Source organism: Rhodococcus sp. IEGM 1381 (assembly GCF_030056795.1).
Lineage (GTDB): Bacteria > Actinomycetota > Actinomycetes > Mycobacteriales > Mycobacteriaceae > Rhodococcoides.
Genome location: NZ_JASHKQ010000017.1, coordinates 1 through 56461, shown reverse-complemented (window position 1 = coordinate 56461; position 56461 = coordinate 1). Strand labels below are relative to the sequence as shown.

Annotated in this window: 57 protein-coding genes and 2 tRNA genes (1 of these 59 cut by a window edge); 41 read left to right on the top strand and 18 right to left on the bottom strand. The window is 64.0% G+C overall.

Annotated elements, in window-relative coordinates:
• The 3 genes in view from QM797_RS23075 to QM797_RS23065 are tightly spaced (each overlapping or abutting the next) and all read left to right on the top strand, a layout consistent with a single transcriptional unit that may run on beyond the window.
• Positions 1–756, top strand: the 3' portion of a protein-coding gene (locus QM797_RS23075) for a Re/Si-specific NAD(P)(+) transhydrogenase subunit alpha (protein WP_283277983.1). Its footprint begins 363 nt before the window's first position; 756 of the gene's 1119 nt are visible here — the last part of the coding sequence; the start codon falls outside the window, past its left edge; the stop codon is at positions 754–756.
• Positions 756–1079: an NAD(P) transhydrogenase subunit alpha part 2 gene (locus QM797_RS23070; RefSeq protein ID WP_269608473.1), complete on the top strand. Its 324-nt coding sequence runs from the start codon at positions 756–758 to the stop codon at positions 1077–1079. The genes QM797_RS23075 and QM797_RS23070 overlap by 1 nt, the downstream gene beginning before the upstream one ends.
• The gene (locus QM797_RS23065; protein ID WP_283277982.1) at positions 1079–2500 is read left to right on the top strand and encodes an NAD(P)(+) transhydrogenase (Re/Si-specific) subunit beta; all 1422 of its coding nucleotides are present in this window, start codon (positions 1079–1081) and stop codon (positions 2498–2500) included. Before QM797_RS23070 ends, QM797_RS23065 begins: the two co-directional genes overlap by 1 nt.
• Positions 2501–2552: 52 nt before the next feature.
• On the opposite strand, the gene QM797_RS23060 is transcribed toward QM797_RS23065, so the two are convergent.
• Positions 2553–3266 carry a hypothetical protein gene (locus QM797_RS23060; RefSeq protein ID WP_283277981.1) on the bottom strand — a complete coding sequence of 238 codons (714 nt, stop codon included), beginning with the start codon at positions 3264–3266 and terminating at the stop codon, positions 2553–2555.
• 581 nt (positions 3267–3847) lie between these two features.
• On the opposite strand from QM797_RS23060, the gene QM797_RS23055 reads away from it, so the two are divergent.
• Together QM797_RS23055 and QM797_RS23050 are read left to right on the top strand one after the other, a co-directional pair.
• Complete coding sequence (locus QM797_RS23055) at positions 3848–4174, top strand: hypothetical protein (protein ID WP_283277980.1); 327 nt, start codon at positions 3848–3850, stop codon at positions 4172–4174.
• A 104-nt stretch (positions 4175–4278) separates the two neighbouring features.
• On the top strand, positions 4279–5304 hold the full coding sequence (locus tag QM797_RS23050) for a phosphotransferase family protein (RefSeq protein ID WP_283277979.1): 1026 nt from the start codon (positions 4279–4281) through the stop codon (positions 5302–5304).
• 5 nt (positions 5305–5309) lie between these two features.
• Here the strand turns inward: QM797_RS23050 and QM797_RS23045 are convergent, their stop codons facing one another.
• Together QM797_RS23045 and QM797_RS23040 are read right to left on the bottom strand one after the other, a co-directional pair.
• Complete coding sequence (locus QM797_RS23045; protein WP_283277978.1) at positions 5310–5783, bottom strand: acyl-CoA thioesterase; 474 nt, start codon at positions 5781–5783, stop codon at positions 5310–5312.
• 10 nt (positions 5784–5793) lie between these two features.
• Positions 5794–7011, bottom strand: coding sequence for a benzoate/H(+) symporter BenE family transporter (locus tag QM797_RS23040; protein WP_283277977.1), 1218 nt, complete (start codon positions 7009–7011; stop codon positions 5794–5796).
• 179 nt (positions 7012–7190) lie between these two features.
• Here QM797_RS23040 and QM797_RS23035 point away from each other — a divergent pair, with 179 nt between their 5' ends.
• Positions 7191–7937, top strand: coding sequence for a GntR family transcriptional regulator (locus tag QM797_RS23035; RefSeq protein ID WP_269608520.1), 747 nt, complete (start codon positions 7191–7193; stop codon positions 7935–7937).
• 2 nt (positions 7938–7939) lie between these two features.
• Here QM797_RS23035 and QM797_RS23030 read toward each other — a convergent pair whose 3' ends face one another.
• Both QM797_RS23030 and QM797_RS23025 read right to left on the bottom strand, forming a co-directional pair.
• Positions 7940–8404, bottom strand: a complete 465-nt coding sequence (locus QM797_RS23030) for a PTS sugar transporter subunit IIA (RefSeq protein WP_283277976.1) — start codon at positions 8402–8404, stop codon at positions 7940–7942.
• A complete protein-coding gene (locus tag QM797_RS23025; RefSeq protein WP_283277974.1) occupies positions 8401–8631 on the bottom strand; it encodes a PTS sugar transporter subunit IIB in 231 nt (76 codons plus the stop codon). Before QM797_RS23025 ends, QM797_RS23030 begins: the two co-directional genes overlap by 4 nt.
• A gap of 179 nt (positions 8632–8810) precedes the next feature.
• On the opposite strand from QM797_RS23025, the gene QM797_RS23020 reads away from it, so the two are divergent.
• From QM797_RS23020 to nagB, 3 genes are read left to right on the top strand one after another with little or no spacing between them, the layout of a single operon-like run.
• Positions 8811–10058 carry a PTS transporter subunit EIIC gene (locus tag QM797_RS23020; RefSeq protein WP_052065898.1) on the top strand — a complete coding sequence of 416 codons (1248 nt, stop codon included), beginning with the start codon at positions 8811–8813 and terminating at the stop codon, positions 10056–10058.
• Entirely contained in the window at positions 10055–11239 is a 1185-nt protein-coding gene (locus tag QM797_RS23015) for an N-acetylglucosamine-6-phosphate deacetylase (protein ID WP_283277973.1), read from the top strand. Before QM797_RS23020 ends, QM797_RS23015 begins: the two co-directional genes overlap by 4 nt.
• On the top strand, positions 11240–12028 hold the full coding sequence (gene nagB / locus QM797_RS23010) for a glucosamine-6-phosphate deaminase (protein ID WP_283277972.1): 789 nt from the start codon (positions 11240–11242) through the stop codon (positions 12026–12028). It abuts the gene before it with no gap.
• 1 nt (position 12029) lies between these two features.
• Here nagB and QM797_RS23005 read toward each other — a convergent pair whose 3' ends face one another.
• From QM797_RS23005 to QM797_RS22995, 3 genes are all read right to left on the bottom strand, one after another.
• Complete coding sequence (locus tag QM797_RS23005; protein WP_283277971.1) at positions 12030–12857, bottom strand: shikimate 5-dehydrogenase; 828 nt, start codon at positions 12855–12857, stop codon at positions 12030–12032.
• A gap of 10 nt (positions 12858–12867) precedes the next feature.
• On the bottom strand, positions 12868–13590 hold the full coding sequence (locus tag QM797_RS23000; protein ID WP_502942385.1) for an HNH endonuclease family protein: 723 nt from the start codon (positions 13588–13590) through the stop codon (positions 12868–12870).
• Positions 13591–13685: 95 nt separating this feature from the next.
• Positions 13686–14591: an NADP-dependent oxidoreductase gene (locus QM797_RS22995; protein ID WP_283277970.1), complete on the bottom strand. Its 906-nt coding sequence runs from the start codon at positions 14589–14591 to the stop codon at positions 13686–13688.
• A 103-nt stretch (positions 14592–14694) separates the two neighbouring features.
• Between QM797_RS22995 and QM797_RS22990 the strand changes: the two genes are divergently transcribed.
• The 7 genes from QM797_RS22990 (at position 14695) to QM797_RS22960 (ending at position 23741) form a co-directional block, all read left to right on the top strand.
• Complete coding sequence (locus tag QM797_RS22990; RefSeq protein ID WP_283277969.1) at positions 14695–17523, top strand: DEAD/DEAH box helicase; 2829 nt, start codon at positions 14695–14697, stop codon at positions 17521–17523.
• Entirely contained in the window at positions 17523–18275 is a 753-nt protein-coding gene (locus QM797_RS22985) for an SWIM zinc finger family protein (protein ID WP_283277967.1), read from the top strand. Before QM797_RS22990 ends, QM797_RS22985 begins: the two co-directional genes overlap by 1 nt.
• A gap of 78 nt (positions 18276–18353) precedes the next feature.
• Entirely contained in the window at positions 18354–19862 is a 1509-nt protein-coding gene (locus QM797_RS22980; RefSeq protein WP_283277966.1) for a CoA-acylating methylmalonate-semialdehyde dehydrogenase, read from the top strand.
• A 6-nt stretch (positions 19863–19868) separates the two neighbouring features.
• Positions 19869–21008, top strand: coding sequence for an isobutyryl-CoA dehydrogenase (locus QM797_RS22975; RefSeq protein ID WP_283277965.1), 1140 nt, complete (start codon positions 19869–19871; stop codon positions 21006–21008).
• On the top strand, positions 21005–22063 hold the full coding sequence (locus tag QM797_RS22970; protein ID WP_283277964.1) for an enoyl-CoA hydratase/isomerase family protein: 1059 nt from the start codon (positions 21005–21007) through the stop codon (positions 22061–22063). Before QM797_RS22975 ends, QM797_RS22970 begins: the two co-directional genes overlap by 4 nt.
• Positions 22060–22968, top strand: coding sequence for a 3-hydroxyisobutyrate dehydrogenase (mmsB, locus tag QM797_RS22965; protein WP_283277963.1), 909 nt, complete (start codon positions 22060–22062; stop codon positions 22966–22968). The genes QM797_RS22970 and mmsB overlap by 4 nt, the downstream gene beginning before the upstream one ends.
• Positions 22965–23741, top strand: coding sequence for an enoyl-CoA hydratase (locus tag QM797_RS22960; protein ID WP_283277962.1), 777 nt, complete (start codon positions 22965–22967; stop codon positions 23739–23741). Before mmsB ends, QM797_RS22960 begins: the two co-directional genes overlap by 4 nt.
• A gap of 10 nt (positions 23742–23751) precedes the next feature.
• Here the strand turns inward: QM797_RS22960 and QM797_RS22955 are convergent, their stop codons facing one another.
• The 3 genes from QM797_RS22955 to QM797_RS22945 form a co-directional block, all read right to left on the bottom strand.
• Positions 23752–24576, bottom strand: a complete 825-nt coding sequence (locus tag QM797_RS22955; protein WP_283277961.1) for a DUF7159 family protein — start codon at positions 24574–24576, stop codon at positions 23752–23754.
• Positions 24577–24676: 100 nt separating this feature from the next.
• Positions 24677–25210, bottom strand: coding sequence for a MarR family winged helix-turn-helix transcriptional regulator (locus QM797_RS22950; RefSeq protein WP_283277960.1), 534 nt, complete (start codon positions 25208–25210; stop codon positions 24677–24679).
• A gap of 43 nt (positions 25211–25253) precedes the next feature.
• Positions 25254–25508: a hypothetical protein gene (locus QM797_RS22945; protein WP_283277959.1), complete on the bottom strand. Its 255-nt coding sequence runs from the start codon at positions 25506–25508 to the stop codon at positions 25254–25256.
• A 117-nt stretch (positions 25509–25625) separates the two neighbouring features.
• Here QM797_RS22945 and QM797_RS22940 point away from each other — a divergent pair.
• Positions 25626–25696: transfer RNA gene (locus QM797_RS22940), tRNA-Cys, on the top strand.
• A gap of 47 nt (positions 25697–25743) precedes the next feature.
• On the opposite strand, the gene QM797_RS22935 is transcribed toward QM797_RS22940, so the two are convergent.
• The 5 genes from QM797_RS22935 to QM797_RS22915 all read right to left on the bottom strand — a co-directional run bounded on the left by QM797_RS22935 (position 25744) and on the right by QM797_RS22915 (position 29063).
• Positions 25744–26331 (bottom strand): class I SAM-dependent methyltransferase, encoded by a 588-nt coding sequence (locus QM797_RS22935; RefSeq protein WP_283277958.1) that lies wholly within the window; start codon positions 26329–26331, stop codon positions 25744–25746.
• 18 nt (positions 26332–26349) lie between these two features.
• The gene (locus QM797_RS22930; protein WP_283277957.1) at positions 26350–27240 is read right to left on the bottom strand and encodes a hypothetical protein; all 891 of its coding nucleotides are present in this window, start codon (positions 27238–27240) and stop codon (positions 26350–26352) included.
• Positions 27241–27299: 59 nt separating this feature from the next.
• Positions 27300–27372: transfer RNA gene (locus QM797_RS22925), tRNA-Arg, on the bottom strand.
• A gap of 69 nt (positions 27373–27441) precedes the next feature.
• Positions 27442–28158 (bottom strand): DUF305 domain-containing protein, encoded by a 717-nt coding sequence (locus QM797_RS22920; protein WP_283277956.1) that lies wholly within the window; start codon positions 28156–28158, stop codon positions 27442–27444.
• Positions 28158–29063, bottom strand: a complete 906-nt coding sequence (locus QM797_RS22915; RefSeq protein ID WP_283277955.1) for a thioredoxin-like domain-containing protein — start codon at positions 29061–29063, stop codon at positions 28158–28160. The genes QM797_RS22920 and QM797_RS22915 overlap by 1 nt, the downstream gene beginning before the upstream one ends.
• Positions 29064–29282: 219 nt before the next feature.
• On the opposite strand from QM797_RS22915, the gene argS reads away from it, so the two are divergent.
• The 22 genes from argS (at position 29283) to QM797_RS22805 (ending at position 51985) form a co-directional block, all read left to right on the top strand.
• Positions 29283–30935 carry an arginine--tRNA ligase gene (gene argS, locus QM797_RS22910; RefSeq protein ID WP_283277954.1) on the top strand — a complete coding sequence of 551 codons (1653 nt, stop codon included), beginning with the start codon at positions 29283–29285 and terminating at the stop codon, positions 30933–30935.
• Positions 30932–32353, top strand: a complete 1422-nt coding sequence (lysA, locus tag QM797_RS22905) for a diaminopimelate decarboxylase (protein ID WP_283277953.1) — start codon at positions 30932–30934, stop codon at positions 32351–32353. The genes argS and lysA overlap by 4 nt, the downstream gene beginning before the upstream one ends.
• Positions 32350–33651 carry a homoserine dehydrogenase gene (locus QM797_RS22900; RefSeq protein ID WP_283277952.1) on the top strand — a complete coding sequence of 434 codons (1302 nt, stop codon included), beginning with the start codon at positions 32350–32352 and terminating at the stop codon, positions 33649–33651. The genes lysA and QM797_RS22900 overlap by 4 nt, the downstream gene beginning before the upstream one ends.
• Positions 33648–34715: a threonine synthase gene (thrC, locus tag QM797_RS22895; protein ID WP_283277951.1), complete on the top strand. Its 1068-nt coding sequence runs from the start codon at positions 33648–33650 to the stop codon at positions 34713–34715. Before QM797_RS22900 ends, thrC begins: the two co-directional genes overlap by 4 nt.
• A gap of 19 nt (positions 34716–34734) precedes the next feature.
• Positions 34735–35667, top strand: a complete 933-nt coding sequence (gene thrB, locus QM797_RS22890; RefSeq protein WP_283277950.1) for a homoserine kinase — start codon at positions 34735–34737, stop codon at positions 35665–35667.
• Between the two features lie 188 nt (positions 35668–35855).
• Positions 35856–38132, top strand: coding sequence for a transcription termination factor Rho (gene rho / locus QM797_RS22885; RefSeq protein WP_502942383.1), 2277 nt, complete (start codon positions 35856–35858; stop codon positions 38130–38132).
• Between the two features lie 199 nt (positions 38133–38331).
• Complete coding sequence (gene rpmE / locus QM797_RS22880) at positions 38332–38565, top strand: 50S ribosomal protein L31 (protein WP_008715081.1); 234 nt, start codon at positions 38332–38334, stop codon at positions 38563–38565.
• Positions 38566–38662: 97 nt separating this feature from the next.
• Complete coding sequence (gene prfA / locus QM797_RS22875; protein ID WP_032378891.1) at positions 38663–39739, top strand: peptide chain release factor 1; 1077 nt, start codon at positions 38663–38665, stop codon at positions 39737–39739.
• A gap of 106 nt (positions 39740–39845) precedes the next feature.
• Positions 39846–40661 carry an SHOCT domain-containing protein gene (locus QM797_RS22870; RefSeq protein WP_283277948.1) on the top strand — a complete coding sequence of 272 codons (816 nt, stop codon included), beginning with the start codon at positions 39846–39848 and terminating at the stop codon, positions 40659–40661.
• Between the two features lie 34 nt (positions 40662–40695).
• Positions 40696–41580: a peptide chain release factor N(5)-glutamine methyltransferase gene (gene prmC, locus QM797_RS22865; RefSeq protein WP_283277947.1), complete on the top strand. Its 885-nt coding sequence runs from the start codon at positions 40696–40698 to the stop codon at positions 41578–41580.
• A gap of 55 nt (positions 41581–41635) precedes the next feature.
• Positions 41636–42298 (top strand): L-threonylcarbamoyladenylate synthase, encoded by a 663-nt coding sequence (locus QM797_RS22860; RefSeq protein ID WP_283277946.1) that lies wholly within the window; start codon positions 41636–41638, stop codon positions 42296–42298.
• 18 nt (positions 42299–42316) lie between these two features.
• A complete protein-coding gene (locus tag QM797_RS22855; protein WP_283277945.1) occupies positions 42317–43528 on the top strand; it encodes a glycosyltransferase family 4 protein in 1212 nt (403 codons plus the stop codon).
• Between the two features lie 44 nt (positions 43529–43572).
• The gene (locus QM797_RS22850) at positions 43573–44025 is read left to right on the top strand and encodes a Cg1360 family ATP-synthase-associated protein (RefSeq protein WP_283277944.1); all 453 of its coding nucleotides are present in this window, start codon (positions 43573–43575) and stop codon (positions 44023–44025) included.
• 390 nt (positions 44026–44415) lie between these two features.
• The gene (gene atpB / locus QM797_RS22845) at positions 44416–45192 is read left to right on the top strand and encodes a F0F1 ATP synthase subunit A (RefSeq protein ID WP_283278011.1); all 777 of its coding nucleotides are present in this window, start codon (positions 44416–44418) and stop codon (positions 45190–45192) included.
• Between the two features lie 78 nt (positions 45193–45270).
• Complete coding sequence (locus QM797_RS22840; RefSeq protein WP_283277943.1) at positions 45271–45510, top strand: ATP synthase F0 subunit C; 240 nt, start codon at positions 45271–45273, stop codon at positions 45508–45510.
• Positions 45511–45517: 7 nt separating this feature from the next.
• Positions 45518–46084 (top strand): F0F1 ATP synthase subunit B, encoded by a 567-nt coding sequence (locus tag QM797_RS22835; RefSeq protein WP_283277942.1) that lies wholly within the window; start codon positions 45518–45520, stop codon positions 46082–46084.
• Positions 46085–46092: 8 nt separating this feature from the next.
• Entirely contained in the window at positions 46093–46920 is an 828-nt protein-coding gene (locus QM797_RS22830; RefSeq protein WP_032378885.1) for a F0F1 ATP synthase subunit delta, read from the top strand.
• An 88-nt stretch (positions 46921–47008) separates the two neighbouring features.
• Positions 47009–48652: a F0F1 ATP synthase subunit alpha gene (gene atpA, locus QM797_RS22825; protein ID WP_032378884.1), complete on the top strand. Its 1644-nt coding sequence runs from the start codon at positions 47009–47011 to the stop codon at positions 48650–48652.
• 52 nt (positions 48653–48704) lie between these two features.
• Positions 48705–49676, top strand: a complete 972-nt coding sequence (locus QM797_RS22820) for a F0F1 ATP synthase subunit gamma (RefSeq protein WP_283277941.1) — start codon at positions 48705–48707, stop codon at positions 49674–49676.
• A gap of 3 nt (positions 49677–49679) precedes the next feature.
• Positions 49680–51128: a F0F1 ATP synthase subunit beta gene (atpD, locus tag QM797_RS22815; RefSeq protein WP_027497899.1), complete on the top strand. Its 1449-nt coding sequence runs from the start codon at positions 49680–49682 to the stop codon at positions 51126–51128.
• 30 nt (positions 51129–51158) lie between these two features.
• On the top strand, positions 51159–51518 hold the full coding sequence (locus QM797_RS22810; protein WP_283278010.1) for a F0F1 ATP synthase subunit epsilon: 360 nt from the start codon (positions 51159–51161) through the stop codon (positions 51516–51518).
• 29 nt (positions 51519–51547) lie between these two features.
• A complete protein-coding gene (locus QM797_RS22805) occupies positions 51548–51985 on the top strand; it encodes a DUF2550 domain-containing protein (RefSeq protein WP_283277940.1) in 438 nt (145 codons plus the stop codon).
• Here QM797_RS22805 and QM797_RS22800 read toward each other — a convergent pair whose 3' ends face one another.
• Positions 51986–52588 carry a cob(I)yrinic acid a,c-diamide adenosyltransferase gene (locus QM797_RS22800; protein ID WP_283277939.1) on the bottom strand — a complete coding sequence of 201 codons (603 nt, stop codon included), beginning with the start codon at positions 52586–52588 and terminating at the stop codon, positions 51986–51988.
• A gap of 53 nt (positions 52589–52641) precedes the next feature.
• Here QM797_RS22800 and murA point away from each other — a divergent pair, with 53 nt between their 5' ends.
• Entirely contained in the window at positions 52642–53895 is a 1254-nt protein-coding gene (gene murA / locus QM797_RS22795; RefSeq protein WP_269608516.1) for a UDP-N-acetylglucosamine 1-carboxyvinyltransferase, read from the top strand.
• Here the strand turns inward: murA and pdxR are convergent.
• Positions 53888–55291: a MocR-like pyridoxine biosynthesis transcription factor PdxR gene (pdxR, locus tag QM797_RS22790; protein ID WP_283277938.1), complete on the bottom strand. Its 1404-nt coding sequence runs from the start codon at positions 55289–55291 to the stop codon at positions 53888–53890. The genes murA and pdxR overlap by 8 nt on opposite strands.
• Positions 55292–55383: 92 nt before the next feature.
• Between pdxR and QM797_RS22785 the strand changes: the two genes are divergently transcribed.
• Positions 55384–56067: a pyridoxamine 5'-phosphate oxidase family protein gene (locus QM797_RS22785; RefSeq protein WP_283277937.1), complete on the top strand. Its 684-nt coding sequence runs from the start codon at positions 55384–55386 to the stop codon at positions 56065–56067.
• Positions 56068–56461: the final 394 nt, after the last annotated feature.

Below are 56461 nucleotides of genomic sequence, written 5' to 3'. Positions count from 1 at the left end.
CAGGCCTTCGCCGTGGAAGCGATTCCCCGTATCTCGCGCGCCCAGGTGATGGACGCGCTGTCCTCGCAGGCCAACGTTGCCGGCTACAAGTCCGTGCTGTTGGCTGCCTCGGAATCGACCAGATTCTTCCCGATGTTGACCACTGCCGCAGGCACCGTCAAGCCCGCGACCGTGCTGGTACTCGGAGTCGGGGTGGCGGGTCTGCAAGCGTTGGCTACCGCCAAACGTCTCGGCGGCCGACCCACCGGGTACGACGTGCGGCCGGAGGTGGCAGATCAGGTTCGATCCGTCGGCGCACAGTGGCTCGATCTGGGAATCGATGCAGCCGGTGAGGGTGGATACGCACGTGAGCTGACCGAAGACGAACGTGTCCAACAGCAGAAGGCGCTCGAAGAAGCCATCAAAGGCTTCGACGTGGTCATCACCACCGCACTGGTGCCCGGCCGCCCTGCGCCGAGGCTGGTCACGGCCGCGGCCGTCGAGGGAATGAAGCCCGGCAGCGTCGTCGTCGACCTGGCAGGCGAGACGGGCGGAAACTGTGAACTCACGGAGCCCGGCCAGACGGTCGTCAAGCACGACGTCACCATCTGCTCCCCGTTGAACCTCCCGGCCTCGATGCCCGAGCACGCCAGCGAGCTGTACTCGAAGAACATCTCGGCATTGCTCGAACTCATGTTGGTCGACGGCAAACTCGCCCCCGATTTCTCGGACGAGGTCCTTGCCGGTGCCTGCGTGACACGTGAGAAGGAGAACTGATGTACACCCCGCTGCTCGCGAACATCGCGATCCTGGTGCTCTCCGGGTTCGTCGGCTTCGCAGTGATCTCCAAGGTGCCCAACACCTTGCACACCCCACTGATGTCGGGAACCAACGCCATCCACGGCATCGTCGTGCTCGGCGCCCTCGTCGTGCTCGGCAAGGTCGAGGACCCCTCGATCGGCTTGCAGGTCATCTTGTTCGTCGCGTTGGTCTTCGGAACCGTCAACGTCATCGGTGGGTTCGTCGTCACCGATCGCATGTTGTCGATGTTCAAGTCCAAGCCCGTCCCCGCCAAGATCGAGAAGGGGGCTGACTCCTGATGGACAATCTCGTCAACATTCTCTACATCGTCGCCTTCGGCATGTTCATCTACGGGCTGATGGGGCTGACCGGTCCTAAGACCGCTGTGCGCGGCAACCAGATCGCTGCGGTCGGCATGTTCATCGCCGTCGTGGCAACGTTGATCTCGATCCGCGACACCGAGAACTGGATCCTGATCATCGTCGGACTCGTCGTCGGCGTCGCGCTCGGAATCCCGCCTGCACGCCGGGTGAAGATGACCGCGATGCCGCAGCTCGTGGCGCTGTTCAACGGAGTCGGCGGTGGCACGGTCGCATTGATCGCGTGGGCCGAGTTCCTCGACACGTCAGGGTTCTCGAGCTTCAACCACGGTGAATCGCCGACGGTGCACATCGTCATCGGCTCGCTGTTCGCGGCGATCATCGGTTCGATCTCGTTCTGGGGATCGCTCATCGCCTTCCTCAAGCTGCAGGAAACTCTGCCGGGCTCGCCCATCACCATCGGCAAGTTGCAGCAGCCGCTCAATGCCCTGCTGCTCATCGGCGCCGTCGCCGCTGCGGTGGTCATCGGCATCAACGCCACTCCGGGTGGCGGAGTATCCCAGTGGTGGATCGTCGCGGTTCTGGTACTCGCGGGCATTCTCGGGCTCACAGTGGTGCTGCCGATCGGCGGCGCGGACATGCCGGTGGTCATCTCGCTGCTCAACGCTCTGACGGGCTTGTCGGCAGCGGCCGCCGGTCTGGCGCTGAACAACACGGCAATGATCGTCGCGGGCATGATCGTCGGTGCGTCCGGCACGATTCTGACCAACCTCATGGCCAAGGCGATGAACCGTTCCATCCCGGCGATCGTCGCCGGTGGATTCGGCGGCGGCGATGCTGCTGCCGGTCCGGCCGGTGCAAGCGGCGGAACGGTCAAAGCAACGTCCGCAGCCGACGCGGCGATCCAGATGGCCTACGCCAACCAGGTCATCGTCGTGCCCGGATACGGGCTGGCGGTTGCGCAGGCGCAGCACGCGGTCAAAGACATGGCCAAGCTGCTCGAGTCGAAGGGCGTCGAGGTCAAGTACGCCATTCACCCCGTCGCCGGTCGTATGCCGGGGCATATGAACGTGTTGCTCGCCGAGGCCGACGTCGCGTACGACGCGATGAAGGAAATGGACGACATCAACGACGAGTTCTCCCGTACCGACGTCACGTTGGTCATCGGCGCGAACGACGTGACCAACCCCGCGGCGCGCAACGACCCGTCGAGCCCGATTCACGGGATGCCGATTCTGAACGTCGATCAGTCGAAGTCGGTCATCGTTCTCAAGCGATCGATGTCGTCGGGATTCGCGGGCATCGAGAACCCTCTGTTCTTCGCCGAGGGCACGTCGATGTTGTTCGGTGACGCGAAGAAGTCGGTCTCCGAGGTGACCGAGGAGCTCAAGGCTCTCTAGCCACGACCTCCGCTCCGACCAGGTGGGACGCTTCCGGCATCAGTTCTCGATGTCAACGGAAGCGTCCCACCTTGCGTTGGACGGCCAGCGCTGCGGTATCCAACGGGTTGCGCGCTTCGCGGGCAGCGGCATCGGGGGAGTAGAGCATGACGATCGAGCAGGCAGGCCACCACACGAAGACGACCAGAAGTGCGCTCGCGATCCCGACGATCGATGCAGCTGCGGTGATCAGGGCCGCCGCTGCCACCGCAAGTGTTGCCGCGGTACCCAGACCGAGGACCACGGATCGCCACGCTGTGGAAGCGACCATGGATGCGGCACCGAGCAGTCCTGCCGTCGCGACGAGCTGGCCGTAGGGAAGCCCGGTGGACGAGATGGACGATCCGGCGAATTCGCGAGCGAGCTCGCCGGTCACCAGAGCTCCGATGGTGCAGGCGATCACCACTCCGATTCCGTACGGCAGCTTCCGTAGTAGTGCGACCGCGGCGAGGACGGCGACGGCAATCAACACCGCGGTCACGTCGATCGCATCGAGCGCGGCGGTGGCCAGTGTGGCGACCGGTGTCGCATCCGCAGACGCAGGCGATGCCAGCTGCGGTGTCGAGATCAGGAGCACCAGTAGTGCGCTTGCGGAGAAGCCCGACACTGCCGCTCGGGTGGCGATTGCTCGTCGGCGCGGACGTGCCGAGATACCGCCGAGTGCTGCGGTGCTTTCGGTTGGACGGGATGATCGGATCGGTCCGCTCTCGAGGCTCGACGGTGACATGACAGCCACAGTGCCCGATCAGCCTGAACGCCGAGTGTGAGGAACTCGAGAACGCCCTGATGGTTACTCGGTAACAATTCGATTACAGCACCACTCCACGGCACGAAGTTGGGCTCATGTCGAGGACAGCCTCGCTCGAACCCGATGTAGGTACGTAGAACGGCCTCGATACGGGTGGAAAGAATGTTTTCGCCACCTGTAACAGTATTCAGGCCTGAAATCGGCTCGAGCCTCGCCGTAAGCGGGCGTCCGTTTCTCGGCAGTCGACGTTGGCGCTCGGTGCCACATCGGGCCGTTTACCTGGGCATAGTTCCGTCCATTGTCCCCGGTCACAGTAATTCGTAATGCGAACTATGACTTCGTTGCAAGACGTTGATTGGATGGGTCTACCTGTGTGACGATAGTCACATAGTCCGGCTCACTCGGGGCGAGACCGACCAAAAGGGCGTAGTTTCAGCCGCATCGGAAAACCGTATTCCGCCGTTACGGGAAAGTTGATAACGATCTGAACACGGTCCTCGGTACCCGTTGTAGGCGGGTATCGCTACGTATCGGACGCCGAAAACTCGAAGGAGAAGAACATGACCGCAATGTCTCAGGGACAGCTCGATATGGTCCGCGCGTTCTTTTGCAACGAGTTCCAAGCGAACTCTCTCGATCGGTCCGTCATGCCCCAGCCTACCGCTGACGCCGTGACCGAGTGGGTCCATGCGTTGGCCACCAGCGGGCTCTTCGCCCCGGCCGAGGTGCACAACATTTCCTCGGTCTGGAACGCGGAGCCGGACGCACTGGTTGCTTTGCTCGTCGGTGAAGTGGACGAGATTGCCGTCAGGCGTCACGGTGCGTCGGTGCCTGCGGCAGCGATCGCTACTCCGGCGCTGATCTCGGCCTTCGAACGCGCCAGCTGACTCTCGGTGTCTCGGCCCTCGAAAGGGCTGCGCTTCGCTACGATCATCCGATTGGATGACGGCAGTCGACGATCTTTCGTCGCGCAGCGAAATGAGGGCACTGGATGGGCGCAGTGGGTTTGGACGAAGATGCGGTGTCGACCTGGATCGCAGGATTGGGAATCGGCGCGACGTCCCCGCTGACCTATCGTCGAATCGGAAACGGGCAGTCCAATCTCACGTACGAGGTGCGTGACGCGGGAGGGTCCGCCTGGGTTCTTCGCCGGCCACCGCTCGGACACCTGCTGGCCTCGGCGCACGATGTGGTGCGCGAACATCGAATTCTCTCGGGGTTGCAGAACACTGCAGTGCCGGTTCCGAAAATGATTGCGCTCACCGAGGATTCGTCGATCTCCGACGTTCCTCTGGTGCTGATGAGTTTCGTGGACGGTGTCGTGGTCGATTCGGTCGGGGTGGCCGAGCAACTCGACATCGACCACCGTCGCCGAGTCGGGCTCGGTCTGACCGGAGCGCTCGCCGACATTCACCGCGTCGATCTCGAGTCGTCCGGTCTGGCTGACCTGGCAAGCCACAAGCCCTACGCCGCTCGTCAACTCGCCCGATGGACCAAGCAATGGGAGTCCTCCCGCACCAGGGACGTACCTGGCATCGATTCTCTCGCAGCCCGACTCGCAGCGGGCATTCCGCAGCAGCACGAAGTGGCGTTGGTGCACGGAGATTTCCACCTCAGCAACGTCATCACCGCCCGCGACGACGGTCGGGTCGCCGCGGTCGTCGACTGGGAGCTGTGCACACTCGGGGATCCGCTGGCAGACCTCGGCGGACTGCTGGCCTACTGGCCACAAGCCGACGACGGGGTCGCGGGCCCGTTCATGGCGTCGACGTTGCCCGGATTCCCCACCAGGACCGAGCTCGTCGAGTCGTACGCTCAGCACACGGGGCGCGATGTCTCCGACGTCGGATTCTGGCAGGTGTTGGCGCTGTGGAAGCTCGCGATCATCGCCGAAGGCGTCATGCGCCGAATGGAGGCGGACTCACGAAACAGAGCGATCGCGGGCGGGCCCACCACGACTCTCATCGACGACATCGTCAGCCGTGCGGTGAACACCGCCGAGGACATCGGCCTGTAGAACCGTCAGCTCGCCGAGGTTCCGATCACCAGAGTGCGTGCTGCGCTTTCGATCTCGGGTGGGATCGCGACAGGTCTACGCGTGACGCCGTCGACGTAGACGTGCACGAAACGACCCCGGGCTGCCAGTTCCAGCTCATCGTCTTCGGCTTCGCGGAACAGCGCGAGCGAGTACACGATGCTGCGGGTACCCAACTTCTCGACGGCCAGGCCGACCTGGAGGCGATCCGGAAAACTCAACTCGGACAGGTAACGACACGACGTTTCCGCCACCACGCCGATCGCCGGGAGTTCTCGGATGTCCACACCCGTCGTCTGCATCAACCAACCGTTGACGGCGGTATCGAAATACGCGTAGTAGGTGACGTTGTTGACGTGGCCGTAATGGTCGTTGTCGTCCCACCGCGTCGGCACCGGCCACAATGCCGGAAAATCCGACGCACGAGACAACTCCGCGTTTTCGTTCACCTGATCCGCCATGAACGAGACACTAGCCAGTCTCCTCGGGCGCGGTAGCGAGCGGGGACCGCCGCCGCAGGATCGCCCGCACGACGAGTCCGACGACCAATGCCCAGAACGCCGATCCGATTCCGCCGAACGTCAGGCCCGATGCGGCGACGAGGAACGTCAGAACGGTCGCTTCCCTGTCCGACGCGTGTTCGAGTGCTCCGAACAACGACGCGGCGAGGGTACCCAGCAGGGCAAGTCCGGCAACGGTTTCCACCACACCGGCAGGTGCTGCGGCCACCAGCGTCGCCAGAGCCGTGGCCAACAGCGCGAGCACCAGATACGAGCAACCGGCGGAGAACGCCGCGATCCATCGCCGCTTCGGATCCGGATGTGCGCCGGGATTGGCCGACAGCGCCGCACTGATCGCGGCGAGATTGATCGTGTGACCGCCGGCGAATGCACCCAGGACGGTGCCGGTTCCGGTGACCGTCATCGACGCGCGCCACGGGATTCGGAATCCGAACGACGCCATGACAGTGGTACCGGGAATGTTCTGCGACGCCATCGTGACGATGTACAGCGGCACCGCGATCCCTATCGTGGCCTGCCAGCTCCAGTGCGGCACCGTCCAGTCGATTCCGGGAACGAGATCGGACGTTGCGATCGAGGTGCCGCTGCCGATCAAGTCCGCAGCGATGACAGCAGCCGCGGCAACGAACGCTGCGGGCACTGCCCAGCGGGTGCTGAAACGGAGAACGACGAGCCAGACGACCGCCACCGGCGCTATCAGCGCGGGGGAGTCGGCGAATGCAGCCACCGGTGCCGAGCACAGGGGTAGAAGAACCCCGGCCAACATTGCCTGCGCAAGAGGCACCGGAATTCTCGAGACCAGCGCGCCCAGTCTGGGCCACAGGCCCGTCAGGACGATCAGAACGCCGACCGTGACGAACGCGCCCACGGCGGCGGGCCACCCTCCCGCCACCACGCCGGTTCCGGCCAGCAGCGCCGCGCCCGGCGTCGACCACGCCAAGGTGATGGGCTGTCGGTATCGGCGGGCCAGCCACATCATGCCCAATGCCTGCGTCACGCACAACGCCGACAATCCTGATGCCGCCTCTGCCGGGCTGGCACCGACCGCGCGCAGCCCGGTCAGCACGACGGCGAACGAACTCGTGAAACCCACCAACGCGGCCACGATTCCAGCGCTGATGGGAGTCGAGAGTGGAATCGGTCCATAGGCGGAATCGGCAGCGGTCACGAGTGTCGATCATGCACGGTGGGTCGCGGTCTGTCGCATCTTTTCCCAGTGGACGACGGCCGCGATGTTCCTCGGGTAGCGGAATGCTGTCGAGGTGGTGCCGACGTCGCGTAGTCTTCGGTTGGACCGGACCAGTCCGTACCGCTGGTTGGGCGATTGACCGAAAGGCCGGCGCAGTGGTGATGCCTGTACATCTGAGGGACAGTCAGGTCCCGAAACACGAACAATTGCGCGCGATTCTGTTGCACCGCTGCACCAAGGAGCTCCAGCCGGGCGATTTGATGCCGAGCGAGCGCAAGCTGATGGAGGACTACGGCGTCAGCCGCATCACCGTCAGGGAAGCGATCGGGCAACTCGTCAACGACGGGCATCTGGTGCGCGTGCGCGGCAAAGGCACGTTCGTGGCCAGCCGGACCGTGCAATCTCGTCTGCATCTGGCGTCGTTCTCGGAGGAGATGCGCGCGCAGGGCCTGACACCTACGACCGTGGTGCTCTTTGCACGGCTCGAAAACCCTTCGGCGGCAACCGTTCGTGCCCTCGGCCTGGCCGACGGGGAGCAGACCTACCACGTCAAGCGTCTACGATTGGCCGACGCGGAGCCGGTGAGCGTCGACGACGGGTGGTTTCGTGCGGCGCTGCTTCCCGGTCTGATCGAACACGATCTGAGCAGGTCCGTGTACGAGGCCGTGCACACCCACTACGGCTTGACCATCGACCGGGCCGAACAGACCGTCAAAGCGACCGCGGCCGACAGTGATACGGCGACCCTGCTGGGCACCAAGCGTGGTGCGCCGGTGCTGTACTTCGACCGAGTCTCCTTCAGCGGTGACGAGCCCCTCGAACACACGGAGAGCTGGTACCGATGCGATCGATACCAGCTGTCGATGGAGGTGGAAGGGCGGCGACGCACCACGCCGCGTCGGTGAGATCAGGGCAGCTCGAACAGGGGATCACCCGTTGCCACCTCGGTGCCGATGTATGCGCTCGTGATCGAATCCGGTTTCGAATCCATCAGGACGACGGGCACGACATCGGAGTAACCCGCTGCTGCGATCGCGGCAGGGTCGTAGGTGACGACGAGATCGCCTGCCTGCACTCGATCTCCCTCGGCCGCAACGAGATCGAAGCCTTCACCTCTCATCTTCACTGTGTCGATACCGATGTGCACCAGGACGCCCGCCTTGTCGTCGGTGAAGACGACGAACGCGTGCGGATGAAGCTTGAGGATCTTGCCCGCGACCGGAGAACGAACCTCGACGGGACCGTCGCTCGCGGCCGGCCGCAGTGCGACACCGGAACCCACCATCTGCGCGGAGAACACCGGATCGGGCGCCTCGGCAAGCGAGATCACCCGACCGGCAACGGGGCTGAGGATCAGGTTGCCGTTGTTCACAGAATGTCGTCGATATCGTCTGCGAGCGTATCCGCTTCGGGGCCGACGATGACCTGAACGGCAGTGCCCTTGTGGAACACCCCGTGGGCACCGGCCGCCTTGAGTGCAGCCTCGTCGACCAACGAGCCGTCCTTCACTTCGGTACGAAGCCGAGTGATGCAGGCTTCGATCTCGACGATGTTGTCGGCACCGCCGAGGCCTTTCACGATCGCGTCCGCCTTGGACATGTTCTGTTCCTACTCTCTTCTCGACTGCAATCCTGTCGGTTGGATCACAAGTCTGGGTTGACACGAGCTTGCCACCTGGTCAAACTACAACTGGTAATGACCGGACAGTACCCCTGATGGCATCCGGTCACAACAGCAAAATCCACCCTTGACGGACCAGCCTCGAAGAGAAGGTCGCCATGACCCCGAAGAACACGGACTCGGTCGATACCGAGCCGAAGAAGGACTCCCGTTCATTGGCCGGGCTACAACGGTTCGGCCGCAGTCTCATGCTTCCCATCGCCGTTCTGCCCGCTGCAGGAATCTTGCTGCGGCTCGGCCAAGACGACTTGCTGGGCAGATTCAGCGCGCTGGAGACCGCCGCCGCCGTCATCTCGGCCGCCGGTCAGGCTGTATTCACCTGGCTTCCCCTCATCTTCGCTGTCGGTATTGCCATCGGCTGGGCCAAAAAGTCGGACGGCTCGACAGCGCTCGCTGCGGTCGTCGGATACATGGTGATGAACGGTGTCTTCACGGCAATGTCGCCGGTGGTGCTCGACGGCAAGGTCGATGCCAACGGTGACCCGGCGGTGATCGACTACGGCGTTCTCGCGGGCATCGTCATCGGTCTGCTCTCGGCAATCCTCTGGCAGCGGTTCTATCGTCAGAAGTTGCCCGATTATCTCGGCTTCTTCAGCGGCCGCCGGCTTGTGCCGATCCTGACAGCGATCACCGGTCTTGTTGTTGCCGTTGTCATGTCGTTCGTCTACCCGCTTTTCTACAGTGCGCTCAACTGGGTCGGCAACACCGTTGCCGACCACAGCGTGGTGGGCAGCGGCATCTACGGTTTCGCAAACCGCATGCTGATTCCGACCGGACTGCACCACATTTTGAATTCCGTGGTCTGGTTCCTCGTCGGCGACTACCAGGATGCGAGCGGCCAGCTGGTGCGCGGCGACCTCAACCGATTCTTTGCAGGCGACCCCTCCGCTGGAGTGTTCATGACCGGATTCTTCCCGATCATGATGTTCGCACTGCCCGCTGCGGCATTCGCGATCTACCGCAATGCCAAGCCGTCGCAGAAGAAGATCGTCGGTGGAATCATGTTGTCCACCGGCCTGACTGCCTTCGTCACCGGGATCACCGAGCCGCTCGAGTACTCGTTCATGTTCGTCGCCTGGCCGCTCTACATCATTCACGCAGTCCTGACCGGAACCTCGATGGCGCTGACCAATGCCCTCGGAATACACGACGGATTCTTCTTCTCCGCCGGTGGGATCGACTACCTGCTGAACTACGGAATCGCCACCAAGGCATGGCTGCTGATCCCCATCGGTCTCGTGTATGCGGTGATCTACTACTTCCTGTTCAGCTTCGTCATCAAGAAGTGGAACCTGCGTACCCCCGGCCGTGAGGACGATGTGGTTGCCGAACCGACCCAGGCATGACCGATTCCACCGAGACGACGCTGCGAGGTCGGGTCGTCACGAGTGAGGAGGTCATCGAGGACGGCGTGGTTGCACTGACGGGAGAACGCATCTCGTGGGTCGGACCGACTCGACTCTGGACCGGTGACGCTGTACCGCAATCCGATTCGACAATTCTCCCAGGACTGGTCGATGTGCATTGCCACGGCGGTGCGGGGGCGTCGTTCCCCGATTCCGCCGCCGCCGATCTCATGACGGCGGTGCGGCATCACCGATCCCGCGGCACTACGACGATGCTTGCCTCTCTGGTGTCGGCGCCGCCCGAACGACTGATCGGCCAGACGTCGCTGCTGGCCGCTCTGTACGAGTCCGGTGACATCGCCGGGGTGCACATCGAGGGTCCGTTTCTGTCGGTCGCCCGTTGCGGCGCACAGGATCCCGGCTCGCTCCGCGGCGGTGATCCGGGTCTGCTGGCGGACATCATCGGCGCGGGCAGGGGAGCGGTCCGATCGATGACTCTCGCACCCGAGGTCGACGGGTTCGCGGCGGTTGCGGAGATGCTGAGAGAGAACGGCATCGTGCCGAGCATCGGGCACACGGACGCCGACGCTCTCACCACCCGCAGGGGTATCGACACGCTGGGGAACGGGCCGATCACGGCCACGCACCTGTTCAACGGAATGCCGACCTGGCACCACCGAGCACCGGGGCCGGTGAGCGAATGCTTGGCATCCGCTGCGCGCGGAGGCATGGTGCTCGAATTGATCGGGGACGGAGTGCATCTCGCTGACGAGACGGTACGCGCGGTGTTCGATCTCGTCGGTGGTGCGCAGATCGCGTTGGTGTCCGACGCGATGGCCGCCGCCGGTATGTCCGATGGCCGGTATCGACTCGGGCCACTGGACGTGACCGTCCATCACTCGGTCGCGCGATTGTCTCGTGACACCGATCCCGAGACAGCACCGATCGCGGGTGGCACCGCGACGGTGTTGGACTTGGTGCGCCGGGCCGTGCAGGACGCCGGTGTGCCGTTGGTCGAGGCAGTGCGGGCGGGGTCGTCGACACCGGCGACGACGATCGGTCTGGGTTCGGATATCGGCCGTCTACAGCAGGGAATGCGAGCCGACGTGCTGGTGGTCGACGCGACATTCGAGCCGGTGCAGGTCATCAGGGGCGGAATCGCGATACAGGAGGACAGCTAGATGGAGATCGTGATCCTCGACGGGGTCGACGCGGTGGATCGAACGGCCGCGGACATCGTCGAGCGCACAGTTCGGACAACACAAAAATCCACCCCCGTACTTGGTTTGGCGACCGGATCCACGCCGGTGGGCACCTATCGCGAATTGGCGAGACGTCATCGCGACGAGGGGCTGTCTTTCTCGCACTGTCGAGCTTTTCTGCTCGACGAGTACATCGGTCTCGCGAGAAGTGCGGAGCAGTCGTACTTTTCGTTCATTCGCGAGAACTTCGTGGATCACGTCGATCTCGAGGACGCCGCGGTGTTCTCGCCCGACGGCGAAGCGCACGACATCGCAGCGGAGGCGCAGCGGTACGACGCGGCGATTGCGGAAGCGGGCGGCATCGATGTTCAGATCCTGGGAATCGGGACGGACGGCCACATCGGCTTCAACGAGCCCGGGTCCTCGTTGCGGTCCAGGACCCGGGTGAAGACTCTGACCGAACAGACCCGTACCGACAATGCCCGCTTCTTCGACTCGCCCGATGCTGTGCCACATCACGTACTGACGCAGGGCCTCGGCACCATCGACGAAGCGCGTCACCTCGTCTTGATCGCGACGGGCGAGTCGAAGGCAGAAGCGGTGGCTGCGGCTGTCGAGGGACCGTTGTCGGCACACTGCCCGGCGTCGGTGATTCAATGGCACCCGCACGTGAGCGTGCTGCTGGACGACGCTGCGGCGTCGTCCCTGGCTCTCGCGGAGTACTACCGATACGCCTACGCGAACAAGCCTCGGTGGCAACACTTGTGAATCAACTGCGGGCGAACTCCGATGCGCGGGCGATCTGCTCGTCCGACGGCCGAACCCCGGTGTAGAGAACGAACTGCTCCGCCGCTTGCAGGGCGATGACCTCGGCCCCGGTGATCACGGGCTTGTTCGCCGCTCGAGCTGCCACGATCAGCGGTGTCTCCGACGGCATGGCGACGACGTCGACGACGGACTGCGCCGCACCGATCTGTTCGTCCGTGAACGGAGTGGACTCGGCATCGGGTCCCCCGGCCATCCCGACCGGGGTGACGTTCACCAGCAGGTCCGCCGCCACTGTCTCGGCAGACCATTCGTAGCCGTAGTTCTCGGCAAGGGCCGGGCCGGTGCTCGCGTTACGGGCGACGACGGTACCGCGGCTGAAGCCCGAATCCCGCAGTGCTGCAACGACAGCCTTCGCCATGCCGCCGCTGCCGGTGACGGCCACCGAGAAATCGGGCGACACGGAATGGGTCGCCAGCAGGTTTGCTACGGCCTGATAGTCCGTGTTGTAGGCGTGCAGAACGCCGCCCTCGTTGACGATGGTGTTGACGGATTCGATGGCGCTCGCCGACTCGTGCATCACGTCGACCAGGTCGATGACGTCTTCCTTGAACGGCATGGAGACGGCGCAGCCTCGAATACCCAGCGCACGAACGCCTCCCACGGCGGCGGCAAGATCGGTGGTGGTGAATGCCTTGTAGACGAAGTTCAGGCCCAACTCGTCGTACAGATAGTTGTGGAAACGAGTTCCGAAGTTGCTCGGTCGGCCGGACAGAGACATGCAGAGCTGGGTCTCACGGTTGAGAAAGCTCCGCGACGGTGCAGTTGACATTGGTATCACCCTACGCCGCGCACGTTGTTGCAACCGATTGGAGAACGTCACGATCGGCCTCGGTGATCGGTAGTTCGTACTGGGCGGCAACGGAAAGATACTTGCCCGCGTAGAAGCAGTGGTAGGCCGCATTCGGCGGCATCCAATCCGACGGTGTCTTATCGCTTTTCGACTGATTGTCGGGCCCGTTGACAGCCAGCAACTCGAACGAGACATCATTCGCAAAAAGAACGCGCTTGTCCGGCGGCCACCCGTGCGCGCCCATGTCCCATGCTGCGGAGAGGGGGTAAACGTGATCGATCTGGACCGCGCTTCCGTCGGACTTGGTGAACTGCAACCGCTCACCGGAGTACGGGTCTGCGAGCCAACCCGACAAGACCACGCAGTCACGGGTGCCCGCGCGGAACTCTATCTCCGTCATCGACAGCGCCAATACGTTGTCGCGAGTTCCGCAACCGTCGTGGCCGCCCGGCCCGTCGTAATCGTCAGTCCAGGCGGGTCCGAACACGCAGCCTTCGCCGCTTTTGCATCCGCGCTCGTACCCCAGGGCGTCGGGCCGGGCGGCGACCACTCGAACCTGGTCCAGCAATTGCTCGAGCTGCACCCGGGTGGGGCTGCCAGGTGCAGGCGCGGCAGGGGAGAAACCGGGGATCACGGATCGGTCGCACGATCCGAACGCCGCCATCACCACCGCAGCGATCGCCAGCGCCGCCGCTACCCACAGTTTTCTCACACGCGCCCCATCATCGATCGTCCACCGTCGGCCCTCGCGGGAGCAGTATGTCGGTCGATACCGACACACTGCTGAATCCGGCTGTCAGGCCGCATTCAGCGAACTTCGACGACAACCTTGCCGGCCACGTGCCCGTTCTCGACCAGGGCGAGGGCCTCACCCGCGCGCTCGAGCGGGAACACATGGTCGACACGCGGGTTCAGCACGCCCGACGCGGTCAGGTTTGCCAACCGTGCGAACGCAGCGGTCGTGCGATCGCGATCGACTCCCGAACCACCCCATTCGGACGCCAGGACCGGATCTGCGACGCTCACGATCGGTGTCCCCGACCCGACCGCAGTCGCCGCCGCACGCAACGTCTCTCCGCCGACGAGATCGACGATGGCGTCCACCGGCCGGGTGACCGCGGCGGAGATCTCACTGCTGGATTCGAAGAATCGGGCACCTAGGCTCTCGATCCACTCCCGTTTGCCCGCGCTTGCCACTGCCACAATGGCGATACCGTCCGCCCGAGCAAGTTGCAGTACGGCCGAACCCACACCGCCACCCGCGCCGAGCACGAGAACGGTGTCGCCGGCACTCGTAGCCAATTGGCGCAGCGCGTCGTACGCGGTTCCCGCAGCCACCGGCAGAGTGGCCGCCGCGGCCCAGGAGACCGCCTCGGGCTTGTGGGCGGTGCTCGACGCGTTGAACACGGTGTACTGCGCGTAGCCTCCGTGTCCCGACGCGGTTGCCCCGAATACGTGATCGCCCACCGAAAAATCGGTCACACCGGTGCCGACATCGACGACGGTGCCCGACGCTTCCCGCCCGAGCACTGCCGGCAGGGTGATCTGCACCGTGTCTTTGCGGGTGCCCTTCCGCACCTTCCAATCCGCGGGATTCACCCCGGCGGCGCGCACCGCGACGAGTATCTGCCCCGGTCCGGGCTCGGCAACGCGTAACTCGAGGAGGGACTCGGTTTCGGGTCCGCCGTATTCGCTGAAGCCGTACGCGATCATGTGACCACTGTGCCTTATCAGCGAACCGATCGGCACCGTGCCGAGCAGCCTCGTCGGACCGCCTCACCGAGGAGAAGTCGGTGCGTCCTGATTGGATGGACCGATGTTGCACGGTCTGTGGTCCCCCGGTGCCGGGCTGATGCTGTGGGACGACGAGATCACCACCGGCGACGAACCCGATCTGCCTGCGGCCCATGCGCAGGTGCTCACCAGAACGTTTCGGCACCGTGCTGCGGTGTCGTTTCCGACAGCCGGACCCGGCGCGACCGCCCGGGCCCCGGTACAGATTCCGGCCGTCGCGCTCGCGCCGCACGATGCGGCAGACCTACTGCTGCGAACACCATCCGAGCATGCGCTGATCTCCGGCGACCTTCGTTTTCTGGCGCACGTCACCCGTGGAATCGAACGCTGGGTTCGCGGTGGGCGGGTCGTTCCTGCGCTGAAATTGATCGACGGGCAGTGGTGGCCACGGTGGCGTCTGGTCGGCGGTGAGCGTCAGCGAGCCTGGCTCAGCGAACTCGCCGTGTCGATGCCGTCGGTGCAGCGAGCGAACGAGCGACCCAGGAAAATCCTGGACGACATGGTCGACGAGCTCACCGATCCGATCGTCAGATCGCTTCTGGGCAGACCCGACTCGGAACATCCGCTACTGTCCGCTCTGGTTCGAGACGACCCGTACAGCGATGGCACGCAACAGATTTCGACCATGTTGGAGAAGTGGCGGGCAAGCCTCACCGTCGACGAACCGTCCCTGGTGTTGCGTCTGCTCGAACCCGATGACGACGAGGCCGACGCCGGCACCGACGAGTCGGCGGAGTCGTTCTGGACCTTGCAGGTGTGTTTGCGGGCGGACGGCGAAGCGCCGCGTCCGGTGCCGATGAGCCGCAAGGTCGATGCCACGTTGCTGTCGATCGCCGTGCGCAAACTCGGCGACGCAGTTGCCGCGTACCCGAGGCTGCGTGATCTGCCTTCGCAGGAAGGCACCCTGGATCTGTTGCTCCCCACCTCGGTCGTCATCGATCTGGTCGAACACGGTGCGACGGCGCTGCAGGCCACCGGCACGACGGTGTTGCTTCCGCGTGCATGGACCCGGTTGGACCCGTCGATGAGGTTGCGCGTCGAGTCACCGGCGGTGACCAAAGCTGCTGCTGATCGCGCGGTCGGTATGGACGAGTTGGTGTCCTACGACTGGCAGCTCCAACTGGGCGACATGGTGCTCACCGAGGCGGAAATGAACAGGCTCGCCGTCTCGAAGGGTGATCTCGTTCGGCTTCGTGGTCAGTGGGTGTTGGCCGACGGCGGTCAGCTCGCGCGGGCCGCGAAGTACGTCGCAGAGCATCACGGCGACGGAACCGCGCTGAGCACGCTGATGCGCGAGATGACCCTGGCCGATCCACCGCCGGCTCCGGTCCAGGACATCCGTGCCACCGGCTGGGCGGCCACGCTGCTCGAGCCCGGAGCGGCGCCGGAGAAAATCCCCGTGCCCGACGGCGTGAACGCAGTGCTCCGGCCCTACCAGCAGCGAGGACTCGACTGGCTCGCGTTCATGAGTCGGCTCGGTCTCGGAGCGGTGCTCGCCGACGATATGGGCCTGGGCAAAACACTGCAGGTGCTCACACTCCTTGCCCACGAACAACATGCGAAGCCGACGCTGCTGGTGGCACCGATGTCGGTGGTCGGCAACTGGCAGCGTGAGGCTGCGAAGTTCACGCCTGCACTTCGGGTTCTCGTGCACCACGGCCCGGCTCGGTCGAAGGGCGACGAGCTCGACCGAGAGATCGCCCAGCACGACCTGATCGTCACCACCTATGCGCTGATGGCCAAGGACCGCGCGCAGCTCTCGGAGCAGACGTGGCGCAGAGTGGTACTCGACGAGGCGCAACACATCAAGAACGCCGGCACCGTTCAAGCCAAGGCAGCGCTCGCCATCCCGGCGGAACACAAGTTGGCTCTCACCGGCACGCCCGTGGAAAACCGTCTCGACGAGCTCAGATCCATCCTCGATTTCGCCAATCCGGGAATGTTGGGAAGGCCGTCCGATTTCCGGAAGCGATTCTCGGTACCCATCGAGCGCGAGAACGACGAGAACGCCGTCTCACGCCTGCGGGCCATCACGTCGCCGTTCATTCTGCGACGCGTCAAAACCGATCCGACGGTCATCTCGGATCTGCCCGAGAAGAACGAGATGACCGTGCGCGCCAACCTCACCGCCGAACAGGCTGCGCTGTACAAGGCGGTCGTCGACGAGATGATGGCGCAGATCGCCGATGCGAAGGGAATGAAACGCAAGGGCGCGGTGCTGTCCGCGCTCACTCGTCTCAAGCAGGTGTGCAACCACCCGGCCCATTTTCTGTCCGACGGTTCGTCGGTGCTCAAGAAAGGTCAGCACCGGTCCGGCAAGATCGGGCTGGTCGAGGACATGCTCGATTCGATTCTGGGCGACAACGAAAAGGTGTTGTTGTTCACGCAGTTCAGGGAGTTCGGCGAGCTCGTTGCGCCGTATTTCGCCGATCGTTTCGGAGCCGAAGTGCCGTTCCTGCACGGCGGAGTGAGCAAGACCAAGCGCGATGCGATGGTGGATAAGTTCCAGAGCGACGACGGTCCACCGATCATGATGCTCTCGCTCAAGGCGGGCGGCACCGGACTGAATCTCACAGCCGCCAATCACGTTGTGCATCTGGACCGTTGGTGGAACCCAGCGGTCGAGAACCAGGCGACGGACCGGGCTTTCCGCATCGGGCAGCGTAAGAACGTCGAGGTACGCAAACTGTTGTGTGTCGGCACCGTGGAGGAGCGAATCGACTCGATGCTCGTCTCGAAACAGGGCCTGGCAGATCTGGCGGTGGGCACCGGGGAGAGCTGGGTGACCGAAATGGACACCGCGGAACTGCGGGAGCTGTTCCGGCTCAGCGAAGATGCGGTGGGTGAGTGATGGTCGACTTCTCGCAGTACGGCAAGCGTCGACAAGCAAAGGGCGGCATCGAGTCCCGGAACAAGCGCGGGGCCTTCGGGCAGACGTGGTGGGGCAGGCACTTCGTCGCTGCGATGGAGGACCTGGCCGATCCGGCTCGTATCGCGCGGGGGAGAACGTATGCGCGTCAGGGCCAGGTTCTCACTCTCGGTGTCGAACGTGGGCAGATCTACGGCGAGGTGCAGGGTAGCCAGCTCGAGCCGTTCTCGGCCTCGGTCACCGTCGAACCGCTGACCTCCGGTGAGGTGGCCGCGCTCGTCGATCGGGTGCGATCGAATCCTGGGATGCTTGCCGAATTGGCATCGAATGCCATTCCGCAGGCATTGGCCTCGATGTTGCTGCCGCACGACAAGGGTCAGCTCGATTTCGATTGCACGTGCCCCGACGACGGGTGGCCGTGCAAGCACGCGGCGGCGCTGATGTACATCGCAGCCGAACACATCGACGCGTCCGCGGCCACCATCCTGACGCTGCGCGGAGTAGACCTCGACCAACTGATCGAGGGCGTCGGCGACGGAGGTGACGAGTTCGATGCCGACGATTGGTTCGCCGATCGTGCGACTTTCCCCGACCTCCCCAAGGTGACGTTCGCGCCCGCAATGGACGACCTGGACCCGCTGATCCTGCGTCGAATTTTCCGCGCAGACGGATCCACCGAGGCGGAGGTCAGCCGAACCTGCGCCGATCTGAGGCAGTTCTACGACCGAATGTGACGGAATCTGGACTTACGTGGACATCCGACTATAGGATGGACGTACTTCAATTTCCAGGCTCGAGGACGGACTGATTCCATGGCTCGCGAACTCACACACTTCATCGGCGGCAAGCACGTAGCCGGAACCTCCGGAAATTTCGGGGACGTCTTCGATCCGAATACCGGCGAGGTGCAGGCTCGAGTTCCCCTCGCCGATGTGTCCGAGGTCGAGGCTGCGATCGCCGACGCCGAACAGGCTCAACGTGAGTGGGCGAAATGGAACCCGCAGCGCCGCGCACGCGTGCTCATGAAGTTCCTCGCGTTGGTGACTCGCGATATGGACGAGCTCGCGCGTCTGTTGTCCTCCGAGCACGGCAAGACCATCGCCGATGCCAAGGGCGACATCCAGCGTGGCGTCGAAGTCGTCGAATTCGCCGTCGGCGTCCCTCATCTGCTCAAGGGCGAGTACACCGAGGGGGCGGGCGGCGGCATCGACGTCTACTCGATGCGTCAGCCGCTCGGCGTTGTCGCAGGCATCACCCCGTTCAACTTCCCCGCGATGATTCCGCTGTGGAAGGCCGGCCCGGCCATTGCCTGCGGTAACGCGTTCATCCTCAAGCCCTCCGAGCGCGACCCGTCCGTTCCGCTCAAGCTCGCCGAGCTGTTCCTCGAAGCAGGACTCCCGCCGGGCGTGTTCAACGTCGTCAACGGTGACAAGACTGCTGTCGACGTACTGCTCACCGACGATCGCGTCAAGGCGATCGGTTTCGTCGGCTCGACGCCCATCGCCCAGTACATCTACGAGACGGCGGCCCAGCACGGTAAGCGCGCACAGTGCTTCGGTGGAGCCAAGAACCACGCCCTGGTGATGCCCGACGCCGATCTCGACGAGGTCGCCGACGCTCTGCTCGGTGCCGCGTACGGTTCGGCAGGCGAACGCTGCATGGCGATTTCCGTCGCGGTTCCGGTCGGCGAGGAGACCGCAGATGCGTTGGTCGCCAAGCTGACCGAGCGGGTAGCGAAGCTGAAGATCGGCCGCAGCGACGACGAGAACGCGGATTTTGGCCCGCTGGTGGGCAGCGATGCGTTGAAGCGAGTCAACGATTACACGCAGATCGGTGTGGACGAGGGTGCCGAGTTGGTCGTCGACGGGCGCGGTTTCAGCCTGGCCGGCCACGAGGGTGGATTCTTCGCGGGCGCAACACTGTTCGACAAGGTGACCACCGACATGCGCATCTACAAGGAAGAGATCTTCGGACCCGTTCTGATCGTCGTCCGCGCTAAGGACTACGAGGACGCGCTGCGCCTGCCCACCGAGCACGAATACGGCAACGGCGTCTCGATCTTCACCCGCGACGGCGACACCGCTCGCGACTTCTGCTCCCGTGTCCAGGTCGGCATGGTCGGCGTCAACGTACCCATTCCGGTGCCGATCGCGTACCACACGTTCGGTGGTTGGAAGCGTTCGGGATTCGGCGATCTGAACCAGCATGGACCGGACTCGATCCGCTTCTACACCAAGACCAAGACCGTCACTCAGCGCTGGCCGTCGGGCACGAAGGAAGCAGCTGCACAGAATCACTTCGTCATTCCGAACATGGACTGATCGGCCATGTTCACATTGAACGATGACGAGCGGGCCATCAATGACACAGCTCGCGACTTCGCGGACGAGTTCCTCGCACCGAACGCCGTCGAATGGGACCAGAAGAAGCATTTCCCGGTGGACGTTCTGCGCAAGGCCGCCGGTCTCGGGATGGGCGGCATCTACATTCGTGAGGACGTCGGTGGATCGGGCTTGACCCGAGTCGACGCCGTGCGAATTTTCGAGCAACTCGCCACCGGGGACCCCTCCATCGCGGCGTACATCTCCATCCACAACATGGTTGCCTGGATGATCGACACCTACGGAAACGACGAGCAACGGCAGCGCTGGCTTCCGGGGCTGTGCTCGATGGACCAGTTGGGTAGCTACTGCCTCACCGAACCCGGCGCCGGATCCGATGCGGCGAAGCTCGGCACCAAAGCCGTCCGCGACGGTGACGAGTACGTGCTGGACGGCGTCAAGCAGTTCATCTCCGGCGCAGGCACTTCCGAGGTGTACGTCGTCATGGCTCGTACCGGAGCGCCGGGTCCCCGCGGCATCTCGGCGTTCATCGTGCCGAAGGACACTGCAGGGCTGTCGTTCGGACCGAACGAGAAGAAGATGGGGTGGAACGCTCAGCCCACCCGCCAGGTGATCTTCGAGGGTGCCCGCGTCCCGGCTGCGAATCTGCTCGGCGGGGAAGGCGACGGATTTCGTATCGCGATGAACGGGCTCAACGGCGGACGCATCAACATCGCCGCGTGTTCGATCGGCGGCGCACAGTCCGCTCTGGACAAGGCAGTTGCCTATCTCGCCGACCGCAATGCATTCGGTGCGCGATTGCTCGACTCGCAGGCCCTGCAGTTTAGGTTGGCGGATTTCAAGACCGAACTCGAAGCCGCCAGAACCCTGTTGTGGCGAGCTGCGGATGCGTTGCAGAACGATGCAGCCGACAAGGTCGAAATGTGCGCGATGGCAAAGCGTTTCGGAACCGACACCGGATTCGAGGTCGCCAACGGCGCACTACAGCTGCTCGGCGGATACGGTTACCTCGCCGAGTACGGTGTCGAGAAAATCGTCCGTGACCTAAGGGTCCACCAGATTCTGGAAGGTACCAACGAGATCATGCGCGTCGTCGTTGCTCGTTCGATCGTGGGTGCGGCATGAGTGACGTTGTCCTCGAGGTTTTCGGTGGGATCGGTCGCATCACCCTCAATCGTCCGAAAGCCATCAACGCACTCTCGCACGCGATGGTGCAACAGATCGCTCCGACGTTGGCGCAGTGGGCAACCGACGATGCTGTCGACGCCGTCCTGTTGACCGGCGCCGGAGAACGGGGGCTCTGCGCTGGTGGCGACATCGTCTCGATCTATCACGACGCGAAAGACGGCGGTAGCGGCAGCAAGCAATTCTGGCGCGACGAGTACGTGCTCAATGCCGCGATCGCCCGATTCCCGAAGCCCTTCGTCGCGATCATGGACGGCATCGTCATGGGTGGAGGAGTAGGACTGTCCGCGCACGCGAACACTCGCATCGTGACCGAACGTTCCAAGATCGCGATGCCCGAGGTGGGCATCGGCTTCGTCCCCGATGTCGGTGGCACGTACCTACTCTCGCGTGCACCCGGCGAGATCGGCACCCACTTCGCGCTCACCACGGCGCGAATGAACGCGGCCGACGCCATCGCGGTCGGATTCGCCGACCATTACGTTCCGTCGGACAAGCTCGAGGAGTTCTACACGGCTCTCGAAACAGTCAGCGTCGGCGAGGCCGTTGCGACGTTCAGCGAGCCTGCGTCGGAGTCTGCAATCGCCGGTCAGCAGGACTGGATCGACGAATGCTACGCGGGCGACGATGTTCAAGGCATCGTCGACGCCCTGGCCGCCAGCCCGGTACCGGAGGCGCAGCAGGCAGCGAAAGACATCGCGTCCAAATCGCCGGTGTCGCTCGCGGTGACACTGCGGTCGCTTCGACGGGCGGCGACGCTGCCCTCCCTCGAGGCCGTACTCGACGAGGAATACCGCGTGTCAGTGGCGTCGCTGAGCAGCCACGATCTGGTAGAGGGTATCCGGGCACAGGTAGTCGACAAGGATCGCAATCCGCAGTGGCAGCCGGCCACATCGGCGGACGTCACGGCCGAGGACATCGACCGATACTTCGCGCCTCTCGGGGACGCCGAACTCGGCCTGGCCCGAGCACACACAGAAGGTGAGCAGTCATGAGCGAGAAAACGATCGGCTTCATCGGTCTCGGCCACATGGGTGGACCGATGGCCGCCAATCTGGCTGCGGCCGGCTACACCGTGCAAGGCTTCGATCTGGTGCCTGCGGCGCTCGAACAAGCAGCGAAAGACGGCGTCACCGTGGTGGAGTCGGCAGTCGCCGCTGTCGCAGATGCCGACATCGTCATCACGATGCTGCCCAACGGCAGGCTCGTCCTCGGGCTCTATGCGGACCTGCTGCCCGCGGCCGCACCTGGAACGTTGTTCATCGACTCCTCGACCATCGACGTCGCCGACGCCCACGCCGCGCACACGCTGGTTCGCGATGCCGGTCATCGCAGTCTCGACGCGCCGGTCTCGGGTGGAGTCGGGGGAGCCGCAGCAGGAACGCTCACCTTCATGGTGGGCGGTTCGGAGGAAGACTTCTCCTCTGCTGCAGCAGTTCTCGACGTCATGGGCCGTAAAGTGGTGCACTGCGGCGCAGCAGGCAACGGCCAGGCCGCCAAGATCTGCAACAACATGATCCTCGGAGTATCGATGATCGCCATCAGCGAGGCCTTCGTGCTGGGGGAGAAGCTCGGCCTGAGCAACCAGGCACTGTTCGACGTGGCGTCGACTGCGTCCGGTCAATGCTGGGCGCTCACCACCAACTGCCCGGTGCCCGGGCCTGTTCCGACGAGCCCGGCAAACAACGAGTACAAGCCGGGATTCGCTGCGGCACTGATGGACAAGGACCTGGGTCTGGCTGCGAATGCACTGCGCGACAACGGGGTCGAGGGAGTGCTCGGTCTGCGCGCAGCAGAACTCTACGCGCGGTTCAAGGAAACGTCCGGCGGGGGAACCGACGTGGACTTCTCCGGCATCATCAACGACATCCGCGAACGCTCGAACGGAGCCGGCCAGTGAGCGACTACGAGACCATCCTGCTCGAGCGTCGGGGACGCGTCGGCATCATCACGCTCAACCGCCCGAAGGCGTTGAACGCGCTCAACTCCCAGTTGATGCGTGAGGTCGTCTCGGTGGTCGAGGAACTCGACGCAGACTCCGAGATCGGTGCCATTCTGATCACCGGATCCGAGCGAGCCTTCGCGGCAGGTGCCGACATCAAGGAAATGCAGCCGAAGTCGTACATGGACGTCTACCTCGACGACTTCTTCGCGGCATGGGATCGATTGGCGTCGGCACGGACGCCGTTGATTGCGGCGGTCTCCGGCTATGCACTCGGCGGAGGGTGCGAGCTGGCAATGCTGTGCGATGTGCTGATTGCTTCGGACACAGCGGTCTTCGGGCAACCCGAGATCAAGCTGGGCGTCATCCCGGGGATCGGCGGGTCGCAGAGGTTGACGCGTGCGGTAGGCAAGGCCAAGGCCATGGAAATGTGTCTGACCGGTCGCAACATGAAGGTGGAGGAAGCCGAGCGCGCGGGGCTCGTCTCGCGCATCGTGCCGGCCGCGGACCTCCTCGACGACGCCATCGCGACCGCGACCACCATCGCCGAGATGTCGCTCCCGATCGCCATGATGGCAAAGCAAGCGGTGAACCGATCATTCGAGTCGAGTTTGAGCGAAGGCGTTCTGTTCGAGCGCCGGGTGTTCCATTCTGCCTTCGCAACCGAAGACCAGAAGGAAGGCATGTCGGCTTTCATCGAGAAGCGGACGCCCAGTTTCCGGCACCGCTAGGTGGCCTGCCCTACCGGTCGGGAGACAGTAGGGCGGCACCGCGGGCCGACACCAACTCCGGCATCGACGGCACAAGAGTAGGCAGACCGGTCCGCAGTTCGAGCGACCGCGCAATCGAGGTGATGTTCGCGCCGCCGCCGACCACGACGATGGACTGCGGTCTGGCCCCGGACAATTCAATCGTCTGCTCGACGAGCATGCCCGCATACCGTACGGGGCCGGCGATCAGATCGTCGAAGTCGCGCCGCGTCAGCACGTGGCGCGCGGTCCCGGACGGATCCGCCGTGCTGACGACAGAGTCGACGCTCAGTTGCTCCTTGATGGATCGGCTGGCATCGATTCCGATTCGAACCCCGTTGGTGGAGAGCAATCGACGGACCGAGTGATCGAGATCGTCTCCGCAGAACGTGGCGGTACGCCGCGTCATCAGCGTCCGTGACGATGCGAGATCGACGACGGTGACTGTGGTTCCGGTGCTACCGATATCGCACAAGACGGTGACCCCGTGGTTCGGTACCAGCCCGATGAAACGCAGATAGCGCACTTGCGCAGCGGTTTCCGGCACGAGTGACGCCGTGCGGGCGGTGCCGCGGGTAGCGACCGCGCCGGGATCGGTGGCCACCCGGTACGCGATGGCCGAGAACTGCACCGGCAATGACATCGTCGCCGCGATGGAATGTATGGCATCGACACCGGTAGCGATGGTGGTGGCCAACGACTGCCCGTGCGCGCGGCGCACCGTCCGCGACACGATGGGTGTTCGGTGCGGGCTGTCCAGATACGTCAGAATTGCGCGTGCGCCGTGCGCACCCGCCCCGACCCCCAACACCAGCACCCCGCCCCGCCCTTCAGCAGATCGACTCCGCACTCCGCACGGTCATTCCACCATGAACGGTACGGGTGTGCCATTGTGTTGTGACGAGTCACGACAGAACTCAGAACGATGTGGTTATGTCATCACTGTCGAAATCGCCTGCATCCGAACGTAGTTCCGCCAAGATTCGGATGAGTGCGATCAGCTTGTCGCGAGCGAGCCCCGGACGGGCGAACACGAGTGAGTTCAGGCGCTCGGTGGCTTCCACGGCCAACTTCCGTCCCGCGTCGGTGATTTCGACGAGAGTGGTGCGACGATCGCTCGGATGCGGAATGCGGCGAACGTATCCGACGGATTCGAGCCGGTCGACAGCATTGGTCACGCTCGTCGGGTGTACCTGTAGTCGTGCGCTCGCTTTGGCCATCGGCAATGCGCCGTTCTTGGTGAACGTCAACAACGTCAGCAGTTCGTAGCGTGAGAAGGTCAGTCCGGTCGGCTTCAAGGCCTCCTCGACCCGGGCCAGCATGATCTGTTGCGCCCGCATCAACGACGTCACGGCTGCCATGCCGTCGGCGGCGTCGGACCACCCGTGCTCGGTCCATTGGCGATGGGCCTCGGCAATGGGATCGAGTGGAAGCGGGGACGGTGCAGGCATACCCACCATCCTCCCACGGTGTCCGGTTCGAGCGTCTACCGAATCACGCTGCGGAGTGCTGCGAGTGGAACACGATCCGTGATCGTCGTTCGAGCGCGCTGCCCGACCCACCCACCCGCTCGGCGCCGAGAATATCCTGGCTGCCACTGGCCCCGACGCTGTAGAGCAGCGAACCCGTCAGATCCACGCGGGTGTCGAGTAGGTAGCGGTCCAGGCTGACGAGTGCTTGCGCGAGCAGGAGTGCGAGAACTCCGAGAACGGCGGGAATGAACCAGAACGACTCCCGTAACTTCGCCATGAATTCCTACACGGGGACAGGCTTCCCCGGCGTGTCCGAATCAATTCATCGGCGTTCGAATCACGATGATCGCAACCGTGGGCTTCGGTCGGCCGATACGGCATCGTCATCGGTGATGCGGGTGTGGCCGAGTGGCTAGGCACCGGCCTGCAAAGCCGTTCACACGGGTTCGAATCCCGTCGCTCGCTCGAAGATCGGGACCGGCCGGCTACGGTCGGTCCCGATCGATGTCGTGTCAGGCCAGCAGCGCGGGCTTTCGAGCCACGGTCACAGCCCAGTCCGCGTCGTCTCGCCAGGGCCGTAGGTCCCAGGTCGCGAAACGATGTTCGACGACGAAGCCGACCGCGGCCAAATCTGCGTCGAGTGCGGCGACGGTGTAGTCGCGATCGGTGGCAAAGCCCGTGACGAAGACCCCGCCGTCGGTCAAGTGGGCCCAGATACGTTCCAGCGCTTCCCGTTCGGTGCCCGGCTTCATGTAGACGAGTACGTTGCCTGCCGCGACTGCTGCGTCGAACGTCCGTCCCAATTCCAGCGCCGTCAGATCGGCGACATGAACGTCGAGTTCGGGGTGTGCTCGCGCGGCCTCGGCGAGAACAGGGTCGAGATCCACTCCCGTCACCCGGTGTCCGCGGCGGGCCAGTTCGGCACCGAGTCGGCCGGTACCGCATCCGGCATCGAGAATGCTCGACTCGGGTGAGACCAACGCGTCGACCATGCGGGCCTCGCCGTGCAGATCCACGCCGCGTTCGGCCAGACGGTCGAATCGCTCGATGTACCGCGTGGAATCTTCGGCTGAGTTCTCGGCTTGCCAGCGTGTGGTCACCCCGCCAGGGTAGGTGAGTCAGGTCAGTGCATCGAGGGCCGACTGGGCTTCGGCGACCCGATCGCGGGCCTTCCTGTGTGCCTCCGCTGCCGAACGGGCGCGGTCGGCGCTTGCGTCGTCTGCTTCCTGTGCCGCGTTCGACCGAGCCTTGGCCGCAGTCAGCTCCGACTGGATTCTCTCGACTTCCGCTGCAGCGCTAAGTAGTTCGGATGTCGCCCGTTCGGTGTCGGACTGTGCTTCGTTGGCTTCGATGAGCGCGGCGTCGAGGTCGGACTCGGCCGATTCGAGTTCGGCGAGCAATCGATTGCGCTCGGCGTCGTCGGCTTTCTGTCGGTCGTCCTCAGGTGAATCCTCGGTCTCCGGTGCGGGTTCCTCGGCCACATCGCCGTCGTCGGGCGGGTCGGGAACAAGTGAGAGCAGCGCGGGCCCGAAGCCGCTGTAGGTTTCGGCCGTGACGGTTCGACCCGCCCGCACGCGGTCGCGAATCTCGGGATCGGCCATCGCCGCGTTCAGGGTGTTGGCGATCTCGCGAGCAGCATTGTCGCCGACCATCACTCCGAGATCGCGTCCCAACGAGATCGCTCTTTCTGTCAGTGCGCGTATCGAAGTGCTTCGAGCAGTGGACAACTCGCGAAGACGGGGTCCATCGCCCCGCTGCTGAGCTCGTTCGAGCTGCTCGCCGAGCTCGAACAGTTCCGCGAGAGCCGATTCGTCTCGACGGGCGAGGCCGTTGACCAACCACGCAACGACCGTCGGCTTGCGGAGGGCACCGATGCGGGTGGCACCGGTTTTGTCGCCGGCTTTCTTGAACCGGGCGACGTATGCAGAGCGATGCGACACGAAATCGACGGGAGCCAGCGAATACAGGTCGTCAACGACCGTGCCGATGTGGGGGAGATCCTCGGACATCGAAGTCCACCGTCTCGTTCGAGCAGTCACAGGTGCGCGTGACGTGCGTGAAAGATGTGTGCCCCCGGCAGGATTCGAACCTGCGGCCTTTCGCTCCGGAGGCGAACGCTCTATCCCCTGAGCTACGGGGGCGCACCGGCTTCAGCCGGCGTGCCTGTTGGGCTGTACGAAAGACTAGCGCATACGTGACCGGAGCCGAAATCACCCCTCGGGCAGCGGCTGCGCACCCTTCGCGGCAAGCATCTGCTTCATCAGCGTCGATTCGCTGGTCTGGGTGGACACCATGGATTTGGCCAGGTTGATCACCGCAGGCGACTGCGCATGAGTCTGCGCGTACTCCATCATCGCCAGGCCGCCCTCGTGATGGCGCAGCATGAGCTGCAGAAACATCACGTCGACGTCCGTGCCCGTCGCCTGCCGAAGCGCGGCGAGCTCTGCGGAACTGGCCATACCGGGCATTGCCCTGGTGGGATCGGAGGACCCCGGTTCCATCGACATGCCACCCATCGAGTGGCCGTGAGAGTCGTCGGCCGTCATCCAGGTCATGTAGCCGTCGGTCGCTATCGGTGCGCGGTCCCACAGAGCCAGCCAGCCCTGCATCTGACCGACCTGATTCTGCTGCGAGGTGAGCATGTCGAATGCCAGACTCTTGACTGCCTGGTCGGGAGCATTGGTCAATGCCACCGCCGACATCTGGATCGCCTGGTTGTGGTGCACGGTCATGTCTTGTGCGAAACCGACATCGACCGAGTCCGCGGCAGGCGAGTTGTCACCGTCACGGAATGGACTCTGCACCAGAAAGCCCAGCGCGAAACCGATTGCCAGGACGGCGATCAACGCCAAGACGACCAGCGCAGTGCGCTGACTCGGCTTGGCCTCGGACGGGCGGGTGGTCGAGTCGACTGTCGATTCGGTCATCAGCTCGCGGGAACCTGAAGATCGCTGGGTAGCTGCGCTCCATCGGGCAGGCCGCCCGGCAGTCCGCCGGCCCCGCTGGTCTCACTGGCGTCGGGAGTGATGCCGGCGCCGTCCATCGGAACGGCGTCCGCGCCGGGTGCGGAGGCGTCGAACAACGGCGGGTTGTCCGGATCGAATGCGTTGTCACCTGTGCCCGGTACCGATGCGCAGCTGGCACCGACCTCTGGGTAGGCGAAGCGGTTCAGGCGCAAGGCGGAGATGAACTGCCCGATGCGTGCGTCGTCCACACTGTCCAGCTTCAGTTGGTGGCCCCAGGACTGCAGAGACACAGGGGTGTCGAGACCGGGGTAGGGCGACATCATCATCTGGGTTTCACCGTCGACGCGGTCGGCCAGCGACTGGACCTGGTCTTCGTTCAGGTCGTCGGGGTTGTAGGTGATCCAGACGGCTCCGTGCTCGAGCGAGTGCACAGCGTTCTCGGTGCGGATGGCCTCGGGGTAGACGATTCCGGTGCAGGTGGCCCACACGGCATCGTGCGGTCCACCGAAGGGCGGTGACTGGTCGTAGGCGACTCGCTGGGTACGCGCGACGTGCAAGGCCGCCGGGTACTCCTGTTTGGCGACGCCGTCTATTCCCGTCGAAGGATCCTGGTTGCTCTCGCTGGGTGCGAACTTCTGCGCTTCGGCGCGGTCCTGGTACTTGGGGTACAAGTTGATCCCGAGACCGGCGACCAAGCCGACGACCACTACGACTCCGGCAACCGTCAGCCAGGGAATCTGCCTGCCCTTGGCGGCAGGCACACCGCCCTTTTTCTTGCGAGCTGACTTCTTGTTGGCTGCGTTGATGGCTTTGTCCGCCTTCGCAGCCGACTTGTTCTGACTGCCTTTGTCGGGACCCGTTGGCATCGCTGTAGTTGCTCTCTCAGTCGAGGAAAGTTGGTGGTCGGTGTCGCTGGTCGTGCGTATCTGCTGGTGACGGCGGTGACCAAGGACCGTCCGCGCAGAGCGCCCTTACTGTACGTTCTCTGCCTGAGAGCGTGCTCAGGGCCCGCAACGAGCGCTTCGTCCGGGTGGACGGGCAGTGGATGCGAGTACGCCGCACACCAGCCAATAGGATAGCTACCTGTGACTCCTGCCGATCTTGCCGAACTGCTCCACGCGACCGCCGCGAAGGTGCTCGCCGACCGCGGCCTGGACGCATCTGTTCTGCCTGCGAAGCTGGCCGTCGAGCGTCCCCGCAACCCCGAGCACGGCGACTACGCGACCAATGTGGCTCTGCAGGTCGCGAAGAAGGCCGGTGCCGATCCGCGCGACTTCGCCGGCTGGCTCGCCGAAGCTCTCGCGGCCGAGGCCGCGATCGACAGCGCCGACGTGGCAGGCCCCGGATTCCTGAACATCAGGCTGGCCGCTGCCGCCCAGGGAGAGATCGTCGCCCGAGTACTCGCTGCAGGCGCGGCGTTCGGCAACGGATCGTCGATGGCAGAAAAGAAGGTCAACCTCGAGTTCGTCTCGGCCAACCCGACAGGTCCGGTGCACCTCGGCGGTACCAGGTGGGCCGCCGTCGGCGATGCGCTCGGTCGGATCCTGACCGCCCACGGTGCCGAGGTCACTCGCGAGTACTTCTTCAACGATCACGGCGCACAGATCGCGCGCTTCACTCACTCGCTCATCGCCGCCGCCAAGGGTGAGCCAGCACCCGACAACGGCTACGCGGGCGAATATATTGCCGAGATCGCAGCGCACGTGCTCGCCGAGCGACCCGATGCGCTCGCACTGGACACCGAGGCGCAAGAAGAGGCGTTCCGATCCATCGGCACCGAGCTGATGTTCGACCGGATCAAGGCCAATCTGCACGAGTTCGGCGTCGACTTCGATGTCTACTTCCACGAGAACTCGCTGTTCGAATCCGGAGCCGTCGAAAAGTCGGTCGAGTACCTCAAGAGCTCGGGGAGTCTCTACGAGGAAGACGGGGCCTGGTGGCTCAGGTCGACGGACTTCGGTGACGACAAGGATCGCGTCGTTATCAAGAGCGACGGCAACGCGGCCTACATCGCCGGCGATATCGCCTACTTCCAGAACAAGCGTCAGCGCGGCTTCGACCTGTGCATCTACATGCTCGGTGCCGACCACCACGGATACATCGGACGCCTCAAAGCGGCTGCGGCGGCATTCGGGGACGACCCCGAGACCGTCGAGGTGCTGATCGGACAGATGGTCAACCTGGTCCGCGACGGCGTTGCCGTGAAGATGAGCAAGCGCGCCGGAACCGTCATCACGCTCGACGACCTGGTCGACGCCATCGGCGTCGACGCCTCCCGATACGTCATGATTCGGTCGTCCGTCGACTCCAGCATCGACATCGACCTGGCCCTCTGGGCGAGTGCGAGCAACGAGAACCCGGTGTACTACGTCCAGTACGCCCATGCCCGGCTGGCCTCGCTCGCGCGCAATGCCGCCGAACTGGGAATCGTTGCGGACCAACCGGATCTGAGCCTGCTCACCCACGAGCAGGAAGGCGAGCTGATCAGGACGATCGGCGAGTACCCCCGCGTGGTGGCCAGCGCCGCCGAACTGCGCGAGCCACACCGGATTGCCCGCTACCTCGAAGAGTTGGCGGGTGCTTATCACCGTTTCTACGGTGCGTGTCGAGTACTTCCACAAGGAGACGAGGAGCCCGGACCTGTGAACACCGCACGACTGGCGTTGGGGAACGCGACCCGGCAGGTCCTGGCCAACGGCCTCGAACTGCTCGGGGTCAGCGCACCGGAGCGCATGTGAGCGCACATCCGGCAGGACCGAAGCATGCCGATGCACCCGTGAAACAGTCGACATCTCATCGCCCGGCCGACGCGTCGGAGATGACGACTCTGCCCGATCAGGTGTGGCCCCGTAATGCCGAGCGCGGACACGACGGAACGGTTCGTCTCGCCGGAGTATCGGTCTCCGATCTTGCGGAGGAGTACGGGACGCCGCTGTTCGTCATCGACGAGGACGACTTCCGTTCGCGTTGCCGCGAAATGGCAGCCGCTTTCGGAGCGCCCGAGCGAGTGCACTACGCATCCAAGGCTTTTCTGTGCGGCGAGATCGCGCGCTGGGTTGCCGACGAAGGGCTGTCGCTCGACATCTGTTCCGGTGGCGAGCTGGCTGTCGCGCTGGCCGCAGGGTTTCCAGCGAACCGAATTGCCATGCACGGCAACAACAAATCGGTCGCCGAGCTCGAGGCGGGCGTGCGCGCGGGCGTCGAGCACGTGGTTCTCGACTCCAACATCGAGATCGACCGTCTCGACGCTGTTGCCGGCGCAGCCGGTGTGGTCCAGGATGTTCTGATCCGCATCACCGTCGGCGTGGAAGCGCATACGCACGAGTTCATCGCCACGGCGCACGAGGATCAGAAGTTCGGCTTCTCGCTCGCCGATGGTTCGGCACTCGACGCGGTCCGCCGCGTGTTCGCTGCCGACAACCTTCGCCTCGTGGGACTGCACAGCCACATCGGATCGCAGATCTTCGAGGTCGACGGCTTCGAGCTCGCGGCACACAAGGTCATCGGCCTGCTCCGAGACATCGTCTCGGAATTCGGTGTCGAAAAAACCGCGCAGATCTCGACGCTGGATCTCGGTGGCGGCATGGGCATCTCGTACGTTGCCAGTGACGACCCGCCGCCGGTGGAACAGCTCGCAGCGAAGTTGACCGCCATCGTGGAGACGGAATCGGCCGCGGTGGGCTTGCCGGTTCCGACGATCGCCGTCGAACCCGGCCGTGCAATCGCCGGACCGGGCACCGTCACGCTGTACGAGGTGGGCACCATCAAGGATGTCACCGTCGACAAGGCAACGCGCAGACGCTACATCAGCGTCGACGGCGGAATGAGCGACAACATTCGCACCTCGCTCTATCAGGCGGAGTACGACTGCCGATTGGTCTCGCGAACCAGCGAGGCTCCAGCCGTTCTGGCGCGAGTGGTCGGAAAGCATTGCGAGAGCGGCGACATCGTCATCAAGAACACATGGATGCCGGCGGACGTCGGGCCGGGTGACCTGCTCGCGGTAGCGGCCACTGGGGCCTACTGCTACTCCATGTCCAGTCGCTACAACCTGCTGACGCGGCCCGCAGTGGTCGCAGTCAAGGACGGGCGAGCGCGCCTGGTTCTGCGGCGGGAAACCATCGAAGATCTGCTCAGCTTGGAGGTTCAGCCATGACATCGAAGCCGATAGGCGTCGCCGTACTCGGACTCGGAAACGTCGGCAGCGAGGTCGTTCGAATCCTCACCGAGAATGCCGAGGACTTCGAGGCGAGAATCGGTGCACCACTTGAGATTCGGGGCATCGCGGTGCGTCGGGTCGACGGCGATCGTGGAGTGCCGACCGAGCTGCTCACCGACGATCCGGCCGAGCTGGTCGGCCGCGACGACGTCGACATCGTCGTCGAGGTGCTCGGCGGCATCGACATTCCCCGCAAGCTCGTGCTCTCTGCCCTCGAGAAGGGTAAGTCCGTCATCACCGCGAACAAGGCCCTCTTGGCCGAGTACACCGGCGAACTCGCTGACGCTGCCGAGAAGTCGCGAGCCGACCTGTATTTCGAGGCGGCGGTGGCCGGAGCCATCCCGGTCGTTCGCCCACTGATGCAGTCCCTCGCGGGCGACCGCGTGAACAAGGTTGCCGGCATCGTCAACGGCACCACCAACTTCATTCTCTCCGCGATGGACGAGACGGGAGCGGACTACGCCGAAACTCTTGCCGAGGCAGGACGTCTGGGCTACGCAGAAGCCGACCCGACCGCCGACGTCGAAGGCTACGACGCGGCATCGAAGGCGGCAATTCTTGCCTCCATCGCCTTTCATACCCGCGTCACCGCAGGCGACGTCTACCGCGAGGGCATCAGTAAGATCACCTCGGACGATCTCGAAACCGCGAAATCCCTGGACTGCACCATCAAGCTGCTGGCCATCTGCGAGCGGATCGTCACGCCCAAGGGCAAGGAGCGAATTTCCGCTCGTGTCTACCCGGCGCTCGTTCCGCTGAATCACCCGTTGGCATCGGTGAACGGCGCGTTCAACGCCGTGGTCGTCGAAGCCGAGGCTGCCGGCCGCCTGATGTTCTATGGGCAGGGCGCAGGCGGTGCACCGACCGCGTCCGCTGTGCTGGGCGATCTGGTGATGGCCGCGCGCAACAAGTTCTACGGGGGACGGGGCCCACTCGAATCCAAGTACGCCAAGCTCGAGGTGGCCCCGATGGGTGACATCCTTACGCGCTACTACGTCAGCATGCAGGTCGCGGACAAGCCCGGCGTCCTGGCCACCGTGGCGGCCGAGTTCTCCAAGCGGGACGTCAGCATCTCCACCGTGCGTCAGCACGGCTCTGGTGACGGAGCCAGGCTCGTCGTCGTCACCCACCTCGCGGCCGACTCCGCATTGTCCGAAACCGTTGCATCGCTCGAGCAGCTCGATGTGGTCGTCCACGTCGCCAGCGTTCTCCGATTGGAAGGCACCACCGTATGAGCGTCCACACCCCCTGGCCCGGTCTGATCGAGGCATACCGCTCGCGTCTGGCGATCGGGCCGGACTGGAAGACCGTCACGCTGCGAGAGGGCGGAACTCCGCTGCTGCCCGCCGGGCATCTGTCCGAATTGACCGGCTGCACAGTGCATCTCAAGGTCGAAGGGCTCAATCCCACCGGTTCCTTCAAGGACCGCGGAATGACCATGGCCGTCACCGACGCACTCGCCCGGGGTCAAGAGGCCGTGCTCTGCGCCTCGACCGGCAACACCTCTGCTTCTGCTGCTGCCTATGCGGCCAAGGCCGGAATGAGCTGTGCCGTACTGGTTCCGCAGGGGAAGATCGCCATGGGCAAGCTCGCTCAGGCGGTCATGCACGGAGCCAAGATCATCCAGGTGCAGGGCAACTTCGACGATTGCCTCGAGCTGGCCCGCAAGACCACGGCCGAGTTCCCGACCATCGGTCTGGTCAACTCCGTCAATCCCGTCCGCATCGAAGGCCAGAAGACCGCGGCCTTCGAGATCTGCGACGCCCTCGGCGACGCGCCGGACATCCATGCCCTGCCGGTCGGCAACGCGGGCAACATCACCGCGTACTGGCGCGGTTATTCGGAGTACTTCCGTGACGGTCTCACCACGCGGAAGCCACGGATGCTCGGAGTCCAGGCCGCGGGTGCCGCTCCTCTGGTTCACGGTGCGCCGGTGAAGGACCCGGAAACGATCGCCACCGCAATCCGGATCGGCTCACCCGCATCCTGGAACGGTGCCGTCAACGCCAAGGAAGAATCGAACGGAGCATTCCGCGCAGCGACCGACGAGGAGATCCTTGAGGCATACCGGTTGATCGCGAAGACCGAGGGCGTGTTCGTCGAACCGGCCTCCGCGGCCAGCGTCGCCGGACTGTTGGCGGCTCGAAAGGAAGGCTGGCTCGAGCCAGGCCTGACCGTCGTCTGCACGGTGACCGGAAACGGTCTCAAGGATCCCGACACTGCTTTGGCGGGTATGCGTGTCGTAGAACCGATTTCGGTCGATCCCGTCGCTGTCGCGGCTGCGCTCGAGCTGGCCTGAGTTGACGGAATCTCCGGCTATGACGACGACACTACCGATCGGGCTCACGGTCACCGCGCGCGTTCCGGCGTCCAGTGCCAACATCGGACCCGGATTCGACAGTCTCGGAATCGCTCTGGGGCTCTACGATGAAATCGAGGTCACGACCACTGCGTCGGGGCTGAGGATTCATGTCGACGGCGAGGGCTCTGCGGATGTCCCGTGGGGTCCGACGCATCTGGTGGTGCGCGCCATCGAGCGAGGTCTCGAAGCTGCCGGAGTGTGGGCCGATGGTCTCGATGTCCACTGCCGCAACGCAATTCCCCATTCGAGGGGTCTCGGTTCGTCGGCGTCGGCTGTGGTCGGGGGTCTAGCGGCGGCCAACGCGCTCGCTGCGAAAGTCGATCCGTCCAGTGCATTGTCGGAGAGCCAGCTCGTTCAGTTGTCGTCGGAATTCGAGGGGCATCCCGACAATGCGTCGGCGAGCTGCCTCGGTGGAGCCGTCGTGTCGTGGAGCGAACCGCCCAATGCCAGTGTGACGGCGCGAAAGTACGCGGCCGTGAGGCTGGAGGTGCATCCGACCATCAGGGTCGTCGCGCTCGTGCCGTCGGAGCGCTCGTCGACCTCGCACACGCGGGGTCTGTTGCCCGAGTTGGTGCCCCATCGTGACGCGGCCTTCAACGTGAGCCGGAGTGCTCTCGTCGTGGTGGCGCTCACTCAGCGTCCGGATCTGCTGATGTCCGCAACGGAGGATCTGCTTCATCAAGGACAGCGGGCCCAAGCGCTGCCCGACACCACGCGCTGGATCGCGACTCTGCGCGCCCGATCGATCGCGGCCGTGGTCTCCGGAGCAGGACCGACCGTCATGGCGTTGTGCACCGAGGAGTTTCCGACGGATCTGCGCGATGCCGCAACCGCCGAGGGGTGGCGGGTACTCGACCTCGATGTAGCCGACGGAGTCACCATCGCGTGACAAACGCCGAGTAGGGTTCTTGCCGACTGAGGACAACGGCGCTATGGTGAACCTGTCCGTACATCGTGCGCTTCAGACGCCGGTTTCGTCAGGGCAATCAGGTCGCTGTATTCGGGGGGATTCAAACGTCCGAGTGATGTGACGCTCCTGACTCGATCTTCCCCGTGGTTCTCTGCGGTTTCGGATCGATGGTGTCGTCGACGGAGTGCGTCGAACATGAACGGCAATATCCGAGTTCGGCAGAACGTCGAACTGCGGAACGAACCCTCGGCTGCGCATCGAGCGAGCGAGGGAAGGAAAGGACCTCCGTGACCGATACGGAACTTATCTCTGCGCCCGAAACGTCACGCCGACGCGGCGGCCTGTCCGGAATGGTTCTGACCGAGCTACGCAGCCTCGCTGGCGAACTCGGCATCAAGAGCATCTCCGGCATGCGCAAGGGCGACTTGATCGCAGCCATTTCCGAGCGCCAATCCGGTGCTGCGTCTGCGAAGTCGGCCAAGTCCGACGCACCCAAGTCCGACGCTCCCAAGACGCGCCGCGCCGCTGCGTCGACACCGGCCGTCGAAGATCGACCTGCAGCAGAGGTAGCACCGGCACCCGAGGTGCCAACTGCCGACGCCTCGGCGACGCAGTCGGTCGATGCGGCAGACTCGGCTCCCGAAACCGGTCGTCGCGCACGTGGCCGCCGAGCAGCAGGTCGCCGAGCCGGTGCGCCCGATCAGCTTCCGCTCGACGACGGCGACAACTCGGCTGGAACCGAGACCGCTGCAACCGCTTCCCCTGCGGACACCGCGTCGAGCGAAAAGCAGGACGAGGGCGACAACGCCGCCCCCGAGCGGCCGCGACGCAGTCGCGGCGAGCGGAACCGTCAGGACGGATCCGACCGTGAACAGCGTGACGCCGACAGCAACCGAGACAACGCGGCTCGTGACAACGGGAGCCGTAATCAGGGCGACCGAGACACCGCTACCCGCGAGAACGGCAACCGGGACAACGGCAACCGGGAAAACGGCAACCGCAACCAGGGTGATCGGGACAATTCCAACCGTGACAACGGTGGTCGTAATCAGTCCGATCGCAACGGCCGCAACCGCAATCAGGGCGATGGTCGCAACGACAACCGCAACGACGGTCGCAACGAGGAGCGAAACAACGGTCCTCGCGACAACCGCGACAACAATCAGGACGACGAGGGCGAAGGCCGGGGTCGTCGGGGTCGTCGATTCCGTGAGCGACGTCGGGGACGCGATCGTGGCGAGGGCAACGACGGCGTCGGCGGCGGTGGACGCGAGCGCGACACCGAGATCCGTGAGGACGACGTACTCCAGCCGGTAGCCGGCATCTTGGACGTTCTCGACAACTACGCGTTCGTCCGTACCTCGGGCTACCTGGCCGGACCGAACGACGTCTACGTATCGATGAACCTCGTTCGTAAGAACGGTCTTCGTCGCGGCGATGCTGTCACCGGCGCAGTTCGAGTGGCACGCGAAGGTGAGCAGTCGACCCAGCGGCAGAAGTTCAACCCGCTCGTGCGATTGGACACTGTCAACGGGGGAGAGGTCGAGGCAGCCCGCAAGCGTCCGGAATTCGGCAAACTCACCCCGCTGTACCCCAACCAGCGTCTGCGTCTCGAGACCCAGCAGAACATCCTCACCACGCGCATCATCGACTTGGTGATGCCTATCGGTAAAGGCCAGCGTGCGCTGATCGTGAGCCCGCCGAAGGCAGGTAAGACCAGCGTTCTGCAGGCTATTGCCAACGCGATCGCCATCAACAATCCCGAGTGCTACCTGATGGTCATCCTCGTCGACGAGCGGCCCGAAGAAGTGACGGACATGCAGCGCAGCGTCAAGGGCGAGGTCATCGCGTCGACGTTCGACCGGCCGCCGGGTGATCACACGGCAGTTGCCGAGTTGGCGATCGAGCGGGCCAAGCGCCTGGTCGAAGCCGGACAGGACGTGGTGGTTCTGCTCGACTCGATCACCCGTCTGGGACGTGCGTACAACAACAGCTCGCCGGCTTCGGGACGAATCCTGTCCGGTGGTGTCGACTCGACCGCGTTGTATCCGCCGAAGCGGTTCCTCGGTGCGGCTCGAAACATCGAGCACGGTGGATCGCTGACGATCATCGCCACGGCCATGGTCGAGACCGGATCCACCGGTGACACCGTGATCTTCGAGGAGTTCAAGGGCACCGGTAACGCCGAGCTCAAACTCGATCGCAAGATCGCGGAGCGGCGCGTGTTCCCGGCGGTCGACATCAACCCGTCCAGCACCCGCCATGACGAACTGCTCCTGGCTCCCGACGAGGCGGCAGTGGTACACAAGCTGCGCCGCGTGTTGTCCGGACTCGACTCCCACCAGGCCATCGACCTGCTGGTCGACCGCCTGAAGAAGAGCAAGAACAACCTCGAGTTCCTGATGGAGGTCTCGAAGACAGCGCCCGGCGGCAACAACGACTGACCGGTCGTTTCTCGGATCGACACCCCGGGGAACAAGTCGGCAGGTGCGTGCGTTGTACGCATCTGTCGGCACAGAAGTACCGACGATTAGCAGGGCGGATGCACGCTCTGGCATAATCAACGGCCGAGTCCGGTTCCGGTTCACGTCTTCGATCGGCGAAGGCGACCCGGCGACCATTACAAAGAACGGTAAGGACACCATGAAGGCAGGAATTCACCCCGACTACACGCTGACGACAGTCGTCTGTGGTTGCGGAAATACTTTCGAGACCCGAAGCACCACCGACAAAGAGCGAATCAGCGTCGAGGTCTGCTCGCAGTGCCACCCCTTCTACACCGGCAAGCAGAAGATTCTCGACACCGGCGGCCGCGTCGCACGCTTCGAGGCTCGCTACGGCAAGCGCGCCGGCAAGAAGGCCGACGCAGACAGCTAGCTGTTCCGCCGACGCCCGTCCTGTGATTCACAGGACGGGCGTCGGCTTTTTTGTGTCCACGCCCAGTTGCACCCGCGTTCGAGAGTGAGTCATCCCCATGGCGAGAACAGTGAAGCCTTCGGCCATCGACGACATCCTTGCCGAACACTCCGGGCTCGAGCAGCAACTTGCGGACCCAGCGCTGCACAACGACCCGTCCGCGGCACGCAGAGCAGGCAAGAGGTTTGCCGAACTGGCACCGATCATGTCTGCGCACACCAAGTTGACCGCCGCTCAGGACGACCTCGAAGCCGCACGTGAGCTCGCCGCCGACGATTCGTCGTTCGCCGCCGAGATCCCCGAACTCGAGGCGACCGTGCTGCACCTCGAGCAGACCCTCACCGACCTGCTGGCACCACGCGACCCGCACGACGGCGACGACATCGTGATGGAGGTCAAGTCAGGTGAGGGCGGCGAGGAATCGGCGCTCTTCGCCGCCGATCTCGCGCGGATGTACGTGCGCTACGCAGAACGCCGTGGCTGGCGGGTGGAGGTGCTCGACGCGAACGTATCCGACCTGGGTGGGTACAAGGACGCGACCCTGTCGATCAAGACCAAGGACCCGCTCGACGGCGTGTGGGCGCGCCTGAAGTTCGAGGGTGGCGTGCACCGAGTGCAGCGAGTGCCGGTCACCGAATCTCAAGGACGCGTGCATACTTCCGCGGCCGGGATTCTGGTGTATCCCGAACCCGACGAGGTCGAAGAAGTCCAGATCGACGAAACCGATCTGCGTATCGACGTCTACCGTTCGTCCGGCAAGGGCGGCCAGGGTGTGAACACCACCGACTCCGCGGTTCGGCTCACGCACCTTCCCACGGGCATCGTGGTGACCTGCCAGAACGAGCGTTCGCAGCTGCAGAACAAGGCACGCGCGATGCAGGTTCTCGCAGCTCGCCTCCAGGCGGCCGCAGAGGAAGCAGCCAACGAAGAGGCCTCGGCCGGACGAGCCAGCCAGGTGCGTACCGTCGACCGCTCGGAGCGGATCAGAACCTACAACTACCCCGAGAACCGCATCACCGATCACCGCATCGGCTTCAAGGCGCACAACCTCGACGCCCTGCTCGACGGCGAAATGGATGCGTTGCTCGACGCGCTCGCCAAGGCGGACCGCGACGCTCGTATGCAAGCAGAATAGTTGGGGCGCAAAGCTTTTCAGATTTCGATCGGCCGGTCCACTGCTCGGTGCGATACCCTTGTTTCCAGGTTCGACCACGTACGAGCGCCCCGAGAGGCACAGCAGAATGAACCAGGCCTTGACACCCGCAGGCGAGAACGCCGTCACCGAGCTGTCGTCTCGCTACGGCATCTCGACCGACGCGGTCCGCACCATGCTCGACGCCGTCAACAACGGCCGCGGCACCATGGCACAGTTCAACATTCCTGAGCTCGGTGGCAGCGGACAGTGGATGCGCGGCGGAATGACCATGGTGGGCAACATGTTCGATCACGGACTCAAGAGCCGGGTCGACGGCCTGTGCCGTGATCTGTCTGCGGTGCTGTCGCAGCATCAGGTGTATCCACCGCGGGAGGCCGCGGGTGGTTCTTTCGGTGGTAACTCGTTCGGGTCCGGTTCGTGGTGGCCCTCGGATCTGGGTTCGCCGAGTTCGAGCGGCGGCCAGAACGGTTCGCAGTACGCGGTGTTCCCGGGGTCTCGACGCCTCGCAGTGCTCGTGGGCGGCGAACTGGCCGTGTACGACACGCTCGACCACTCTATCGGGGGAGTGCAGCAACAGCAGGGTGGTGGACCGGGATCGCTGGAGTTCACCAGCCAGTACGGCACGTTCAGTGCAGGGAGTCTGCCTCGTGTGGACCAGCAATCGAGCGGAACGAACTCGCAGAACCAGTCCGCACCGCAGGCCTACCCGCAACAGTCCTCGTCACAGCAGTCGTCGGCTCCACAGGCCTCGAACCAGTCCGGGGCCGGGGGGAACCAGGTCGGCGTCGACATCTTCGACATCACCGCTGCGATCGAGGCCCTTGCCGGATTGCACGCGAAGGGATTCCTCACCGACGACGAGTTCTTCTCCAAGAAGTCGGAGTTGCTGGGGCGCGTGTGAGTGAGTTGTCGGGGCGTCGTGGCAGTCTGAACCGGTGAGCCGCAAGCCGCTACGCCTAGCCATCCTCGAAGCAACATCGATGCTCGAGGCGGCCGGTGTGCCGAGTCCACGTGTCGATGCAGAACTTCTTGCCGCGCATCTCGTCGGTGTGGAACGTGGCCGTCTCGGTCTTGTTCCCCTCGTCGAACCCGAGCTCGTCGAGGCGTACTTCCGGACCATCGAACAGCGCGCGAAACGTATTCCGCTGCAATACATCACGGGTAAGACCTCGCTGGGCAACATCGACGTGGAAGTGGGCCCGGGCGTCTTCGTGCCGCGTCCGGAAACCGAGCTGCTGTTGGCCTGGGCTCTCGCGTTCCTCGAAAACGTGGACCGCCATCCGCCCGTGATTCTCGACCTCTGCACCGGTTCGGGTGCGCTGGCTCTGGCGATCGCCAACACCCGGCCGGACGCTGTCGTGCATGCCGTCGAGCTGGATCCGTCGGCCTTGGCGTGGGCCAGGCGTAATGCCGATCTGCGCAGCGGTGAGGGCGATACCCCGATCACCCTGCACCACGGCGACGTCACGGCACGCGATGTGTTGATCGAATTGGACGGCGCAGTCGACATGATCGTCGCGAATCCGCCCTACGTCCCGGAAGGGGCACAACTCGATCCCGAAGTGATCGATCACGATCCGCACATGGCTCTGTTCGGGGGTGCTGACGGGCTGTCGGTCATCGAGCCGATGGTCGGCAACATCGCCCGCTGGCTTCGGGTCGGCGGCGGCGTCGCGATCGAGCACGACGACTCCAACGGCGACGGGGTGGCGGCTCTGCTGTCCCGGAGACGGGTGTTCGGCGAGGTCATCGCGCATCCGGACCTGGCAGGCAGACCCAGGTTCGTCGTCGCCACCCGGGCGCACCCTGCCTCGGCCTGACGGCGGGAGCGGCACCTGACATCACTTCGTTACCGCAAGTGGAAGGATGGGCACCGTGAGTACCGTTTACGACTGCAGTGAAGCCGATGCGCGCGCTGCGGGATTGACCGCGGCCCGCGGTGCCCTCAAGTCCGGCCGACTCGTGGTGATGCCCACCGACACCCTGTACGGGATCGCCGCCGATGCCTTCGACGGCAGCGCAGTCACAGACTTGCTGCGCGCCAAGGGTAGGGGACGCGATATGCCCGTGCCTGTGCTCGTCGGCTCGTGGAACACCATCGACGGCTTGGTCCAGAGTGTCCGGCCGCGCACCCGAGATCTGATTCGCGCGTTCTGGCCCGGCGCGTTGAGCATCGTCGTCCAGCAGGCGCCGTCGCTGGCGTGGGATCTGGGTGATGCCCAGGGCACAGTCATGTTGCGTATGCCGCTGCATCCGGTCGCGCTCGAATTGCTGCGTGAGGTCGGCCCGCTCGCGGTGTCCAGCGCCAACATCTCGGGAAGCGCGCCTGCCACCACCGTGACAGAGGCTCGGGAGCAGCTGGGTGGGTCGGCGGCGGTCTATCTCGACGGGGGACCGGCAGATCATGCGGTGGCGTCGACCATCGTGGATCTGACGAGCGACCGCGCGCGAATTCTGCGGGTCGGTGCCATTCCCACCGAAAAGATTGCCGAGGTTCTCGGTGTCACCGCCGAAAGCCTGGTCCCGGGAGCGTCCTGACATGCCCGTCCGTGCTGCATGAACGTCGAGTTGCTGGCTCAGTCGAATCTGGGGGCAGGCGTTCCCATTCGGGAGCTACTGCTGGTCTTTCTCACTGCCGCCGTCGTCACGTTCTTCGCCACCGGTGGAGTCCGAGTGGCGGCGATCAAGTTCGGTGCTGTTGCCATTCCCCGCGATCGTGACGTCCACGTGCAAGCGACCCCGAGGCTCGGGGGAGTGGGCATATATGTGGGCATGCTCGCCGCCCTGCTGTTCGCGTCGCAGCTGCCTGCCCTGGCCCGGGGATTCGACGTGGCCTACAACCGCGACATTCCGGCTGCGCTGGTTGCCGGCTTCGTGATCGTGCTGGTCGGTGTCATCGACGACCGCTGGGGCCTGGACGCCCTGACCAAGTTCGTCGGGCAGGTGACGGCAGCAGGCGTGCTGGTGATCATGGGTGTCAGTTGGGTCGTGCTGTATCAGCCCTGGGGAGGTGAGCCCGGTCAGCCGGGCAGCACCTTGGTTCTCGATCAACTGCAAGCCGGACTCGTGACGGTTCTGATCACCGTCGTGATCGTCAACGCCATGAATTTCGTCGACGGTCTCGACGGGTTGGCGGCCGGTCTCGGTCTCATCTCCTCGGTGGCGATCTGCATCTTTTCGGTGGGGCTGTTGCAGGAGCAGGGCGGCGATGTGGGCGTCTACCCGCCGGCGCTGATCGCGGCAGCGCTGGCCGGTGCATGTCTGGGGTTTCTGCCGCACAACTTCCAACCCGCGCGCATCTTCATGGGTGATTCGGGCTCCATGCTCATCGGGCTGACGCTGGCCACGATCTCGACGAGTGCCTCGGGTCGGATCCCGTTGACGGCATACGGCCCTCGCGATCTGCTCGGCCTGTTGTCGCCACTTCTGCTGGTCGGTGCCGTGATGCTCATCCCGATACTCGATCTGCTGCTGGCCGTCATTCGTCGCACGCGGGCCGGACGAAGCCCTTTCAGTCCGGACAAGATGCATTTGCATCATCGACTCCTGCAAATCGGTCATTCGCATCGACGGGTGGTGCTGGTGATCTACCTGTGGGTCGGTGTGCTCGCCTTCGGGGCGGTCGGATCATCCCTGCTCGATAGGCGCATCGTCGTGCTTCTGGTCGCTGCCGGTCTCGTATTCGCGCTGGTGGTCACCGCTGTGCCTACCTTGCGGGTGGATCGATCGCGTAGGCCGGAACGTCGAAGCGCTCGCCGAGGCGGCTGATCCCATCGGCTGTTCGGGCGGTGCCCCGGTTACTCTCGACAACTGTGACCTTCACTCCGCAGTCCTTGCCCGACCAATTCGCGCCGCTTCGCGCCGCTGTCCGATACGGACTGATCGGCCTGGTGGTGCTGACGGTGGTGAGCGTCGGGATCTCCGTGGCTGCGGCCGGTACGCCCGGCCTGTGGGGATCACTGATCGGTGTGGCCATCGGCGGGGGTTTCGTCATCACGACGGCGCTCTCGGTTTCCCTCACCACCCGTTTTCCGGCCTCGGCCGTCGGAGCCCTGTTGCTCGGTGGCTGGCTGATCAAGATGGTGATCGCGCTGATCGTGCTGGTTGCGCTCAAGGACGCCGAGTTCTACAACCGCTATTCGTTGGGGCTGACGATCCTGGGGGCGCTGGTGGTTGTGCTCGGGGCCGAGGTCTTCGGGGTCGTCAAGACAAAAGTCGCCTACGTCGACAGTGCTCCATCTGCCGACCACCCCGACGACCGGTAGTACGACACGGCGTCGTAATCGGTTAAGCTGAGGCCCGCCTACACAACGTCGTAGTTCTGTTGATAAAGTTTGTATCAAGCGGTGGGCAAGACCGGGACAAAAGAGACTTTTTCCCCGGACTGGACCCCCGCAGGTAGCAGTCAGCGTGAGCTTCCTTACAGTAGGCCCGGAGTCACCGACTTCGGCAACGTAAGGTTCCGCCCTGAGAGTTGCCGAGTCGACGTGAGTCGCCGACACCCGACAGACGCTTGGCCGATGAAGACCGGGCCTCAGCCTCTGACGATTGCGAGCCGATTTTCGTCGACTTGATAGATCGTCATTGTCCGATCGAACCGCAGTCGTCACCCGGCTGCGGCCCGAACACGGGAGAGACCGCTGAGCGTCACCAACCTGGCTGCGGAGTTCCATCCGCCGTCACTATCCGATTTCTTTCCTCCCGCGGTGCTGTTCGAGGGAACCCCGTTCGAGCTCGACCGACTGATGCTCATCCGCATCCTGATGTCGGCGCTGCTGATCGTGTTCATGCTGATCGCGCTGCGCAGCCCCAAGATCGTGCCTCGCGGAATTCAGAACGTCGCCGAGATCGCTCTCGACTTCGTTCGGATCCACGTCGCGGAGGACGTGCTCGGCAAGGAACAGGGACGTCGCTTCCTGCCCGTCATCATGACGGTCTTTTTCACTGTCGTTGCGCTCAATCTCAGTGCGGTCATCCCGTTTCTGAACATCTCCTCGAATGCTCGAGTGGGTATGCCCATCGTGTTGGCCGCGGTCGCGTACGTCGCGTTCATCTATGCCGGCGTGAAAAAATTCGGCGTGGGCAAGTTCGTCAAGGGCACGATCGTCATCCCCGGCATCCCGCCGGCCATGCACGTGTTGCTCATTCCGCTCGAGTTCATCTCGAACTTCGTACTCCGCCCGTTCACGCTGACGGTGCGACTGCTGGCCAATATGATCGCCGGCCACATCATGCTCGTGCTGTTCTTCAGCGCCACGCAGTTCTTTCTCTTCGAGGCCTCCGCGGGCCTGAAGATCTTCGCTGCACCTTCCCTGGTCATGGGCTTCTTGTTCACGCTGTTCGAGATGCTGGTGATCTTCCTGCAGGCATACATCTTCGCGCTGCTGACGGCGATCTACATCGATCTGTCGCTGCACGCCGACTCGCACTGACCGACCAACAGACCGAACTAGCTACACCGCCACCTCCGACACCCGGATGTGGACCGAAGAAAGGGAACGGAAAACCGAATGAGCCTTGAACTTCTGGCCCAGGCGCAGGAAATCACCGCAAAGGGTTACGGAGCCATCGGCTACGGCCTCGCAGCGATCGGTGGTGGCATCGGCCTCGGCCTCGTCGTCGCCAAGAACATGGAAGCCACCGCTCGCCAGCCCGAGCTGGCCGGTCAGCTCCGTACGACCATGTTCCTCGGCATTGCATTCACCGAGTCCCTCGCCCTGATCGGCTTCGTCGCCGGCTTCATTCTCTGAGAGCGCGATGACAAACGCGATAACGTTGCTCGCAGCTGGGGAAGGGGAAGAACTTCCCAACCCGATGCTGCCCGCAACATACGACATCGTTTGGTCGATCGTCTGTGTCGTGATCATCGGCTTCCTGTTCTGGAAGTACGTCGTACCGCGTTTCCAGACGGTTCTCGCCGAGCGTTCCGAGCTCATCGAAGGCGGCATCAAGAAGGCCGAGCAGGCGCAGGCCGAGGCGAAGGCTGCTCTCGAGCAGTACCACGCTCAGCTCGCCGACGCTCGTTCCGAGGCTGCGCAGATCCGCGAGGAAGCGCGTACCCAGGGACAGGCGATTCTCGCCGAGATGAAGGAAAAGGCGCAGGAGGAGAGCGATCGGATCGTGGCCGCAGGCCACAGTCAGCTCGTTGCTCAGCGTCAGCAGATCGTCACCGAACTTCGTGGAGATCTCGGGCGCACGGCCGTCGAACTGGCGGAGAAGGTCATCGGAGAGCAGCTGTCCGACGACGCGAAGCGTTCCAGTTCGATCGATCGCTTCCTCAACGAGCTGGATTCCGTCACCGCGGACTCCGCATCCGGAAAGTGAGTCGAACCATGTACGCAACTTCTCGTGAGTCACTCGCCCGTACGCGGTCGGTTGCCCACGAAGCTCTGGGGTCCGCGTCGGATGGCGAGGCAACAGCTGTCGCTGCTCAGACCGGTGCCGAGTTGTTCGCCGTCGTCGAGACTCTCGACGCGCAGCGCACGTTGCGTACCGCTCTTGCCGACTCGTCGGTCGAGGGCGTTCGGCGAAGCGATCTGGCCGGAGAGGTCTTCTCCGGCCAGGTGTCGAGTGCAACGGCAACGATCGTCAAGGCCGCTGCCGGCGAAAGCTGGTCCAACGCCCGCGACCTGCTGAACTCTCTTGTCGAGTTGGGACGCGAAGCTCTGCTCCGCGCTGCGGCCGATCAGGATCAGCTGGACACGGTCGAGGACGAGTTGTTCCGACTGGGACGCATCGTGGCCGGCAACCCTCAGCTCGAGCAGGCCCTGTCGGATCGCTCGAAGCCGTCGCAGGCCAAGCGCGAACTGCTCGGTCGTCTGCTGTACGGCAAGGTCACGGCAGTCACCGAGGCGCTCGCAGTTCAGGCTGTGACGCGTCCCCGCAAGGCTGCCCCCGCGGATGTTCTGAACGGACTGGCAGATCTGGCCGCCGAACAGCGTGACCGCGCGGTTGCACACGTACGCAGCGCAGCTCCACTGAGCGACAGTCAGCTCGAGAAGCTGACCGCAACCTTGACCCGCACGTACGGCAAGCAGGTCACGGTGCACGTAGAGGTCGATACCGAACTGCTCAGCGGACTTGTCGTTCGTATCGGCGACGAGGTCATCGACGGTAGCGGGGCAGGCCGCCTCGCTGCATTGCGAAAGACGCTCAAATAGTCCGACACGGACACAGTAACGAGAAGAAGCGTCTCGACTTTCGAGACATTTCACACCGCGATCATTCGAAGGAAGAGCAGGAAACACTATGGCGGAGCTGACGATCTCCTCCGACGAGATCCGTAGCGCGATCGATAACTTCACCGCGAGCTACTCACCGGAGTCTTCCCGCGAGGAGGTCGGCACGGTTACGGACACGAGCGACGGAATCGCTCACGTGTCCGGATTGCCGTCGGCGATGTCCAACGAACTCCTGGAATTCCCCGGCGGAGTCCTCGGTGTCGCGCTGAACCTGGATGCCACCGAAATCGGTGCCGTCATCCTCGGTGACTACGAGCACATCGAAGAAGGCCAGGAAGTCAAGCGCACCGGAGACGTGCTGTCGGTCCCCGTGGGCGACGGCTACCTCGGCCGCGTCGTGGACCCCCTGGGCAAGCCCATCGACGGCCTCGGCGACATCGAGTCCTCCGAGACCCGCGCCCTCGAGCTGCAGGCTGCGTCTGTGCTCGAGCGTCAGCCCGTCGAGGAGCCGCTGCAGACCGGTATCAAGGCCATCGACGCCATGACTCCGATCGGCCGTGGCCAGCGCCAGCTCATCATCGGTGACCGCAAGACCGGCAAGACCGCCGTCTGCATCGACGCGATCCTGAACCAGAAGGCCAACTGGGAGAGCGGTGACGAGAAGAAGCAGGTTCGCTGCATCTACGTCGCCATCGGCCAGAAGGGCTCCACGATCGCAGGCGTCAAGGCTGCGCTCGAAGAGCAGGGCGCACTCGAATACACGACCATCGTCGCGGCCCCCGCGTCCGATTCGGCCGGCTTCAAGTGGCTCGCTCCGTACACCGGCTCGGCCATCGGCCAGCACTGGATGTACCAGGGCAAGCACGTCCTCATCGTGTTCGACGATCTGACCAAGCAGGCCGAGGCATACCGCGCCATCTCACTGCTGCTGCGTCGCCCGCCGGGCCGTGAGGCATACCCCGGTGACGTCTTCTACTTGCACTCCCGTCTGCTGGAGCGTTCGGCGAAGCTGTCCGATGAGCTCGGTGGTGGATCGTTGACGGCTCTGCCGATCATCGAGACCAAGGCCAACGACGTCTCGGCGTACATCCCGACCAACGTCATCTCCATCACCGACGGCCAGGTCTTCCTGGAGTCGGACCTGTTCAACAAGGGTGTTCGTCCCGCTATCAACGTGGGTATCTCGGTTTCCCGAGTCGGCGGTGCTGCACAGACCAAGGGCATGAAGAAGGTCTCCGGATCTCTTCGCCTCGAGCTCGCTCAGTTCCGTGAGCTCGAAGCCTTCTCCGCGTTCGCCTCCGATCTCGACGCGGCCTCCAAGGCGCAGCTCGAGCGCGGCGCTCGACTGGTGGAGCTGCTCAAGCAGGATCAGTACGCACCGGTTGCCGTCGAGGACCAGATCGTCTCGATCTGGCTCGCCGGACAGGGCACGTACGACTCCGTCCCGGTCGGCGACGTTCGCCGCTTCGAGACCGAGCTGCTCGAAGATCTGCACCGCAACGCCAGCGGCGTCTACGACAGCATTGCCGGTGGCAAGGCTCTCGACGACGACAACCAGAAGGCACTGACCGAAGCGACCGAGAAGTTCAAGGCCGGTTTCGTCGACTCTGACGGCAATCGCGTCGTCAACGAGGCCGAGGCAGACACTCTGAATGCCGACGAGGTCAGCCAGGAGCAGGTCAACGTCACTCGCAAGACAGTCAGCAAGTAGGCCGGCGATGACAGGTGACAAGACGAGCACAGAAGGGAGCGTGAACAGCTAGATGGCAAGCATTCTCGAGCTTCGCTCCCGCATCAAGTCGGTCAACTCGACGAAGAAGATCACCAAAGCACAAGAGTTGATCGCAACATCGCGAATCACCAAGGCGCAGGCCCGCGTTGCCGCATCGAAGCCGTACGCGGAAGAGATCACCAAGGTGCTCTCCGCATTGGCGAGTGCATCGAGCTCGCTCGATCACCCGTTGCTCAACGAGCGAACCGAGCCCAAGCGTGCCGCAGTTCTGGTCGTGACCAGTGACCGCGGTATGTGCGGTGGTTACAACTCCAACGTCCTCAAGGAATCGGAGGAGCTGTTCCAGCTCCTCCGCTCCGAGGGCAAGGATCCGGTCATCTACGTGCTCGGCGCAAAAGGCCTGGGCTACTACACATTCCGTGAGCGGGACGTGAAGGGGGCCTGGACCGGCTTCTCCCAGGAACCCGGCTACGCCGACGCAGCGAAGGCCAGTAAGCATCTGGTCGAGCTGTTCATGGCGGGCTCGGGCACCGAGGTCGACGCTCCCAACGGTGAAGGCACCGTCGAGGGCGTGGACGAGTTGCACATCGTCTACACCCGCTTCGTGTCGATGCTCACGCAGAAGCCCGAAGTTCGCCGGATGGCACCACTCGAAATCTCGTACACAGACGAGGAATTCGAGATGGGTGCGGACGCATTGACCGACTCGCCGACGGCAGACGTGCAGGCACAGTACGAGTTCGAGCCGGAGGCAGGCACTCTGCTCTCGGCGCTGCTGCCCAAGTACATCAGCACCAGGATCTACGCGTCGTTGCTCGATGCAGCAGCGTCGGAGTCCGCGGCGCGTCGTACCGCCATGAAGGCAGCGACGGACAATGCGAACGAATTGGTCGAGACCCTGAGCCGTCAGGCCAACCAGGCTCGGCAGGCCCAGATCACCCAGGAAATCAGCGAAATCGTCGGTGGCGCCAACGCGTTGGCCGACAGCGCAGGAAGTGACTAAGCAATGACCGCAGCAGTAGCCCAAGAGAACGCGAGCGGAGCGGACACTCAGTCCGGCCGTGTCGTTCGGGTCATCGGCCCCGTTGTGGACGTCGAGTTCCCGCGCGGCTCGATTCCCGCACTGTTCAACGCCCTCAACGCAGAGATCACTCTGCCGACCGTGGCCAAGACCCTGACGCTCGAGGTAGCACAGCACCTCGGCGACAACTTGGTTCGCACCATCTCGATGCAGCCGACCGACGGCCTCGTCCGCGGCACCGCTGTCGTCGACTCGGGCAAGCCGATCTCGGTTCCCGTCGGCGACGTCGTCAAGGGCCACGTATTCAACGCTCTCGGTGACTGCTTGGATACCCCCGGACTCGGCCGTGACGGTGAGCAGTGGGGCATCCACCGCAAGCCCCCAGCCTTCGACCAGCTCGAGGGCAAGACCGAGATCCTCGAGACCGGTATCAAGGTCATCGACCTTCTCACCCCGTACGTCAAGGGCGGCAAGATCGGACTGTTCGGTGGTGCCGGTGTCGGCAAGACCGTGCTGATCCAGGAAATGATCACCCGTATCGCACGTGAGTTCTCGGGCACCTCGGTGTTCGCAGGCGTCGGCGAGCGTACTCGTGAGGGCACCGACCTTCACCTCGAGATGGAAGAGATGGGCGTCCTCCAGGACACCGCCCTCGTCTTCGGCCAGATGGACGAGCCGCCGGGCACGCGTATGCGCGTCGCTCTGTCTGCACTGACCATGGCGGAGTACTTCCGCGATGTGCAGGGCCAGGACGTGTTGCTCTTCATCGACAACATCTTCCGCTTCACACAGGCAGGTTCGGAGGTGTCGACCCTTCTCGGTCGTATGCCGTCGGCCGTCGGTTACCAGCCCACGCTGGCGGACGAGATGGGTGAGCTCCAGGAGCGCATCACCTCGACCCGTGGCCGCTCGATCACCTCGCTGCAGGCGATCTACGTTCCCGCCGACGACTACACCGACCCGGCCCCGGCGACGACGTTCGCGCACCTCGATGCGACGACCGAGCTCTCGCGTCCGATTTCGCAGATGGGTATCTACCCCGCTGTGGACCCGCTGAGCTCCACCTCCCGCATCCTCGAGCCCGGCATCGTCGGCGCGGAGCACTTCCGCGTCGCCAACGAGGTCAAGCGGATTCTGCAGAAGTACAAGGAACTGCAGGACATCATCGCCATCCTCGGTATGGACGAGCTTCAGGAAGAGGACAAGGTTCTGGTCGGCCGCGCACGCCGCCTCCAGAAGTTCCTCGGCCAGAACTTCATCGTTGCCGAGAAGTTCACCGGCGAGGCCGGTTCGGTCGTGTCGCTCTCCGACACCATCGAGGCGTTCGACAAGGTCACCAAGGGTGAGTACGACCACCTTCCCGAGCAGGCCTTCAACAGCTGTGGCGGTCTCGACGATGTCGAGGCAGCCGCGAAGAAGATGGCCGGAAAGTAGACCGACGTGACTTCTTCCGAGAAGAGCGGCATGGAGGTCTCTCTGGTCGCTGTGGAGCAGAAACTCTGGTCCGGCACCGCGACCATCGTTAGTGCTCAGACCACCGAAGGTGAGATCGGCATCATGGCCGGCCACGAGCCTGTCCTCGGCCAGTTGGTCGAGGCGGGCACGGTGTCGATCACGACGACGGACGGCGAAAAGATCGTCGCCGCCGTGCACGGTGGATTTATGTCGGTGACGGGCAAGACGGTGACCGTGCTGGCGGAGTCGGCCGATTTCGCCGACGACATCGATGTGGAAGCGGCACGGTCCGTGGTGGCAGAAAACGGCGACGACCTCGAGGCCATTGCGGTGGCCAAGGGACGTATCCGCGCTGTCGAGCGGTCCTAGGTTCACGAGAAGCCGCGACGAGACCTGCGATGCACACCGGACTGATTGCTCTGATCATTCTGGTAGTGCTGCTCGCAGGGATCGTCGCGGCTTTTGCGTACCGTCTGACGGTTCTTCGCCGCGGAGGTACGGCGGCGATCATGCGGGTGCTTCCGTCCGACGGTGGCACCGGGTGGCGTCACGGCATCATTCGGTACGGCGACAACACGCTCGTGTTCTTCAAGCTTTCCAGTCTGCGACCCGGCCCCGATTATCGCCTGGGCAGGCAGGACATCCACGTGGGGGACCGGCGGACCCCGCGAGACACCGAGTTCGACATCATGACTCCGGACATCGCAGTCCTGGGGCTGTCGGACAGCGGCAAGAACTACGAAATGGCCTTGGACAGAAGTGCGTTGACCGCTTTCCTGTCTTGGGTGGAATCTCGCCCATCGGGGCGCTCGCGTCGCCGTCGACCGGCTGCGTGATCAGTTCTCGTCGGTAGCGGGTTCGTTGGATGTCCGACTCGACCCCGGCACCCACTGAACGTCGCCCTCGGGATTGGCGTACCGACTCAGAATGAACAACAGGTCCGAGAGCCGATTGAGGTACTTTGCCGGGAGCGCACTGGTCGACTCGGGGCTTGCGTGAACCGCAGCCCAGGCCGATCGTTCAGCGCGCCGGGCTACTGTCCGCGACACGTGCAGCAGTGCACCCAGTGGTGTTCCGCCCGGCAGGATGAACGACGTGAGTGCAGGCAGATCGTTGTTGAATTCGTCGCACCAGCGTTCGAGGCGGTCGATGTAGCTCTGGTCGATGCGTAGCGGCGGATACTCCGGATTCTCTACGACCGGCGTCGAGAGGTCGGCCCCCGCGTCGAACAGGTCGCTCTGGATGGTGCGTATGACCGTGTGTACCGATTCGGACGGGTTGCCCAGTGCCAGAACTACTCCGAGGCTCGCATTGGTCTCGTCGCAGTCCGCGTACGCGATCAGGCGTTCGTCGTTCTTGGAGACCCTCGAGAAATCGCTCAATCCCGTGGTCCCGTCGTCGCCGGTCCGGGTGTAGATACGAGTGAGGTGAACGGCCATGCGGCTACGGTACCGCGCGGGTGTCGGTCGGTACCGCTGGCTACGCTGTCGAAGTGAGCGAACGTTTCTTGGTCAACGGTGGTAACCGCCTCGTCGGTGAGGTGGCGGTCGGCGGCGCGAAGAACAGCGTCCTCAAACTGATGGCTGCCGCGCTCCTTGCCGAAGGCACCAGCACGATCACCAATTGCCCTGACATCTTGGATGTGCCGTTGATGGCAGAAGTGCTGCGTGGGCTCGGCTGTGAGGTCGACCTAGAGGGTTCGGTCGTTCACATCACCACCCCGGCCATGCCCAAATATCACGCCGATTTTGCTGCAGTTCGTCAGTTCCGCGCATCGGTCTGCGTTCTGGGCCCGCTGGTGGCGCGATGCAAAAGGGCTGTCGTAGCCCTGCCGGGCGGTGACGCTATCGGTTCACGACCCCTCGACATGCACCAGTCCGGTCTGCAGTTGCTGGGAGCACGCAGCGAAATTCAGCACGGATGCGTCGTGGCCGAAGCCGATGAGTTGCGCGGCGCGAATATCAGGTTGGCTTTCCCGTCCGTGGGAGCGACGGAGAACATCTTGATGGCGGCCGTGCTGGCCACCGGTGAGACCGTGATCGACAACGCGGCACGAGAACCGGACATTGTCGATGTGTGCAACATGCTCAACGAGATGGGTGCCGACGTCCGGGGCGCTGGCACGTCGACCCTCACCATCCGCGGAGTCAGCGCGCTGAAGCCGACTACTCATCGGGTCATCGGCGACCGGATCGTGGCTGCCACGTGGGGGATTGCCGCTGCGATGACTCGAGGGGATGTCCGAGTGCGGGGGGTCAACCCCAAGCACTTGTCGCTCGTTCTGGACAAGCTGCGGTCTGCCGGTGCCGAGGTGACCAGCGAGCCGGACGGCTTCCGCGTCGTTCAGCACGAACGGCCACGAGCGGTGAACTTTGCGACGTTGCCGTATCCCGGGTTTCCTACTGACCTACAACCGATGGCTATCGGCCTCGCAACCGTCGCCGACGGGACGTCGATGATCACCGAGAACGTATTCGAGGCGCGCTTCCGGTTCGTCGAGGAAATGATCCGACTGGGCGCTGACGCCCGTACCGATGGCCACCATGCTGTGGTGCGCGGTGTGCCGCAGCTCTCCAGTGCACCGGTGTGGTCGTCCGACATTCGGGCGGGGGCCGGGCTGGTGCTCGCCGGTCTGGTCGCCGACGGAACGACCGAGGTGCACGACGTGTTCCACATCGACAGGGGCTATCCACGATTCGTGGAAAATCTGACTGCTCTCGGAGGGAGTATCGAGCGGGTCAGCTGACCAGCCTTCGTTCGAGAGCGTCGACCAGCACATGGAGGGCACGATCGAATCGATCGTCCGCCACCGAGCCGTAGCCGACGACGATCCCACCCTCGGCGGTCGGCGACCGCGTCGAGTGCTCGAGGGTGGGCAGGTCGACCCCGTTCGCCGCACAGTCGGCCGCGACGTGGCGCGCCACCTCGGTGTCGAGCACGAGAACTGTATGCAGCCCGGCACCGACACCCCGAAGCTCGCCGAAGCGAGAGAGCGTGGCGGCAACGACGCGGTCACGTGCCCGATAGATCCGACGCGCGGTGCGTACGGATCGATCCCATTCGCCGTCGCGTAGCAGTGAGCTCATTGCGTGCTGGATGGGAACCGATGGGTAGTCACCGATTGCGCGACGCGTCTCGGTGATGCGCTCGACCATCGACGGGGGAGCCACCATCCATCCGAGTCGCACGCCGGCCCCCAACGTCTTCGATACGGTTCCCAGGTAGACGGCGCGGTCCGGAACGAGCTCGGTGACTGTGGGCAAAGGTGCTATGCCGTAACGGAATTCGGAATCGTAGTCGTCTTCGATGATGGCCGATCCGGTACTTCGTGCCCAGTCCGCCAGGGCACGCCTGCGACCGATGGGCATGAGCCCGCCGGTGGGGTATTGGTGTGAGGGGGTGACATAGACGGCAGGGGTCCTCGGAGGTACAGATTCGAGATCTTCGATCACAAGGCCCTCACGGTCGACGGGGACATCGTGAACGGACCACCCGCGGTGCGTCGCGAGCGCGGCGGCAGATCGGTATCCCGGATTCTCCAGTGCGAGAACATGTTCGACGCCAACGTTCGCCGAGAGCGCACCCAGAACCAAGTCGAGACCGTGAATGCTTCCCGTGGTGACGACGATCGAATCCGCGGTGGTGTGCAGTCCGCGTGCACGGCCCAGCAGATCCGCGATGCGTGTTCTCAGGTCGAGCAGGCCCGCCGGATCGGGGTAGTCGCCGGGCGGGGGCGATGTGCCGACATCTCGCCAGGCTCGCTTCCACGCTTCGGACGCGCGAGGGGGAGTCCACGGTATTCCGGGTCGGAGCGAAATGCGCTGAGCAACGGGTGGGTGTTCTTGTGCTCGGCGCGGGCTGCGGTGCGATCGGACAGCATGCGGAACATCTCGGACGTAGTTGCCAGATCCGCGACGCGCGTCGAGCCATCCTTCGGCCACGAGCTGCTCGTACGCCTTCTCCACCACCGCGCGAGCCAAGCCCACTTCGGCGGAAAGCGCTCTGGTATTGGGCAATCGGGCGCCCGGCGCAAGCACGCCGCGATCGATGGCCGCGCGGATACCGTCGGCTACCTGAACGGGCAACGTACGACGGTCGGCGCGATCGACCGTGATCGACAGCGAATTGGGCGGCAAAGTCATCGTGCGTCAACTGTCCAATGCGGTAAGTGGCCTAGCAAAGTTACTGTCTATTGGATCATGACAGTGAGCCAACCAGGCGGGATCCTGTATTCATGACGACCCATGAAGCCTTCCTGTCCCCGACGCCCAGAACAACGGTGATCCGTGGTCGGCAGCGCGCTCGAGCAGAGCGATCGGCACTTCTGGACGTTCTCCGCTCGGCTCGCCTCTGCCATCTGGGCGTAATAGTGGAGAACGTGCCGCGTGTGCTTCCGACCGTGTTCGGCGTGGATCCGGACGGCCCGGACAGGGCCGGAACCCTGTATCTGCACGGATCGGTCGCCTCCCGGAGCCTGATCGAGGCTCCGGAGCAGGACATCTGCGTGACGGTCACCGTCGTCGACGGGTTGGTCCTGGCTCGATCCGCGTTCCACCACTCGATGAACTATCGAAGTGCGGTCGTCGTTGGGCGGCCGCGTCGAGTGGAGGACGAGGAGGAGCGGATCCGCGCTTTGGACGCAATAGTCGATCAGGTAGTCCCGGGTAGGAGCTCGCACCTGCGTGCGCATACGAGGAAAGAACTTGCAGCGACCAGCGTGCTGGCGCTTCCGCTGTACGAGGCATCGGTGAAGGCACGTGCCGGCGGACCGGTCGACGACGACTCCGACATTGCCGCCGGGGGAGTGTGGGCGGGTGTTGTGCCCGTCGGTGAAAGCGTCGGGAGTGCAGAACGTGCCGATGACGTGGAACCGCACCTTGTAGAGCCGGAGCATGTAGTCGCGTTGTCTCGCTCCTGAAACCCGTTTCGCCAGAACTTCCCGCAGATATGGCTGGCGTCACACGACAGGATATGTCCGCCGAACGGAGCAGACGGGAACGCGCATGCGCTCGGACCTGCACAGATGCCCGCAATAGCTCGATTCACCTGCCGATTTGCGCGTGTGGGGTTGGTGGCGTAACTTTTGTCGGGTCAGAGCGACGGACACCGACCCGGTCTTCACGGACAGGGATACGAGGTTGGACGTGTGGCTCGGCAGGTTGTATCCCCCAAGAGTCGGGCCTTGTGTCCGAGACCAAGCTGGGATAAGCTGGAACAGTTGCCCTGGAGGCCTTCGGACTGTGTGTTCGTGGAGCTTGAGTGTGTGCGTGTTCTTTGAGAACTCAACAGTGTGTCGATGAATGTCAGTGCCG

What these genes read in the sequence shown, in the direction of transcription:
- QM797_RS23070 (WP_269608473.1), top strand. Translation starts at nt 756, where the DNA reads ATGTACACCCCGCTGCTCGCGAACATCGCGATCCTGGTGCTCTCCGGG.
- QM797_RS23065 (WP_283277982.1), top strand. Translation starts at nt 1,079, where the DNA reads ATGGACAATCTCGTCAACATTCTCTACATCGTCGCCTTCGGCATGTTC.
- QM797_RS23060 (WP_283277981.1), bottom strand. Translation starts at nt 3,266, where the DNA reads ATGTCACCGTCGAGCCTCGAGAGCGGACCGATCCGATCATCCCGTCCA.
- QM797_RS23055 (WP_283277980.1), top strand. Translation starts at nt 3,848, where the DNA reads ATGACCGCAATGTCTCAGGGACAGCTCGATATGGTCCGCGCGTTCTTT.
- QM797_RS23050 (WP_283277979.1), top strand. Translation starts at nt 4,279, where the DNA reads ATGGGCGCAGTGGGTTTGGACGAAGATGCGGTGTCGACCTGGATCGCA.
- QM797_RS23045 (WP_283277978.1), bottom strand. Translation starts at nt 5,783, where the DNA reads ATGGCGGATCAGGTGAACGAAAACGCGGAGTTGTCTCGTGCGTCGGAT.
- QM797_RS23025 (WP_283277974.1), bottom strand. Translation starts at nt 8,631, where the DNA reads ATGTCCAAGGCGGACGCGATCGTGAAAGGCCTCGGCGGTGCCGACAAC.
- QM797_RS23020 (WP_052065898.1), top strand. Translation starts at nt 8,811, where the DNA reads ATGACCCCGAAGAACACGGACTCGGTCGATACCGAGCCGAAGAAGGAC.
- QM797_RS23015 (WP_283277973.1), top strand. Translation starts at nt 10,055, where the DNA reads ATGACCGATTCCACCGAGACGACGCTGCGAGGTCGGGTCGTCACGAGT.
- nagB (WP_283277972.1), top strand. Translation starts at nt 11,240, where the DNA reads ATGGAGATCGTGATCCTCGACGGGGTCGACGCGGTGGATCGAACGGCC.
- QM797_RS23005 (WP_283277971.1), bottom strand. Translation starts at nt 12,857, where the DNA reads ATGTCAACTGCACCGTCGCGGAGCTTTCTCAACCGTGAGACCCAGCTC.
- QM797_RS22995 (WP_283277970.1), bottom strand. Translation starts at nt 14,591, where the DNA reads ATGATCGCGTACGGCTTCAGCGAATACGGCGGACCCGAAACCGAGTCC.
- QM797_RS22990 (WP_283277969.1), top strand. Translation starts at nt 14,695, where the DNA reads ATGTTGCACGGTCTGTGGTCCCCCGGTGCCGGGCTGATGCTGTGGGAC.
- QM797_RS22985 (WP_283277967.1), top strand. Translation starts at nt 17,523, where the DNA reads ATGGTCGACTTCTCGCAGTACGGCAAGCGTCGACAAGCAAAGGGCGGC.
- QM797_RS22980 (WP_283277966.1), top strand. Translation starts at nt 18,354, where the DNA reads ATGGCTCGCGAACTCACACACTTCATCGGCGGCAAGCACGTAGCCGGA.
- QM797_RS22975 (WP_283277965.1), top strand. Translation starts at nt 19,869, where the DNA reads ATGTTCACATTGAACGATGACGAGCGGGCCATCAATGACACAGCTCGC.
- QM797_RS22970 (WP_283277964.1), top strand. Translation starts at nt 21,005, where the DNA reads ATGAGTGACGTTGTCCTCGAGGTTTTCGGTGGGATCGGTCGCATCACC.
- mmsB (WP_283277963.1), top strand. Translation starts at nt 22,060, where the DNA reads ATGAGCGAGAAAACGATCGGCTTCATCGGTCTCGGCCACATGGGTGGA.
- QM797_RS22950 (WP_283277960.1), bottom strand. Translation starts at nt 25,210, where the DNA reads ATGCCTGCACCGTCCCCGCTTCCACTCGATCCCATTGCCGAGGCCCAT.
- QM797_RS22945 (WP_283277959.1), bottom strand. Translation starts at nt 25,508, where the DNA reads ATGGCGAAGTTACGGGAGTCGTTCTGGTTCATTCCCGCCGTTCTCGGA.
- QM797_RS22930 (WP_283277957.1), bottom strand. Translation starts at nt 27,240, where the DNA reads ATGTCCGAGGATCTCCCCCACATCGGCACGGTCGTTGACGACCTGTAT.
- QM797_RS22920 (WP_283277956.1), bottom strand. Translation starts at nt 28,158, where the DNA reads ATGACCGAATCGACAGTCGACTCGACCACCCGCCCGTCCGAGGCCAAG.
- QM797_RS22915 (WP_283277955.1), bottom strand. Translation starts at nt 29,063, where the DNA reads ATGCCAACGGGTCCCGACAAAGGCAGTCAGAACAAGTCGGCTGCGAAG.
- QM797_RS22900 (WP_283277952.1), top strand. Translation starts at nt 32,350, where the DNA reads ATGACATCGAAGCCGATAGGCGTCGCCGTACTCGGACTCGGAAACGTC.
- thrC (WP_283277951.1), top strand. Translation starts at nt 33,648, where the DNA reads ATGAGCGTCCACACCCCCTGGCCCGGTCTGATCGAGGCATACCGCTCG.
- thrB (WP_283277950.1), top strand. Translation starts at nt 34,735, where the DNA reads ATGACGACGACACTACCGATCGGGCTCACGGTCACCGCGCGCGTTCCG.
- rho (WP_502942383.1), top strand. Translation starts at nt 35,856, where the DNA reads ATGGTGTCGTCGACGGAGTGCGTCGAACATGAACGGCAATATCCGAGT.
- rpmE (WP_008715081.1), top strand. Translation starts at nt 38,332, where the DNA reads ATGAAGGCAGGAATTCACCCCGACTACACGCTGACGACAGTCGTCTGT.
- prfA (WP_032378891.1), top strand. Translation starts at nt 38,663, where the DNA reads ATGGCGAGAACAGTGAAGCCTTCGGCCATCGACGACATCCTTGCCGAA.
- QM797_RS22870 (WP_283277948.1), top strand. Translation starts at nt 39,846, where the DNA reads ATGAACCAGGCCTTGACACCCGCAGGCGAGAACGCCGTCACCGAGCTG.
- QM797_RS22855 (WP_283277945.1), top strand. Translation starts at nt 42,317, where the DNA reads ATGAACGTCGAGTTGCTGGCTCAGTCGAATCTGGGGGCAGGCGTTCCC.
- QM797_RS22840 (WP_283277943.1), top strand. Translation starts at nt 45,271, where the DNA reads ATGAGCCTTGAACTTCTGGCCCAGGCGCAGGAAATCACCGCAAAGGGT.
- QM797_RS22835 (WP_283277942.1), top strand. Translation starts at nt 45,518, where the DNA reads ATGACAAACGCGATAACGTTGCTCGCAGCTGGGGAAGGGGAAGAACTT.
- QM797_RS22830 (WP_032378885.1), top strand. Translation starts at nt 46,093, where the DNA reads ATGTACGCAACTTCTCGTGAGTCACTCGCCCGTACGCGGTCGGTTGCC.
- atpA (WP_032378884.1), top strand. Translation starts at nt 47,009, where the DNA reads ATGGCGGAGCTGACGATCTCCTCCGACGAGATCCGTAGCGCGATCGAT.
- QM797_RS22820 (WP_283277941.1), top strand. Translation starts at nt 48,705, where the DNA reads ATGGCAAGCATTCTCGAGCTTCGCTCCCGCATCAAGTCGGTCAACTCG.
- atpD (WP_027497899.1), top strand. Translation starts at nt 49,680, where the DNA reads ATGACCGCAGCAGTAGCCCAAGAGAACGCGAGCGGAGCGGACACTCAG.
- QM797_RS22810 (WP_283278010.1), top strand. Translation starts at nt 51,159, where the DNA reads ATGGAGGTCTCTCTGGTCGCTGTGGAGCAGAAACTCTGGTCCGGCACC.
- QM797_RS22805 (WP_283277940.1), top strand. Translation starts at nt 51,548, where the DNA reads ATGCACACCGGACTGATTGCTCTGATCATTCTGGTAGTGCTGCTCGCA.
- QM797_RS22800 (WP_283277939.1), bottom strand. Translation starts at nt 52,588, where the DNA reads ATGGCCGTTCACCTCACTCGTATCTACACCCGGACCGGCGACGACGGG.
- pdxR (WP_283277938.1), bottom strand. Translation starts at nt 55,291, where the DNA reads ATGACTTTGCCGCCCAATTCGCTGTCGATCACGGTCGATCGCGCCGAC.
- QM797_RS22785 (WP_283277937.1), top strand. Translation starts at nt 55,384, where the DNA reads ATGACGACCCATGAAGCCTTCCTGTCCCCGACGCCCAGAACAACGGTG.